Here is a 57,671-nt window from a genome sequence, read left to right as displayed (position 1 = left end):
GCCTTCGTGTTCGACTTCAATGACCGCGTCGTCGGCCAGTTCGGGCAAGGAGCTCATAGCACGCCAACCTCCAGCCATGCCTGCTCGATCGACTGCGCCACGGAGCGGTTAAACCGCTGTTCGCCATGCTGGATCGCCAGTCGGGCGAAGGTGCTGAAATCGGCATCCTGCGGCAGCGATTTATCGCAGAGCGTATCGTGCCAGGCCTGGCCCGCCAGCTCCCAGGCGTAGCCGCCCAGCGCTTTGGCCGCAAGGTAGAAGGCGCGGTTAGGAATGCCGGAGTTCAGGTACACACCGCCATTGTTCTCGCGCGTTTTAACATAGTGGTCCATATGCGCAGGCTGGGGATCCTTGCCCAGCATCGGATCGTCATAGGCGGTGCCCGGCTCGGACATGGATCGCAGGCCGCGTCCGTTAATGCCGCTCGCCAGCAGCCCTTCGCCAATAATCCAGTCGGCGCGGTCGACGGTCTGCTTCAGGTGGAACTGCTTCACCAGCGAGCCGAAGACGTCGGAAAGCGATTCATTCAGTGCGCCCGCCTGCTCAAAGTAGAGCAGGCCCACTTCATTTTCGGTGACGCCGTGCGCCAGCTCGTGCGCTACCACGTCGATGGCAATGGTAAAGCGATTAAAGATTTCGCCGTCGCCATCGCCAAACACCATCTGCTAACCGTTCCAGAAGGCGTTCTGATACTCCTTGCCGTAGTGAACGGTGCCGAGCAGCTTCAGCCCTTGGTTGTCGAGCGAGTTGCGCTGATAGGTTTGCCAGAAAAAATCGTAGGTAGCAGGTCGCCCTGCAGGTTCTGGGTGTTTTTGGCGTCGTAAATTTCATGTTCGACATGGCCGCCCACGGCGTTACGCGGCGCAACCGGCTTCTGCCAGTTCTCCGCCATCAGGTGCTGCACGTGCATCAGCGTGCGGCGCGCATAGTCCTGCTGATGGCCGGAACCGTGAGTCACGATGTTGCGCAACATGTAGGGAGGAATAACGCTGTAAGACATACCCGACTTCTTGGCACAAGTAATGTGTAATCAGGTAGCGGGTTTGCGGCGTCGTTTTTTTTCTGGTTGCAGGCTGGTGACCCGGCTTTCCACCCAGCCGTCATCGAGGCGGGTGCGCAGGAGATCGCCCGCCTGCAGCTGGGCAGTTTTCTTCACCACCTGACCGGTTTGATCGGTGGTGACGCTGAAGCCGCGCGCCAGCGTTGCCAGCGGGCTGACGCCCTCCAGCTGCGCGGCGATCGTGGCGAAATGTTGCCGTTCACGGTTCAGCTGTTTTTCTAGGCTCTGCTGCAGGCGGTAGCGCATCTGTTCCAGCTGGCGCTGCGCCTGATACAGGCGCGACTGCGGCTGATTGGCGGCGAGACGCTGCGCGAGGCGATCCTGCTGGCGCGTCGTCTGACGCAGCCGGTTTTCCATCGCCTCGTTCAGGCGCTGTTGCAGGCGGAACAGCACGGTCTGCTGCCGCACCAGGCGCAGCTGCGGATGCTGCTGCTGCAGGCGATGAGCGAGGCGCGCAAAGCGGCGTTGTTGCTGCGCCAGATAGTAATCCATCGCCATTTCCAGCAGTTGTTGCTGTGAGAGCAACTGTCGCAGCAGTTCTGTCTGATTCTTGCTCACTATTTCAGCGGCGGCGGAGGGCGTTGGCGCGCGCAGGTCGGCGACGAAATCGGCAATAGTGACGTCGGTTTCATGGCCGACGGCGCTGACGACAGGAATGCGGCTGGCGAAGATGGCGCGCGCGACGCGCTCTTCGTTAAAGCTCCACAGATCCTCCAGCGAGCCGCCGCCGCGCCCGACAATCAGCACGTCGCACTCCGCGCGCTGGTTAGCCAGCTCAATCGCGCGCACGATGGCGGCCGGTGCCTCCGCGCCTTGCACCGGCGTGGGGTAGATAATCACCGGCAGCAAGGGGTCGCGACGATGCAGCACGCGCAGTACGTCATGCAGCGCTGCGCTGGTGGCTGAGGTAATCACCCCGACCTGTTTCGCCGGCGCGGGCAGCGGCTGCTTGTGCTGCTGATCAAACAGCCCCTCGCTCGCCAGCTTCGCCTTTAACATCTCGAACTGTTGCTGCAGCGCGCCTTCGCCCGCCGGATGCATGCTTTCGATAATTAGCTGATAGTCGCCGCGCGGCTCATAGAGCGTGATGGTGGCGCGCACAAGAATCCGCTGGCCGTGCTGGGGACGGAAAGTGACGCGCCGGTTGCTGTTGCGGAACATGGCGCAGCGCACCTGGGCACCGTCATCTTTCAGGGTGAAGTACCAGTGACCCGACGCGGGCTGGGAAAAATTGGAGATCTCCGCGCTCAGCCACACCGATCCCATCTCTTGTTCGAGCAGCTGGCGCACCACGGTATTCAGGCGGCTGATAGTAAAAATATTGGCGGTCGTCGGTAGCGACATGTGATGGAGATCAAATAGTAAATCAGAGGGTTAATTGACCAATACTACATGGCCGATAGCGAGGATCAAGACTTTTTCTAAAATAATGCTGGAGGAAAACAATTTCGGCCTGTATAATCCTGCGGCAATATTTTATCTGTTCTCATTCACCCCATCACCCCATCACCCCATCACCCCAGGTTGAGATATTGCCATGCTAAGAATTGCTAAAGAAGCACTCACTTTCGACGACGTTCTGCTCGTTCCTGCTCACTCCACTGTTCTGCCTAACACGGCCGATCTCAGCACCCAGCTGACGAAAAACATTCGTCTCAATATTCCTGTGCTTTCCGCCGCGATGGATACTGTGACCGAAGCAGGCTTGGCGATTGCGCTGGCGCAGGAAGGCGGTCTGGGCTTTATCCATAAAAATATGTCGATTGAGCGCCAGGCGGAAGAAGTTCGCAAGGTGAAGAAACATGAAAGCGGCGTGGTAACCGAACCGCAAACCGTTTTGCCTACCACCACGCTGGCGGAAGTGAAAGCGCTGACCGAGCGCAATGGCTTCGCTGGCTACCCGGTGGTCAACGAAAGCAACGAGCTGGTCGGCATCATAACCGGCCGCGACGTGCGCTTCGTCACTGACCTGACGCAGCCGGTCACTGCAGTGATGACGCCGAAAGAGTGCCTGGTTACGGTGAAAGAGGGTGAAGCGCGCGACGTCGTGCTGCAGAAAATGCATGAAAAGCGCGTTGAAAAAGCGCTGGTGGTGGACGACAGCTTCCACCTGCTCGGCATGATCACCGTCAAAGACTTCCAGAAAGCGGAGCGTAAGCCGAACGCCTGTAAAGATGCGCAGGGTCGTCTGCACGTAGGCGCCGCCGTTAGCGCGGGCGCGGGCAACGAAGAGCGCGTTGACGCGCTGGTCGCTGCAGGCGTCGACGTGCTGCTGATCGACTCGTCACACGGCCATTCAGAAGGCGTGCTGCAGCGCATTCGCGAAACGCGCGATAAATATCCCGACCTGGACATTATCGGCGGCAACATCGCCACCGGTGCCGGCGCGCTGGCTCTGGCGAAAGCGGGCGTGAGCGCGGTGAAAGTGGGCATCGGCCCTGGCTCAATCTGCACCACCCGTATCGTCACCGGGGTGGGCGTGCCGCAGATAACCGCCGTCTCCGACGCGGTTGACGCGCTGGAAGGCACCGGCATTCCGGTTATCGCCGACGGCGGCATCCGCTTCTCCGGCGATATCGCCAAGGCGATCGCCGCTGGCGCCGCCGCCGTGATGGTCGGCTCAATGCTGGCTGGTACGGAAGAGTCACCGGGCGAAATCGAACTCTATCAGGGCCGCTCGTTCAAATCCTATCGCGGCATGGGCTCGCTGGGCGCGATGTCCAAAGGTTCCTCTGACCGCTATTTCCAGACCGATAACGCCGCCGGCAAGCTGGTGCCGGAAGGCATCGAAGGCCGCGTCGCCTATAAAGGCCGTCTGAAAGAGATCGTGCATCAGCAAATGGGCGGCCTGCGCTCCTGCATGGGCCTGACCGGCTGCCCGACAATCGACGATCTGCGCACCAAGGCGGAGTTTGTCCGCATCAGCGGCGCCGGCATCAACGAAAGCCACGTGCACGACGTGACCATTACCAAAGAGTCGCCGAACTACCGCATGGGCTCTTAAGCCCGTAAGATTTACCGCCCGGCTCAAGCCGGGCGCTTTTATTATCAAGTCACCGTTCAGGAAACGCCTCAATGACGACGGAAAATATTCATAAGCATCGCATTCTGATTCTCGATTTTGGTTCTCAATACACGCAACTGGTCGCGCGCCGCGTACGTGAGCTGGGCGTGTACTGCGAACTCTGGGCATGGGATGTCACCGAAGAGCAGATCCGCCAGTTCAACCCGAACGGCATCATCCTGTCCGGCGGCCCGGAAAGCACCACCGAACATAACAGCCCGCGCGCGCCGGAATATGTCTTTAACGCCGGCGTGCCGGTGCTCGGCGTTTGCTACGGTATGCAGACTATGGCGATGCAGCTGGGTGGCAAAGTAGAAGGCTCCAACGAGCGCGAGTTCGGCTATGCGCAGGTGGAACTCGTCAACCCGAGCGCGCTGATCCGCGATATTGAAGACGCCATCAGCGCCGCAGGCAAGCCACTGCTCGACGTCTGGATGAGCCACGGCGATAAAGTCACCGCCATTCCGTCCGATTTCGTTACCGTCGCCAGCACCGAAACCTGTCCGTTCGCCATTATGGCCAACGAAGAGAAGCGTTTTTACGGCGTGCAGTTCCACCCGGAAGTGACGCACACCCGTCAAGGCCTGCGCATGCTGGAGCGTTTCGTGCTCGACATCTGCGAATGCGAAGCGCTGTGGACGACGGCGAAAATCATCGAGGACGCGGTTGAGCGTCTGCGCGAACAGGTGGGCAACGACAAGGTGATCCTCGGCCTCTCCGGCGGCGTCGATTCTTCCGTCACTGCCATGCTGCTGCACCGCGCCATCGGCGAGCGTCTGACCTGCGTCTTCGTCGACAACGGTCTGCTGCGCCTGAACGAGACTGAGCAGGTGATGGACATGTTCGGCGATCACTTTGGCCTGAATATCTTGCACGTTCTGGCGGAAGCGCGCTTCCTTGATGCGCTTGCGGGCGAAAACGATCCTGAAGCCAAACGTAAAATCATCGGTCGCGTCTTCGTTGAGGTGTTCGACGACGAGGCGAGCCGGCTGACCGACGTGAAGTGGCTGGCGCAGGGCACCATCTATCCGGACGTCATCGAGTCCGCCGCCTCCGCCACCGGTAAAGCGCACGTCATCAAATCCCACCACAACGTGGGCGGCCTGCCGAAAGAGATGACGCTGGGTCTGGTTGAGCCGCTGAAAGAGCTGTTCAAAGACGAAGTGCGCAAGATCGGCCTCGAGCTGGGCCTGCCGTACGACATGCTCTATCGCCATCCGTTCCCGGGTCCGGGTCTCGGCGTGCGCGTGCTGGGCGAAGTGAAGAAAGAGTATTGCGACCTGCTGCGTCGCGCCGACGCGATCTTTATCGAAGAGCTGCGTAAAGCGGATCTCTATAACAAAGTGAGCCAGGCGTTCACCGTCTTCCTGCCGGTGCGTTCGGTGGGCGTGATGGGCGACGGCCGTAAATATGACTGGGTGGTCTCGCTGCGTGCGGTGGAAACTATCGACTTTATGACCGCGCACTGGGTGCATCTGCCGTACGATGTCCTCGGCCGCGTCTCTAACCGCATCATTAACGAAGTCAATGGCATCTCGCGCGTTGTCTACGATATCAGCAGCAAGCCGCCGGCGACCATTGAGTGGGAATAACCTTTCCGCTTACACTGAAGCGCGTTGAGTAAACTCTCGCCAGCTTATCAAACGAGATAAGCTGGCGATTTTTTTTCTGCCGTTTACGCCGGGAATCGCACCATGCTGTCACTGAAAGCCTTGGGTCTCTGTATTTTACTTGTGATGCCAGCTGTCGCTGGGTGCCAGCCTGGCGCAGGCTACGCGCCACGGCGATCTCGCCGGCGCGCAGGGCGGCTGGTGGTTGGCGCGCCGCGACTCATCGGGCCTGGTGCCCGATGCAGAACGTTACGCGAATCTGGCGATCGTGCAGGTTTACGCCGCGCCGACCTACGGCTGGAAAGGCGCGGTAGCGGTGCACCCGTGGATTATCTTCAAGCGCGTGGGCGAGACGCGCTACAACTGCTATCTGCCGGACGGCTACTGGTACGGCGCCCGGCTTCGCCTGTTGGTAGAGCATCGCGGCGCGGCAGCCGAGGCGATGATCCCGCGCATCGAGGCGGCGATTCAATCCTATCCTTAGTCGCACACCTATCATGCTTAGCTCGGGCCGAACAGCAATACCTTTCTGGCGCATATCGGCCGCGAGGTGCCGGCGCTGAAGCTCGATTTGCCCGCCAACGCGCTGGGCAAGGATTACCGGCCGCTGTGGCGTCCCGTTGGGCTGCCGCCGTCTGGCCGCGGCATACAGGTGTCGGTGCTCGGCGTGGCTGGCGTGACGCTGGGGGCGGAAGAGGGCTTTGAGCTTAACGTGCTGGGGCTGAATATGGGGCTCGATTTCACACCGCTGCGCCTGCGCCTGCCGTTTATCGGCGGGCTGGGCAACGAGAACGTACAGCAGGACAATCCGCCGGGCTGACCGCCCGGCGCAGGGGTCAGCAAACGCCGAATCTCCCTCTTCGTGGTAGAGGTTGACGCTGTCGGCGTTGACCTCAATCTCCTTTTTCTCGGCGTCATCGACGCGCGCGTACTACAGGGTTTCACCTTCTACCCGCAGCACCTGCATTTTGGGACCACCGGTTTTCGACTGCACAAAATCATCAGGTTGAAACATCTCTTTCTCCTTTGGTTTTAAGCATGTGTAGGGCGCGCCGCGCCCCCCGGCAGAAAAGCGTTGCGGGCTTTTGAACGCATTACGGCGCAGGCTGCGCCAGCCATAAAACCGCTATCTGACTCAGTGATGCAGCAGAAGCAGCGTCGCCAGCTGCGAGATGGTGTCTCCTCAAACAGGCCGATGACGCGCGAGGCGATAAAGGCGGTGCAGAGGTTAATCGCCAGCCAGGCCCAGCGTTGCCGCACCGTCTTGCGCACCGGCGCGAACACATCCTCTCTTCTTGGCTGATGCCGCCCATGCGGCGGATATTGCTCTCGTTCTCTTCGTTGAGCAGATTGACCACGTCCTCAATAGTGACGCGGCCAATCAGCTTGCCTTTGGCGTCGATGACCGCGGCGGAGATAAGGTTGTAGCGCTCAAACGCGCCCGCCGCATCTTCCGCCTTGTCGTTGAGCTGGAAGGTGGTGGGGGAGGAATTTATCACCTCTTCCACGCGCTTTTTCGGCTTGTTCAGCAAGATATTGGTGAGCGGCAACTCGCCCAGCAGCAGATTGTCTTCATCGGTGATGAAAATTTTATCCATGCCGTTTGGCATGCTTTTTTTATGGCGCAGAAAGCGCTGCACCGTCGCCAGCGTAACGTCGGCGCGCACCGTCAGAATATTGACGTCTATGATGCGGTCGATGCGATCGCGGTCGAACTCCACCACGCTGGGCACGCGGGCGCGCAGGCTGCGATCGAGCGTCGCTAGCAGGCGACCGGTTAGGTCGCGCGGCATATAGGCTTGGTCATCAATATCGAGCGGTTCGATAGCGCGCAGAATATCGCGGTCGCTCATCTCTTCCGTCAGGCTGGCCCAGACAGTTTCCGAGGCTTCCACCAGCACGTGGCCGCGTTTCTCGGGGGGCACCAGCCGCCAGAGCGCCTCTTCCGGCAGCGCTTCAAGAATTTCGGCTAGGTCCGCCGTGTGCAGTTTTGATCGATATCCGCCGTTGGCGCAGCCTGATGCGCCGCATTTTCACGTTGCTGTTCAGGGGTGCGTTCGCTGGGTTTTTCCAGCAGCGCCTCCACCATATCCGGCTCGCTAAGCAGCAGCGTCAGAATGCGATGACGTATTTCACTTAAACGTTGACTGTGCGAAGCAGACATAACGAGTCCTTTGTGTCTGAAAGTTACAGCTCGAAGTGTAGCGGCTCGCCTTGCAAATGGGCGTAAAAAAAAGCGCGGCGATTCAGGCTGCGTTTAACAGAGAGAAGCAAAGGACACGAAAGGTTAACGGCTGTCGCGATCGGTAAGGCTCAATGGGGCGAATGGTGGCGCCGCTTTCTTCTGCTGATGATGTTCAAACGCGGCAGGCAGGATAAAAATCATGCGGCTTAAAAGAATGATAAAGCTAATCAGTAGAACGATCCGGGTAAACGAACGGGGTTTTGGACGTCTTCGGGAGGGGATGGCGCTGTTCACGCAAGGTGTTTCCTGTAAGTACCCAACTGGGCGATGGCAACATTTAGTCACATCGTCACACTGAAAGCAATCGCTGATTAAAAAAGAGCGGGCCGTGGCGTGCGGCGCGGCGTTACAGGCTCGCCTTTTGTGCCAGCAGCGTGGCGAAGCGGCAGCTGATGCGGTTGCCGTGCTCGTCGCGCTTGTGCAGCTGGCCGATGTGCTCGTTATAGCGAAGGATATGCCAGTTGCGGTAGTAGTGGCTCAGCTCACCCGATTTAAAGGTGAACGGGAAGTCGAGCGGGCAGGGATAGTCGTCGGTGCTCATCGCCGCCACGATCAGGTTATGACCGTTTTTCAGCGTGCTTGCTTGCATGTCGGCAATCAGCTGCGGGATGGTTTGCGGCTGCAGGAACATCATCACCACCGTGGACAACACGAAGGTGTAGCCGCCGTTGAAGCGCGTCTGGTTGAGGTCGCGCTGTTCGGTATGAATGGTGGTAATGCCCTCTTGCGCGGCGATCTGCTCAAGGCGCGCCAGGATGGCGGGATTGTGATCCCAGGCGGTGACGTCAAAGCCTTGCTGGCTGAGGAACAGGCTGTTACGCCCGTTGCCGCAGCCGAGATCCAGCGCCTTGCCGGGCGTCACAAAGGGCAGCGCTGCCAGCACTTCAGAGTGCGTCGGCGTCAGGCCGTAGGCATCGGCAAAATAGTTATCAGGTTTCGTCATGGTTCGCTTTTAATCTGTGGGCGCGCATGCCCACCTCCTCAGGCTTCTTCTTCCAGCGTCAGTTTTCAGCCGGCCACCTCGTTCCAGTAGGTCTGCTCGCGTTCCAGGTCGAGCTGTACCAGATTGTTCTGGCTGAAATAGCCCGCCGGGAAGGTCAGCTTCCAGTGGCCGTCGTCGGCTTTCAGCTTCAGCGACTCGGGGCGCGTGGTCGCCTGGCGCTGGTTGTTCAACAGGGTGCCGAGGTGCAGCAGAAACAGCAGCGGCAGGAACTGTTTTTTCTTGAACAGCGTCACGCGCGGCAGCTCTTCGACCTTAATCGCCTTGCGGTGTAAGCGTACCAGCGCCGCCAGCGGCATTTGCTGGTCCTGGTTAAAGCCGGGCAGATTAGTGTGCTGCAGTATATAGGCGGAATGGCGCTGCATGCCGCTGTGGTTGATAGTCAGCCCCACCTCGTGTAGCAGCGCCGCCAGCTGCGGGTTCGCCAGTTTGGGGTTCTGATCACGCCACTGCAGATAGAGCTGCTCGGTGGTGTCCAGCACCCGGCGCGCCTGATCGTTGTCGATGGCGTAATGGTTCGCCAGGCTTTGCGCCGTGCGGCTACGGATATCCTGATGGCGGAAGCGGCCCTCCATTTCGTAGAGCACCCCTTCGCGCAGCGCGCCATCCGACAGGCGCAGCTCGTGGATCGCCAGCGCGTCGAACACGCCGTAGATAATCGCCAGCCCTGGCACGAACACCGCCTTCGATCTTCCGAAAGGCCCGGCAGGCTCAGCGCGCTAAAGGATTTATGCTTTAGCACCTCGTCGCACAGTTTGTCGAGACGCTCCGGAGTGATCATTTTCTCCTTCTCGCCCATCGCCAGCAGCACTTCGCACGCCGCCTTGATGGTGCCCGACGCGCCGAGCGCATACTGCCAGCCGTGCAGGCGATACTGCCACGCCAGCGTCTCCAGCTTCTGCGCCGCCGCCAGCCGCGCGCGGCGGAAATTGTCGCGGCTGATCTCCCCACCGGGGAAGTAGAGCTGGGCGAAACTGACGCAGCCCATGCGGCGGCTTTCCACCAGCTGTGGCTCGAAGTTTTCGCCGATCACCAGCTCCGTCGAGCCGCCGCCGATATCAATCACCAGCTTGCGGCTTTTTTCCGGCTGCGTATGCTCGACGCCCATAAAGATCAGGCGTGCCTCTTCGTTGCCGGGGATCACTTCGATAGGGTAGGGGATCACCTCGGCTGCGCGCTGCAGAAACTCTTCCGCATTCACCACCTGACGCAGGGTATGGGTGCCGACGATAGTGACGTTGCTGGCGTTAAAGCCCTGCAGACGTTCGGCAAACAGCGCCAGGCAGCTCAGTCCGCGCTCTATCGCCTCTTCGCTCAGGCGATTTTTACTGTCCAGGCCGTCAGCCAGATGTACACGCTGTTTCAGGCGACCAAGCACCTGCGTGGCGCCATTGACCACGCGAGCGATGACCATATGAAAGCTGTTTGATCCGAGATCGATTGCCGCAAACTCTTGCGGCCTCGGCGTACTTTTATGGGAAATGGGCATAGATTATTCAAGCTGTTCCAGTTTCTTGATGTAATTATAAATCGCCAGTTGAGAGCGGACCTTACGACGATTGCCGCGCGGAACATAGCGGTTCCCCAACTCTTTATCAACGATACGCGCCTTCACCGTATCACTAAACAGAATAGCGATAGTATCCAGAATGCGTTGTTTCACCCGCGGATCGAGGATCGACACCGCCACCTCGATGCGATGATCGATGTTGCGCGTCATCCAGTCAGCGGAGGAGAGAAAGACCTTTTTGTCGCCGCCGTTTTCAAAAATATAGACGCGATCGTGCTCGAGAAAGCGGTCAACAATACTGATCACGCGAATATTTTCGCTGATGCCGGGCAGATCGGGGATCAGCGAACACATGCCGCGCACCAGCAGGTTGACCTTCACTCCGGCACCCGACGCGGCGTAGAGGCGATCGACCAGACCATCGTCCACCAGGTTGTTAATTTTCAGCATAATGCCAGAGGGCTGTCCCTGCTGCACGTTGGCGATTTCCGCATCGATCAGCTGATAAAGCATCTGACGCGAGTTCTGCGGCGACACCATCAGGTGCTCAAAGCTCACTGGACGATAGGGGTTTTCGATAAAGTTGAATACCCGGCGAACTTCGTTGGTGATGCGTGCGTCGGCGGTCAGCAGCGAATAGTCGGTATAGATGCGCGCGGTTTTTTCGTTGAAGTTCCCGGTGCCGATATGGGCGTAGCGCACCACCTCGTCGCCTTCGCGGCGCGAAATCAAAAACAGCTTGGCGTGGATCTTCAGGCCCGGCGCGGAGAAAATCACGTGCACGCCCGCTTCGGTCAGCCGCTTGGCCCACAGGATATTGGCCTCTTCGTCGAAGCGCGCCTGTAGCTCCACCACCACGGTAACCTTTTTGCCGTTGTAGGCGGCGTGCATCATCGCATCCATAATGCGCGAGTCTTTCGCCACGCGGTAGATGTTGATTTTAATCGCCAGCACGCTGGGGTCGAACGACGCTTGGTGCAGCAGCTCCAGCACGTGCTCAAAGGTGTGGTAGGGGTAGTAGAGCAGAATGTCGCGGTCGCGAATGGCATCAAAGCCGTTGCGGAAGCCGTCAAAGCCGATATGGCGGATCGGCGGCAGCGAACGGTTGACCAGATTGCTTTTGCCGACGTCCGGGAAGCCGATAAAGTCTTTGAAGTTATGGTAGCGGCCGCCCGACACGATGGAGTCGTAGTTGGAGATAGTGAGCTTGTTGCACAGCAGCTCCACCATGGCGTCGGGCATATCGCGCTGATAAACAAAGCGCACCGGCTCGGCGGTCAGACGCTGCTTCAGGCTGGAAGACATCAGCTCCAGCAGGCTCGACTCCATTTCCGTGACTAGGTCATACTCCGCGTCGCGCGTCATCTTCATCGAGTAGGCGTTCAGCGTGTCGTAGTCGAAAAAGCCTTTGAAAATATCGTCGAGGCAGTATCGCAGGATATTGTCCAGCAGGATCATCGGTTTGCGTCGACGCAGCGACTCGGCAGGCAGATTAACGAAGCGCGGCACCTTGTCTGAGGGGATCTCCAGCAGCGCATAGCGAATATCGTCGCCGTGAATAATCTCTACCGCCAGATAGGTGTAGTCATCCTTCAGGAATTCCGTCAGGTCGGTGTCGTGATTGATCACAATCGGCGTGATGTGCTGGCGCAGTTCGTGTTTGAAATAGTGGCGCAGCCAGATTTGCTGATTGGGCGACAGCTGGCGTTCGTTGATTAAAAAGATCTGATTGCGCGCCAGCTCCAGCAGCAGCTCGTTATAGAGGCCGTCGAACTCCTGTTCCGACTTCATCACGCGCTGCTGAATTTTTATGAGCAGGGGGCGCGGCAGGTTGGGCACGCCCTGTTCTTCGCCAATCAGGATGCGACGCTTGAGGTCGGCGAAGCGAACTTTATAAAACTCATCAAGATTGTTGGAATAGATCCCCAGAAAGCGCATACGCTCAATCAGCGGGTTAGTTTTGTCTGCCGCCTCTTGCAACACGCGCTCGTTGAAGGATAACCAGCTTAATTCTTTTTCTATATACAGCTTTTCCTGACCCATTCTGACTCCATATCGCGTTTGCAGGACTTAAAGAACCAGTGTCCGTCATCATTATGGCGAGAGTATGGCAAGCTTGTCCAACGTCAATGGTCGTCTTATCAACCAGCTACGGGCAACATAGCGGGCTTACTACCAATCCCGTTCAGAGCTGCATGAGCCTAAAGCATATCCCCGTTAACTTCAGCAATCGTCGTCGTCGCGCTATCGACCGTTTTACGCGGCGGCTGGTCACGTCATGCGGCATCTCGATACTGCTGCTGATGCTGCTGCTCTTTATTTTGGTTGATTTGGGTGGTACTGCCGCTGTTCGCCGCGCCAGCGGTACAGCCGCAGGCCGCGTAGCAGCTGTGGGATCGTGGACCGGCGCTGGCGGTGGGCCATCTCGGCGAGCAGGGCTGGCGCATCGGCCGCGACGGAGCGGCGCGCTTTATTCCGCTGAACGGCCAGCCAGCCGAGCCGCCGCTGCTACTGCTGCGCCCGGCGCCGCCGCAGGTGGTGAGCAGCGCTGACCAGCAGACGATGCTGCTTAACGCGCAGGGCGCGCTGCCGCTGTCGACTCTCGCGCCGGACAAATGGCGCATCGCCGCCGTGACCGCCGGCGGCGTTAGCCTGTTGACGCTGCAACCGCAGCAGTCGCCGCGCGTTATCGCGCTGCCGCAGGCGCGCGCCGATCATCTGCTGCTGTCGCCGCAGGGCGATCTGCTCTACGCCAGCGAAGGCAGCGTGCTGCGCGTCTGGCAGATCGGCGACGAGGGCGCGACGCTGCGCGAAACGCAGCCGCAGGGCGAGCCGCCGTGCAGCCTGCACCTGCTGACGGGCGGTCAGAGCCTGCTGAATCAGGACAGCCGCGACGTGACGCAGTGGTTCGCTATCGCCGGCGAGCACGGGCCGCGCCTGCACGAAATCCGCACTTTTGCCGGCAGCAGCCCGACGGGCCTGGTGGCGACAGAGGCGCAGCGTCGGGTGTTCGCCACCCTGGCGCCCGACGGCACGCTGAAGCTGTTCGCCAGCAAGCAGTCCGGTCCCATCGTGCAGCGCCAGCTGACGCCCGGCGTCGAAAGCCTCGCCTTTTCGCTCGCTGGGAAAGCGCTGCTGCTGGAGAGAGCAGGTAGCTGGCAGGTGGTGCACATTAGCGATCCTGGCTCGATGTCAGCTGGTGCAGCTTCTGGCAAAAAATCTTGTATGAAAACTACCCCGCGCCCGACTGGGTGTGGCAGTCCAGCAACGCGGCGGACAGCTATCAGCCGAAATTCAGTCTGATGCCGATGGTTACGGGCACGCTGAAGGCGGCGGCGCTGTCGCTGCTGTTCGCCACGCCGCTGGTGCTGGTGGCGGGGCTGGCAATGGGCTTTGCGCTGGTGCCGCTAGGCGCCTCGGCGGGCATTTTCGCCGCGCTGATGATCGGCTTCGGCCGCGCGGTGGGCGAAACCATGATTGTGCTGATGGCGACCGGCAACACGCCGCAGAGCCAGGACGGCCTTTTTCCGGCCTGCGCGCGCGCTCTGCCAATATCGCTATGGAGATGCCGGAGGCGGTGGCGGGCACAGCGCCCACTACCGTATTCTGTTTCTCAGCGCGCTGCTGCTGGTTTTCACCCTGATTATCAATACGCTGGCAGAGCTGTTTCGGCAGCGGCTGCGCCAGCGCTACAGCCAGCATGAGGGGCAGCTATGAAGGCGATGCGGCAAAACGATCGCTGGCGCTGGCTGACTGCGGGGGCGGTCGCCGTCGCGCTGCTCGCCTTTACGTTGCTGATTGCGCTGCTGGCGCGGCAGGGCATGCGCGCTTTCTGGCCGCAACACGTCGATCTCTATACCCTGACGCAGCCGGACGGCCAGACCACGGCGCTGCTGGGCGAGACGCTGGAGCACAAGTCGCGCTTTCCCGCGCCCGCCGGCGATAGCGCGCTGACGCTGACGCTGCCGGTGGTGATCGTCGCCACCGAAGAGGGGCTGTCGCGCATTCCCGACTCGCTGCGTCAGGGCTCGCTGGCGCTCGGCGCAACTCAGGCGGAGACACTGTGGCGCATGGAGCTGCCGGTCGATGCAGTCTTCCCTTGGCTGCACCTCGACCGCAAATTTATGCATCTTGGCTTCCAGATTTACGATCTCGCCTTCCAAAGCCCAAACGTCGAGGCGGATCGCCCTCTGGTTTACGCCACGGCGCTGCTGGTGGTGATTATCCTGTCGCTCAACTTGCTGGCTATGGCGCTGAGCCACCGGCTGCGCGAACGCTATCGCCTGATGACACAATAAAAGATGAAGACTATGACGCCCGATACCGACACGGCACTGACTGTAAACAACCTTTTGCTCTGGTACGGCGAGCGCCAGGCGCTGCATTATCTCGTTGCGCATTCCGGCGCGCCGTAAGGGCCGTCCGGCTACGGCAAATCGACGCTGCTTTAACCGTATGAACGACGTGGTGGACAGCTGCCGCATTGAAGGGGAGATTTTGCTTGGGCACCACGCCATTATGCAGCCGTCGCAGGATCTGTCGGCGCTGCGCCGCCGCATCGGCATGGTGTTCCAGCGGCCCAACCCGTTTCCCAAATCGATTTATGAAAACGTGGTGATGGCCTACGGCTGCAGGGCGTGCGCGACAGGCGCGTGCTGAACGAGGCGTGCGAGCGGCGGCGCTGTGGAGCAAGGTGAAGGATCAGCTGGGGCAGAACGCCCTGACGCTCTCCAGCGGCCAGCAGCAGCGGCTGGTGATCGCCCGCGCCATCACCATCGGGCCGGAGGTGCTGCTGCTGGACGAGCCGACTATTGGTGCTCGACCCCATCTCAACGCTGGTAATCGAGGAGCTGATGACCACGCTGAAGCAGCACTTTAAGCTGGTGCTGGTCAACCACAATATGCACTAGGCGTCGCGTGTTTCGGACTATACGGCGTTTATGTATCAGGGCGCGGTGGTGGAGTTTGATGAAACCGACCGCATGTTCACCGCATCGCGCAACCGGCGCGCCGAGGATTATATTACCGGTCGCTACGACTGAGATTGAGATGCTTGTTCTCACAGGCAGCTAACAAAGTTAAAACGTGGTGGCATGGACAGAAGAGAAAAGCGTCCTGCGCAGGACGCTTTTCTCTTCTGTCCATGCCACCACGTAAGCGCGAATGCTTTAGATGCCTTGATCATTCCTTAGTCGTACGCATAGCCCTGCGGTGGCAGCGGCTGATTATCCAGCCAGGCCTTGCCATCGCGCATCGCTAAGCGCCCCTCGACAAACCAGCTAATTACCAGCGGATAGATGGCGTGCTCCTGATGCTGCACGCGCGCGGCAATGGTCGCTTCATCGTCGCCGGGAAACACCGGCACGCGCGCCTGCAGAACGACCGGGCCGCCGTCCAGCTCGTTAGTGACGAAGTGCACCGAGGTGCCGTGTTCGGCGTCGCCGTTCGCCAGCGCCTGACGATGGGTGTGCAGGCCGGGATATTTAGGCAGTAGAGAGGGATGGATATTCAGCAGGCGATCCTGATAGTGGGCAACGAAATCGCTACTGAGGATGCGCATATAGCCCGCCAGCACCATCAGATCCGGCGCGTAGGAGTCGATCTCTGCGATCAGCTGACGATCGAAGGCTTCGCGGTCGGGAAAATCGCCGGCCGCCAGCGCGTGCGCCGGCACCTCTGCCTCGCGCGCGCGCGTCAGGCCGAAAGCGGTGGCTTTATTACTGAAAACGGCAGCGACGCTGCCGTTAATCCGCCCGCTTGCGCAGGCGTCGAGGATGGACTGAAGATTGCTTCCGTTGCCGGAGATCAGTACAACCAGCTTTTTCATGCGTTAATGACCACGCGCTCTTCAGCGTCAGACGCCTTGATCTCGCCAATCTTCCACGCCTTTTCGCCCGCGGCGCGCATCAGCTCCACCGCCTTGTCGGCGTCGGCGGCGCTCAGCGCGATCACCACGCCCACGCCGCAGTTAAAGGTGCAGTACATCTCGTGGCCGCTGACGTTGCCCGCCTGCTGTATCCAGGTGAAGATGGCCGGCCATTCCCAGCTCTTCTCGTCGATCACCGCCTGGGTATTGTCCGGCAGCACGCGCGGAATGTTCTCCCGGAAGCCGCCGCCGGTCAGGTGCGCGATGGCGTGCACGTCGACCTGCTCGATCAGGCTGAGGATGTTTTTCACGTAGATGCGCGTCGGTTCCAGCAGGTGATCCGCCAGCGGCTTGCCCTCCAGCTGCTTGGTCAGCGGATCGGTCTGGCTCACTTCCAGAATCTTGCGCACCAGCGAATAGCCGTTGGAGTGCGGGCCGCTGGAGCCGAGCGCGATCAGCACATCGCCATCCTGCACTTTAGAACCGTTGATGATTTCCGACTTCTCCACCACGCCGACGCAGAAGCCCGCGACGTCGTAATCTTCGCCGTGGTACATGCCCGGCATTTCGGCGGTTTCGCCGCCCACCAGCGCGCAGCCCGACTGCAGACAGCCTTCGGCGATGCCGGTAATCACGGAGGAGGCGGTGTCGACGTCCAGTTTGCCGGTGGCGTAGTAGTCAAGGAAGAACAGCGGCTCCGCGCCCTGAACCACCAGGTCATTCACGCACATGGCGACCAGATCGATGCCGATAGCGTCATGACGCTTCAGGTCCATCGCCAGACGCAGCTTGGTGCCGACGCCGTCGGTGCCTGAGACCAGCACTGGCTCGCGGTAATTTTGCGGCAGCGCGCAAAGGGCGCCGAAACCGCCCAGTCCACCCATCACTTCCGGGCGGCGGGTCTTTTTCACTAAGCCTTTGATACGGTCAACCAGAGCATTACCGGCATCAATATCAACGCCGGCGTCTTTGTAGCTGAGAGAGGTCTTGTCGGTCACTGCGGAATCCCCACGCGATTGCGGTTGGTGGTTAACAAAAAGCGCGGCAATTCTAACAGCGCAGGCAAACGTTTGCGAGTCCCATCGGCGGGTGAAATTGCGCGCCGCAGGATTTTCATCAATCCTTAATCTGCAGCCTGAAACTTTCCCCCTTTGCGCAACGACATATGGCGCGCTGGCGATAAGGCGGTATAATCTCGCGTTTTTTTTAGCTCAACTCATTCCGGGAGAACACCAATGAAGATCGTGGAAGTCAAACACCCACTGGTCAAACATAAACTGGGCCTGATGCGTGAGCATGATATCAGCACGAAGCGTTTCCGCGAGCTGGCGTCGGAAGTGGGCAGCCTGCTGACCTACGAAGCCACGGCCGATATGGAAACCGAACGCGTAACCATCGAGGGCTGGAACGGCCGGGTGGAAATCGATCAAATCAAAGGTAAAAAAATCACCGTCGTACCAATTCTGCGCGCCGGTCTGGGGATGATGGAAGGCGTGCTGGAGCACGTGCCGAGCGCGCGCATCAGCGTCGTGGGTGTCTACCGCGACGAAGAGACGCTGGAGCCGGTGCCGTACTTCCAGAAGCTGGTGTCGAATATCGAAGAGCGCCTGGCGCTGGTGGTGGATCCGATGCTGGCCACGGGCGGCTCGATGATCGCCACTATCGACCTGCTGAAAAAAGCGGGCTGCAGCAGCATTAAGGTGCTGGTGCTGGTGGCTGCGCCGGAAGGGATCGCGGCACTGGAAAAGGCGCACTCGGACGTAGAGCTTTACACCGCGTCCGTCGATCAGGGACTGAACGAAAAAGGGTATATCATTCCGGGGCTCGGCGACGCCGGAGACAAGATTTTCGGAACTAAATAACCGCATCAGCCGACCAGAGGGTCGGCTTTTTTTGCAAAAAACATAATATTCAATGGGATAAATGATAACTCGTCGCGCCATTGGCGTCAGCTAACGACCGCCGCTACTGCAAACCATACCGCTCAGCCTGCAACACCTGTTCGCCATGTTCGGCGCGACGGTGCTGGTGCCGATCCTGTTCCATATCAACCCGGGAACGGTGCTGCTGTTCAACATCGCCGGCACGCTGCTTTATCTCTTTATCTGCAAGGGCAAAATCCCGGCCTACCTCGGCTCCAGCTTCGCCTTTATCTTGCCGGTGCTGCTGCTGCCGCTGGGCGGTTTTATCCTCTACGGTCTGCTGTTCTGCATCGTGGCGCTGATTTTGAAAAAGGCGGGCACCGGCTGGATCGACGTGATGTTTCCACCGGCGGCGATGGGCGCCATCGTGGCGGTGATCGGCCTAGAGCTAGCGGGCGTGGTGGCCAATATGGCGGGTCTGCTGCCCGCTGAAGGCAGCAGAGCCGACGGTACCACCGTGCTGATTTCGCTGGTGACGCTGGGCATGACGGTGTTCGGCTCGGTGCTGTTCCGCGGCTTCCTCGCCATTATCCCGATCCTGGTCGGCGTGGTGGTGGGCTACGCGCTCTCTTTCGCGATGGGCATCGTGGACTGTACGCCGGGTCTACAACGCGCCCTGGTTCGCGCTGCCAACTTTCTATACGCCGCGCTTCGAATGGGCGGCGATGCTGACCATTCTGCGCGCCGCGCTGGTGTTGATCGCCGAGCACATCGGCCATCTGGTAGTGACCGCCAGTATCGTGAAAAAAAGATCTGAACCGCGATCCCGGCCTGCACCACTCTATGTTCGCCAACGGCCTCTCTACCGTGATCTCCGGCTTCTTCGGCTCGACGCCTAACACCACATATGGCGAAAACATCGGCGTGATGGCGATTATCCGCGTCTACAGTACCTGGGTCATCGGCGGCGCGGCGATCATCGCTATCCTGCTGTCGTGCGTCGGCAAGCTGGCGGCGGCGATTCAGGCGATTCCGGTGCCGGTGATGGGTGGTGTCTCGCTGCTGCTGTACGGCGTTATCAGCGCGTCGGGCATCCGCGTGCTGATCGAATCCAAAGTCGATTACAGCAAGGCGCAAAACCTGATCCTGACTTCGGTGATCCTGATCATCGGCGTCAGCGGCGCGAAGGTGAATATCGGCGCCGCCGAGCTGAAGGGCATGGCGCTGGCGACCATCGTCGGGGGGCTGCTGGCGCTGAGCTTCCGCGCCATCACGCTGCTGTGGCCGGAAGAAGTGGTGCTGGACGCCGGCGAGAAGCGCAGCCACTAAGGCTTCTGCGGGCAGGGACGCCCGTTATCCTCTCAGGACGAAAACTGTGGTAGACTTGCCCCGTTTTTTGCCTGTTCCCTTTGAGGTGCTTCTGAACACGCCGGCACAACTTTCACTGCCACTCTACTTACCGGATGACGAAACCTTCGCCAGTTTCTGGCCGGGGGAAAACCCGTCGCTTATTGCCGCGCTGAAAGGTGCTCTCAGTCAGCAACACGGCAGCTATCTGTATTTCTGGTCGCGCGAAGGCGGCGGCCGCAGCCATCTGCTGCATGCGGCCTGCGCGGAAATGTCGGCGCGCGGCGAAGCGGTGGGCTACGTGCCGCTGGATAAGCGTACCTGGTTCGTGCCGGACGTGCTAGACGGCATGGAGCAGCTGGCGCTGGTCTGCATCGATAATATCGAATGCATCGCCGGCGAAGAGGCGTGGGAGATGGCGCTCTTCGATCTCTACAACCGCATTCTGGAAACCGACAAGACCCGGCTGCTGATCACCGGCGATCGGCCGCCGCGCCAGCTTAACCTCAATCTGCCCGATCTGGCGTCGCGGCTCGATTGGGGTCAGATCTACCGGCTGCAGCCGCTGAGCGACGAGGATAAGCTGCAGGCACTGCAGCTGCGCGCCGGCATGCGCGGCTTCGAGCTGCCGGAGGATGTCGGGCGCTTCCTGCTGAAGCGCCTCGATCGCGAAATGCGCACGCTGTTCGAGACGCTGGATCGTCTCGACCGCGCCTCAATCAGCGCGCAGCGCAAACTCACTATTCCCTTCGTGAAAGAGACGCTCGGCCTTTAAAGGATCGCCAAAACCGCTTCCGGCGGCCGCCCGAGACGCGCCCGATCGCCGTTGATCACAATCGGACGCTCCAGCAGTTTCGGATGCGCGACCAGTGTGTCAAGCAGCGCGCTTTCGCTGGCGCTCTCCAGCTGGAGGGCATGATAAAGATCCTCTTTGGTACGCATCAGCTGACGCGCGCTGCGCATGCCGAGCTTGCGCAGCAGGATTTGCAGCGTGTCGCGATCCGGCGGCGTCGCCAGATAGTGGACGACCTCTGGCGCGATGCCGTGCGCCTGCAGCAGCGCCAGGGTTTCGCGGCTCTTGCTGCAGCGCGGGTTGTGATAGAGGGTCACCATGCGCGTTTATCCTTTCTGATACTGTTTAAAGCGGTTCTGCAGCTGGCGCAGCTGGTCGATGCGGGCGTCGTAGCGCGCCTGCTTCAGGCTGCCTAACGGCACCTGCGCGCTGGCGCTGCTGAGTGCGGTAATCGCCTGATCGAGCTGGCCGTTCAGCGCCAGCGTCTCAGCGCGCGCCAACATCTCTTCATCATTCAGCCCCTGCTGCGCCGAGGTCTGCGCCAGCAGATCCCAGCCGTTGACGTCGTCGGGATGCGACCAAGTATAGCGATTGAGGATGCGACTGGCGTTGGCGGGCTGCTTCGCCTTGACGTAGGCGTTCGCTAGGTTAAGCAGCACCACCGGACTGTTTTTCGCTGCACCGGCACCGTTGAGCAGCGCGATCGCCTGCTGCGGCTGGTTCAGGCCAATGTCTATGTCGGTCATGATCTCGAGAAGCCAGACATTGTCGGGCTGCTTCGCCAGCAGCGGCTCAATCAGCTTTTTCGCGTTGGCAAAGCTTTTCGCCTGTAAAAACTGAACCGCTCTGCCGTACTGCGCCGCCTGCTGCTCGCGACTGTTGCCGCGCGCGTAGTTATCCAGCAGCTCATCGGTGAGCTGATTGCGGCCGGTGGCGTACATGCCGAGCGCGCGTACCTTCGCCATGTAGTAATCCTGCGACGACTGCACCACCACCGGGCGCATCTGGTTGGCGCGGTTGCGCGCGTCCGCCAGGCGGCTGTCCGGCAGAGGGTGCGTCAGCAGGATTTCCGGCAGTTTTGAGGAGAAGCTGTTCTGGTCAGCCAGCTTTTGCAGGAAATTGGGCATCGCCTGCGGGTCGAAGCCGGCGCGCTGCAGCACCTGAATGCCGATGCGATCCGCCTCCTGCTCGTTGTTCTGGGTAAAGCTGATAATGCTCTGCTGCGTGCCCGCCAGCGTGCTGGTCAGAGCCGCCATGCCCACCTGCGGGCTGGCCATCGCTAGCAGAATCGAGCCCAGCGCACCAACCCAGACGAGCGGCGCGTTGCGCTTCTGATACTTCATCGCGCGCTCTAGGTGGCGCTGCGTGACGTGGGAGATTTCGTGCGCCATTACCGACGCCAGCTGGCTTTCGTTTTCGGTAAAGCGGAACAGCGAGGCGTACAGCACCACGTTGCCGCCGAAAAAGGCGAAGGCGTTCAGCTCGTCGTTCTGGATCAGAAAGAAGTTTAAGGACGTCTTCACCGAATCAGCATGGGCGACCAGCCGCTGGCCAAGATGGTTAATATACTGATTCAGCAGGGGATCGTTGATCAGCGGCGCGCTGGCGCGTAGCTGACGCACATAGAAATCCCCCATCTGCATCTCCTGCCCGATAGCGAGTGTTGAGCCTGCGGTGGTGCCCATATCGGGCAGCGAATCGCTGACGTCAGCCCAGGCGGAGGCGTGCGGCAGCAGCATCAGCGTAGGGAGCAGCGCGGCGAGTAGCGTTTTCTTTAACCGGTTCAGCATGCCAGGATCCTTTAGAAAAGCCCTGAGGCGGGAAGCGTAGCGTCTAGTTTTTCAGAGTAAAAGCGGCGTCGCGTCTATCTTAACCACAGCCTGCGGAGAAAGAAACGGTCAGCGGCGGCTTAAAAGCGCGGCCGCACACAGATTTTGCCGCAAAAAATTGAACGTCTCTCTGGCGCGGACCTTCAACCGCCTTTGCCACGCCGGCAAAAGCCACGGGACGCGCCGCCCGTAACGCGGCGCCGTCAGCGTCATCGACTCCGCTTCTTTGTCGAGACACGCCGCGCATTGATTAAAGATATGTAAGTTTGCTCAAAAAAACTGAATGTGGCATAAATTTTTCCAGGCTTTCTCTTAAAAACCAGGCGTCTGAACCGGAAAGCGTCGAGCGTGAAAAGCAGTAACTTTTATGGTGAAAAGGCAGGCGGATTTTTTCGTCTGATAATCGCTGGCCCGCTATTTTTCTGTCACCTGTTATCCACTCCGGCCGGTCGCTTTTTATCCCGATCCAGTTCAATGCTGAAGCCATTGCCCACCGCTATCGATATCTTTTATTAATTAACACAGATAATAATTTTATGTGCAATGAATTGCGCACTGTGCTGCGTCGGCGCGTCGGTTTTCCGCGCCCGGGCTGTGGTATAGATAAGCCACCCAAATCAGAGGAGAAGACAGTAAACTGCTGTTGTCCAGGGAAAATAACACGTTCAGCTCTATCCTGTGTGCTTATTGCCATTATCGGCGGTGCGGTTGGCGCGGGCGTCGTCCAGAGTGGCGCGCTTTATCAAAAAGTCGTTAACCATTTTGCGGCAAAGCCTAGCGATCCTGAAGGCTTCTGGAGCACGCCCGTGCTGGAAGGCTATGGAAAAATTCACTACGAGTCGGACGACGCGTTTAAGCCGGTGGCGGGGCTGGGCAACAAAATCGTATTCCAGATCACCCGCAGCGACGGCGCGATGACCGACGTCAACCTGGGGCTGGAGCTCGTGGCGCGCATGGTCAATTTCTATGTCGCCTCCGGTATGCCCGCCAGTCAGCTGCAGTAGTTTGTGGTGTCGATCAACAGCGATGCGGTGCCGGCGGCGCTGAATAACGCGCAGTGCCATAAAGCCTACGGCGTCGATAATCCCAACCTGAAGCTGATCGACGAGCTGAAAAAGGCGGGCGTTGAGGTCTCGATCTGCGACCAGTCGGTGGCCTTCCATAACCTGCAGCGCGACTGGATCGATCAGCGCGTCACCCAAACTATCTCCAGCGGCACCACGGTCGCCACCCTGAAGAACACGGGCTACGCCTTCCTGATGCTGTAACGTCGCGCCCCGACGGCGGCGGCTGCTGTCATCTCTCCGTCATCTTGCTGAGATTGTTCTGTCACAGAGTCGCCTTATCTGCTGAAGGCGAGCACGCGCTGCAGCGCGTGCTGGCCGCGTCGGAGCAGTTTGGCTTCCGACCCAACCACATTGCGCGCCAGCTGCGCACGCAAAGCTCCACCACCCTCGGTGTGCTGCTGCCTTCGCTGCTGAACCCGGTCTTTGCCTAGCAGCTGCAGGCGATGGAGCGGCAGGCGCGCCTGGTGGGATTCGGCCTGCTGGCCGCCATCAGCGACTACTAGGCGGAGTGCGAGGCGGCGATTGTTGAGCATATGCTGCGCCAGCGCTTGGCTGGGCTGGTGCTGACGGTCGCCGACGCGGATCGCAGTGCGGTGCTGCCAACGCTGGCGGCGGCGCACATGCCCTTTGTGCTGGCGCACAACGTGCCGCAGGACGCCGCCTGGCAGGGCGTCTGCGTCGACAACCGCCGCGCGATGGCCGAAGCCACCGCCCATCTGCTCGCCCTCGGCCATCGCCATATCGGCATGGTCGCCGGCCCGGTGCTGCAGTCCGATCGCGCGCAGCAGCGCTTTCTCGGCTACTGCGACGCCATGCAGCAGGCGGGGCTGAAGCCCGCGCCGCTGATTGAGATGCCGAGCCATACGCGATCCGATTTCAATCTGCTGCCGCCGCGCCTGCGCCGTGCCAGCCCGCTGACGGCGGTGATATGCAATAACAATTTGTTGGCCATCAGCCTGATGGGTGCCGCCGCACGCGCCGGGGTTCAGGTGCCGACGCAGCTCTCGGTAATGGGCTTCGACGGCATCGAAACCGGCGAGCACCTTTCGCCGTCACTCGCCTCTGTGGTGCAGCCGGGGGATCTGCTCGGCGCCTGCGCCATCGATATGCTTTTACAACGATCCAGCGGCGGTCTCCGCATGCTGGCGCATCACCTGCGGTTGGGCGAGAGCATCGCGTTCGCCAGTGCGGCGCTGCTGGCCGCCTGCGGCATGGCGAGCCCGTTCGCCCACGAGGCGGAAACTGCCATCTGCTCGGTCGCCGACGTGGTCTATTACGGCGTGAGCTTCGGCATTCAGACGGCCGGCACCGGCGTGACCACCGCCTATAATAAGCCGGCGCACAGGGACGATATCCCGGCGGGCATGAAGGATCCCGACGGCAAATGGGTAGCGCTGCACTCCGGCACCATGGGCTTTACGGTCAATGTTGATGAGCTGGGCGGCGCGCCGGTGCCGAAAGCCTGGGACGATCTGCTGAAGCCGAAATATAAAGGCATAGTGGGCTACCTCGATCCGGCCAGCGCCTTTGTCGGCTACGTCGCCGCGGTAGCGGTAAATCAGGCGAAAGGCAGCAGCATGTAGGACTTCACCCCGGCGCTGACCTGGTTCAAAAAGCTGCAGGCCAATCAGCCGATCGTACCCAAGCAGACCGCCTACGCGCGCCTGATTTCCGGCGAGATCCCGATTCTGCTGGACTACGACTTCAACTAACGTCGCCTTTGTTATCCCGCAGGAGGGCACGGTGACGGTGCCCTATGTGATCAGCCTGGTGAAGAACGCGCCGCACGAAGCCAATGGCAAAAAGGTGATCGATTACGTGCTGTCGGACAAAGGGCTAGCGATCAGGGCGAACGCCTATTTGCGCCCGGTGCGTCTGTCGGCGATGTCCGCCGAGGCGAAAGCGAAGTTCCTGCCTGACAGCGACTACGCCCGCGCCCAGACCGTGAACTATCAGCAGATGGCTGACGCGCAGAAAGCCTTTTCCGCCCGTTACCTGAGCGAGATCTACTAATGTCGTTGTCGGACACCCGCAGCCGCTCGCCAGCCAGAGGCACGCTGGCCCTGGATGCTGCTGCCGGCGCTGCTGTTTTTCGCCGCCTTTTGGCTGCTGCCCTTTGCGCGCCTGCTGCAAATCGGCATGCTGCCGGACCGCAGCACGCAGCAAAGCGTCTACTGGGCGGTGCTCAGCTAGCCGCAGTATCTGCAAAGCCTGTCAATACCGTGCTGCTGTCGCTGGCAGTCACCCTGATGACGCTGCTGATTGCGGCGGTGATCGGCTGCTTTCTTGCGCGGCAGCGCTTCGCCGGGCGCTGCACGCTGCTGACCTTTTCCTCTCGCCTTTCCCGGCGTGGTGGCGGGGTTTCTGATGGTGATGCTGGCGCAGCTGAGCATGAGCCTGTTTCACAAGCGCTGGACGCTGGCCTACTCCCTCAGCGGCCTGTTTATCGGCTACCTCTACTTCTCGCTGCCGCGCGCCATCGTCACGCTGGTGGCGGCCAGTGAAAAGCTGGACCGCTCGCTGGGCGCCAGCCAGTGGCGCATCACCTAGGACGTTATCGTGCCGGGCCTGAAGCCGGCGCTGCTCTCCAGAGGAGCGCTCTGTTTCGCCACCAGCATGGGCGCCTTCGGCACCGCCTTTACCCTCGGTACCAACCTGAGCGTGCTACCGCTGACCATCTACGGCGAATTCACCAACTACGCAAATTTCGCCACCGCGGCGGCGCTGACGGTGGCGCTCGGCGTGCCCGCCGCATGGGGACTGCTGAAGGCGCCGCCGCGTTTAGCCAGACGCATTGAAGAGTGCCTGATGCTGCCGGGTCTCGCCACTGCGTTGGGCATTATTCTGCTCTACGGCGGCGTTCATGGCCTGCGCGACAGCTGGCTGTTTATCCTCATCGGGCACGTGCTCTTTACGCTGCTCTTTATGATCCGACCGGTGCTGGCGGGCGCCTTTATGGTGCTCACCCTGTCGGTGGAGGAGTTCAACATTACCTGGATGCTGTATACGCCGCTGACCAAAACCCTGCCGGTAGGGCTAGCGGACAGCTACGCCTCGATGCGACTGGAAGTTGGATCGGCCTACACGCTGATCTTTATCGCTATGATTTTACCGCTGTTGCTCAACGCCTGCAATCACTGGCTGGCGCGCCAGGCGACGCGAAACGCTGTTAAGGAGCTGGCATGAATCACGCCGCCGTCGCCGTCACGCTGCGCAACTGTTCGCGCCGCTTTCATCAACATACCGCTCTGCATCCGCTCAACCTGACCGTGCACGCAGGCCGCTGGTGTTGTTTGGCCCGTCGGGCTGCGGCAAAACCACCACGCTGCGCATTATCAGCGGGCTGGAGAGCAGCGATGCGGGAAGCGAAGTCTGGTTCGACGACCGCGACGTCACTGCGCTGCCGATTGAGAAGCGCAACGTCGGCATAGTGTATCAGAACTACGCGCTGTTTCCCAACCTCAACGTGGCGCAGAACGTGGCCTACGGCCTGAAGGTGCAAGCGGTAGGGCACGCCAAGCACGAAGCGCGCGTCAGCGAGATGCTGGCGCTGGTGGATCTCGGCCCGCTGGCGAACCGCAGCATCGACAAGCTTTCCGGCGGCCAGAAGCAGCGCGTGGCGCTGGCGCGCGCGCTGGCCGCACGGCCGAAAGTGCTGCTGTTCGACGAGCCGCTGGCGGCGCTGGACGCCAAACTGCGTGAGCGCCTGCGGCTGGAGATTGGCAGGCTGCTGAAAAAGCTCGCCATCACTGCGGTCTATGTCACTCACGATCAACAGGAGGCGATGGCGCTTGGCGATCGCATCGCCGTTATGGAGCAGGGGGGGCATCGCGCAGATCGATACGCCGCAGGCGATCTATCAGCGTCCGGCAACGCGCTTCGTCGCCGATTTCGTCGGCGCCATCAACTGCGTCGAGACCGACGCGCAGGGCCGGCCGCGCCAGTTCTGCCGCCCGGAAGATATCCTGCTGGCAGAGGACGAGCGCTACGCACGGCACGGCTACATCGTCGGCAGCACCTTTCTCGGCGCAGCGCAGCGGCTGCTGATCGATATCGGGCTGGCCGCGCCGATTCAGGTCGAGCGCCACGCGCGCGAAATGTGGCAGGCCGGGCAGTGTGTCATCTGGACGCTGGCGCCGCGCGCCGCGCTGGAATTTAACGGTTATTAAGGAGAGCAGTATGTCCGACCAACCTGTGCTGATTACCCAGATCAGCGATCTGCATATCAAGGCCAACGGCCGCCTGTCTTATAAAAAGGTCGATACCCAGACAGCGCTGCTGCGCGCCATCGACATCTTGAACGCGCTACGGCCGCAGCCGGATATGGTGGTGATCACCGGCGACCTGGTCGATTTCGGCACGGTGGAGGAGTTCCAGACGCTGCGTCTGGCGCTGCGCCGCCTGCAGCTGCCGTTCCGCCTGATGTCGGGCAATCGTGACGATCGCTAGGCGCTGCGCGAGGTCTTTGCCGAGCACGACTATCTGCAGCACGGCGCGACGCTTAACTGGCAGATGAGGGTCGGGCCGCTGAAGCTGCTGGCGCTCGACTCCAGCGTGCCGCAGCAGCCCTGGGGCTACGTCGACGAGCATCAGCTGCTCTGGCTGGAGGAGGCGCTGGCGCGCGAGCCGGGCGCGCCGACGCTGGTGATGCTGCACCATCTGCCATTTCCCTGCGGCATCGACCACATGGATCGCCAGCGGCTGCGCAATCCCGATGCGCTGGCGGCGATCGTGGCGCGCCATCCGCAGATCGAGCGCGGTACTGTGCGGGCACCTGCACCGCACAGCCTGCAGGTGCGCTTCGCCGGCACCTTAGCGGTATGCGCGCCGGGCGTTTCCCATCAGGTAGCGCTGGAGCTGCTGCCCGACGGCCCGGCGCATTTCGTGCTGGAGCCGCCCGGCTTCGTGCTGTATCGTTGGCACCCGGCGCAGGGCATGGTGACGCACCAATGCGCCATCGGCGACTATTCGGGGCCGTGGCCGTTTTACGATCACAACGGGCTGATCGACTAGCGCCGGGCGTAAACGGAAACTTTCTGAGAATGTCCGAAGCGGAAGAGTGCTCAAGGCGGTAGCAAGGTGTACACTTACGCCCAGCCTCACCAGGGCAAATGACTTCCAACAAAACTACATTCTCAGGCTTTCCCGTATGGATCTCCTTTTTGTGGCGGGCGCGCTATGCTGATGCGCCTGCGTCCCAGAACCGATCTGTGCACGCTTATCGCCTAACTCGCCATTGTCAGTATTGTCGTTACGCTGATCAAAGCGATCTATGCGATATGGCGCGTGCAGCGCATGGTATTGATCGACAGCATGCTGGAGGTGAACCGCGCCTACGCCACCAAGCTCGCCTCCACCACCGAAATTTTCTTTCAGCTGGCGCAGTCGCAGCTGCACTACAGCGCCCGGCTGCTGGGCGAAAATTTCGACGATCCCGCGCTGCCGCTCTGGCAGCTGGCGCGCAAGGCGCGCCAGATGGATGCGTCGGGCGTCTCGGGCGAGATCGGCGCCATTCGTACCTGGTACTTTGAAGCGGCGCAGGTGAAGCGCGAGCTGCTGAGCTGCATCGGCCTGGTGCAGGACAAAATCGGCCGCCTGCGCTCGGAGGTGCAAACCGATCCGCTGACTCAGCTGCTGAACCGACGCGGCCTGAGGGCGGTGCTCGACCTGTATCAGGCCCTGCACCAGCCTTTTGCCGTGCTGGCGCTCGATATCGATCACTTCAAACGCGTCAACGACAGCTGGGGACATGACGTCGGCGATCGGGTGATTCAGCAAGTGGCGCAGACGCTGAGCGTCAGTGCCCTGCAGAGCGACGTGGTGTGCCGCAACGGCGGCGAGGAGTTTTTGATGCTGCTGCCGCTCACCAGCGTTGAAGAGGCGTGCCGCATCGCCGAGCGCGTGCGCGTCGCCGTGGCCGACACCCCCATAAAAGAGGTCGGCAATATTACGCTGTCGGTAGGGGTCGCCGCCTGGCAGGGCGAAGCGGCGTCTCTGGAAAGCAGCCTGAAGCAGGCGGATGACGTGCTCTATCGCGCCGAGCATGCCGGGCGTAATCGCGTGGTGGTGGCGGGGGAAGCTACCGCGCTGTCGGGCGACGTGCTGGCCTAGGCGCGGCGAAAGAAACAACGGATGCGGCGCCGCGCTGCATCCGCCAGGGATCAGACGGGTTTCAGATAATCCATCACGATATCGTGGTGGTTCGAAGTCTTGAAGTCGTTGAATACCTTTTCAATAATGCCGTCTGAGCCCACCAAGAAACTGATGCGGTGGATGCCGTCATAGGATTTGCCCATAAAGGACTTCTCACCCCAGACGCCAAACGCCTTGCAGACCTGGTGATCCTCATCCGAGAGCAGCGTGAAGTTTAGCAGCTCTTTCTCCGCGAAACGCGACAGCTTTTCCGGCTTGTCCGTGCTGATGCCCAGCACTTCCACGCCGGCCTTTTTCAGCTCATCCATATTGTCGCGCAGGCCGCAGGCTTGCACGGTGCATCCCGGCGTCATCGCTTTCGGGTAGAAATAGACTAGAACTCGCTGTCCCTGAAAGTCGGCTAAATTTACCTGTTCGCCATCCTGGTCGGGCAAGCTAAATTTCGGTGCGGTATCACCGGCTTTCAGTGGATTCATCGCTACTCTCCATTTTTTTCTTTGTGCTGTGGGCTGCGCCTCCGCCTGCCAAAAGCAGCAGGAGAGGGCGGCCATCAGGGGATATCGCGCCACATAGCCAGCTATCGGTAACGTGGAGGAATAGCCCCGGTTCAGTTACAGCTTAGCGCTAAGCCTGGAGCGGCGCCGCGTCTTCCTCCTCCAGGCTATAAAAGCGCAGCGTGCCTTCGGCGTTCAGCTCCTGGCACAGGGCGTAAAACGCCTGTTCAAACTGAGAGTAGCTGACGCCCGCCGGGCTGTGCGCCGTCATTTGAATATAGAGGGTCGCCGTGCGATCCGCCTGGGCGGGTTGGGTGCGCGACACCAGCTTGGCGATGTTCATCGTATGCTTGTCGAACAGGTCGGTAAAGCGCTCGATCAGGTGCGGCGAATCCGGCACTGCCACCTGCACCCACACCGTGGCCGGCATCGGCGGGCGCGTTTTGGCGCGGGTGCGCTTCATCACAATCAGCAGCTCCAGCTCCGCGCCCTTCAGCGGCAGCGTCGATTCTATCAGCGTAATGGCGTTCCAGCTGCCGGAGAGCAGCATAAAATAAAGGTGAACCCATCCCGAGCATGGCGAGACGGCTGTCTTCAATATTACAACCACAGCTGCTAACGTGGCGGGTAATGGTATTGTATACCCGGACGGTCAACGCCCAATGCGCTGATCACCAGATGGTGGAGCTGATGAGATGGCGGCAAAGTGGGATTTCCTGTTCATTCGCTAATAACCACTAAGGTAAACATAAAAAAAACTGCTGACAAGCACAGGAGCGGCGTGGCCTGCTTGCTTTTCAGCAAGAGTAAAACGTACCATGAAGCACTTGTTTGTCGAGGGGATCACCAATGTTCACGGGAAGTATTGTTGCACTCGTTACGCCAATGGATGACAAAGGTAATGTCTGCCGTGCGAGTCTGAAAAAACTGATTGATTATCATGTCGCCAGCGGCACCGCGGCGATCGTCTCTGTCGGCACCACCGGCGAGTCCGCGACGCTGAGCCATGAAGAACATGGCAACGTGGTGATGCTGACGCTGGAGCTGGCGGACGGACGCATTCCGGTGATCGCCGGCACCGGTGCCAACGCCACCGCCGAAGGCATATCTCTCACCAAACGTTTTGAAAACAGCGGTGTGGTCGGCTGCCTGACCGTCACGCCCTACTACAATCGTCCAACGCAGGAAGGGCTGTTCCAGCACTTCAAAGCGATCGCGGAAAGCACGGCGCTGTCGCAGATGCTCTATAACGTCCCCTCGCGAACCGGCTGCGACATGCTGCCGGAAACCGTGGCGCGCCTGGCTAAAATCAAAAATATTATCGGGATCAAAGAAGCCACCGGGAACTTATCGCGCGTTAGCCAGATCCAAGCACTGGTCGATGAGGCGTTTATTATCGTGAGCGGCGACGACGCCTCCGCGCTGGAACTCATGCAGCTGGGCGGCAAGGGCGTTATCTCGGTAACAGCCAACATCGCGGCGCGGGAAATGGCCGAGCTTTGCGCGCTGGCGCAGCAGGGCAATTTCACCGAGGCGCGCCGCCTGAATCAGCGTCTGATGCACCTGCACCAGACGCTTTTCTGTGAACCCAATCCTATCCCGGTCAAATGGGCGGCAAAACAGTTAGGATTAATCGCCAGTGACACGCTGCGTCTGCCGATGACGCCGCTGACTTCAGCGGCCATACCAAAAGTTGAGCAGGCGCTGATTAAAGCGGGTTTGCGATAAGTTAGGGAATTTTAATGAACCATTCTGTAAAGCGCTCAGCGGTTGCCACCGTTGTGGCTCTCTCTACTGTGATGCTGTTAACCGCATGTTCAAGTGATCAGCGCTATAAGCGCCAGGTAAGCGGCGACGAGTCCTATTTGCAGGCTAGCGAACTGCAGGATCTGAAAGCGCCTGCGGGCATGATCCTGCCAGTGGCGCACGGCGACTACGACGTGCCGCACACTGCCGCCAGCGGCAGCGTCGGCAAACAGCTCGACATCCGTCCGCCGGTGCTGCCGCTGGCGCTGACGAACGGCACCCGCGCGCAGTTCACCGGCAACTCCGGCGTGCTGATGCTGGAGAACAACCGTGGCTCGCTCTGGCCGCAGCTGATGAAAGTGGTGGCGTCCTATAACTTCCCCGTCGCCCAGCGCAACGATGCGGCGCAGCAGCTCACCACCGACTGGGTGCAGTGGAACCGTGCCGACGAAGACAATCAGTATCGCGGCCGCTACCAGATCAGCCTGCAGTCGCAGAGCTACCAGCGGGTGCTGACGGTGCGCCTGCTTGAGCTGCAGCAGAAAGGCGAGACGGTCACCTCGCCCGTGAAGATCCAGCGCTACACCGCGCAGATGCTGAACGACATCAGCACCGGCCTCCACAAGATCGACATTGCCAATGAAAACGCCGCCGCGGGCCGCGCCAGCGGCAGCGTCGACGTCCAGAGCGGCGCGGACGATACCGGCCTGCCGCTGCTGGTGCTGCGCACGCCGTTCAACGTCGCCTGGCAGCGTCTGCCGCAGGCGATGAAGCGCGTCGGCATGAAAGTAACCGACAGCAACCGCTCGCAGGGCAGCCTGAACGTTACCTATAAATCGCCGGGCAGCGGCGCGTGGGACGACCTTGGCGCCAAAGATCCGGAGCTGCCGAACGGCGATTATAAGGTTCAGGTCGGCGACCTCGATAACCGCAGCAGCCTGCAGTTTATCGATCCCAAAGGGCATGTGCTTACCCAGTCGCAAAACGATGCGCTGGTGGCCGTGTTCCAGGCGGCACTCAACAAATAAATCGCCTCAGGGCCGGAGATTCTCCGGCCTTTTTTTCGTCTCAGGCATAATAGCACTCGGCGAAGTAAACGATTGCGTCGCGGCAATCCCGCAGCGGCCCGCCGCCGCCAAACACCCGAAATTTCTAAGTCTGGAGTTAACAAGATGCAAAAGCGAGCTGAGTTGTATCGCGGTAAAGCGAAAACTGTATACAGTACCGACAACCCGGATCTGCTGGTACTCGAATTCCGCAACGATACGTCAGCAGGCGACGGAGCCCGAATCGAGCAGTTCGATCGCAAGGGCATGGTGAACAACAAGTTTAACCACTTCATCATGACCAAACTGCAGGAAGCAGGCATTCCCACCCAGATGGAGGCGCTGTTCTCCGACAATGAAGCGCTGGTGAAAAAGCTGGAGATGGTGCCGGTGGAGTGCGTGGTGCGCAACCGCGCCGCCGGCTCGCTGGTGAAACGCCTAGACGTGGAAGAGGGGATGATCCTCAATCCGCCGCTGTTCGATCTGTTTCTCAAAGACGACGTGAAACATGACCCGATGGTCAACGAATCCTACTGCGAAACCTTCGGCTGGGTCAGCAAGGCGAACCTGGCGCGCATGCAGGAGCTGACCTTTAAGGCTAACGAGGTGCTGAGCAAACTGTTTGACGACGCCGGTCTGATCCTGGTGGACTTCAAGCTGGAGTTCGGTCTGTTCAAGGGCGAAGTGGTGCTGGGCGACGAGTTCTCACCAGACGGCGCGCGCCTGTGGGACAAAGAGACCATGGACAAAATGGACAAGGATCGCTTCCGTCAGAGCCTTGGCGGCCTGATCGAAGCCTATGAGGAAGTGGCGCAGCGTCTGGGCGTTAAGCTCGACTAGGCACTGCAGCTGAACGACAAAAGGAGAGCCGCGGCTCTCCTTTTTCATTTGGCCTGAATGCTGGTAGTTGTGGCGTGGCGTAACTAAAATCACCTGAAATTACCTCAATCAGGAGCAGAGTATGCGCTGGCAAGGACGTCGCGAGAGCGACAATATGGAAGACCGACGAGATCAAGGCCTCCTACGGCGGCGGACGATAGATGATCCATCTGCCGCGCGGCAAAGGCGGCGTAATCCTGTTAATCATCGTCGCGGTCTCCGGTTATTACGGCTACGATCTGATGGAACTGCTAACCGGCGGCGACGTCGCCCCCACCAGCCAGCAGCAGCGCGTCAGCGCCAACGATGACGAAGCGGCGAAATTTACCCGCGTTATCCTCGCCTCCACCGAAGACACCTGGGGCAAGCTGTTCCAGCAGATGGGCAAAGAGTATGTGCCGCCGACGCTGGTGATGTACCGCGGCGCCACCCAGACCCGCTGTGGCACCGGGGCCGTTCTACTGCCCGGCGGACCAGCGCGTCTATATCGACCTCTCTTTACTATGACGAAATGAAGAACAAGCTCGGCGCGGGCGGCAAGTTCGCGCAGGGCTATGTGGTGGCGCACGAAGTCGGCCATCACGTGCAGAAGCTGCTCGGCATCGAGCCGAAGGTGCGCGAGATGCAGCAGGGTGCCAGCCAGACGGAGATCAACCATCTCTCGGTGAAAATGGAGCTGCAGGCGGACTGTTTCGCCGGCGTCTGGGGCCACAACGTCAGCAAAGACAACTGGCTGGAGACCGGCGATCTGCAGCAGGCGCTGGATGCGGCGCAGGCAATCGGCGACGATCGCCTGCAGCAGCGCAGCCAGGCCCGCGTGGTGCCTGACAGCTTTACCCACGGCACCTCGGAGCAACGCTATACCTGGTTTAAACGCGGATTCGACAGCGGCGATCCCGGCCAGTGCAATACCTTCGCCGCTAACTGATGTCGCCTGAACAGCTCAGCCGCCCGATGCGGCAGGCGGGCGTCAGGCGACTCTGCGTGATTGCCGGCGACGCCGACTGGTCGCTGGCGCGCACCGCCGATTGCCGGCTTGCCCCACTACGCGCCCGCAGCGCTACGCACGCTGCTCGGCCGCGAATTCACCCATGTCATTTTTAATGCGCGACGCGGTTTCCACGCCGAGGCGTTCGCCGCGCTGGCGGGCACGCTGCACGCCGGAAGCTGGCTGCTGCTGCTGGCGCCGCCGTGGGCGAGCTGGCCGCAGCAGCCCGATGAGGACAGCCTGCGCTGGGCCGATGTGGCGGACCCCGTTGCTGCGCCGAACTTTATCCATCATTAGCAGCAGAGGCTGCTGGCCGATCCGGATGTGGCGCTGCTGCGCTAGGGCAGTGCGGATCGCGTTGCGCCGTTGTCCGCAAGGCCGGACTGGCAGTGTTGCTCGCCGCCGCAGCAGCAGGCGATCCTGCAGCAGCTGCTGACAATGGCGCTCGGCGTCGCGATGCTCACCGCGCCGCGCCGCGCCGCGCCGCGCCGCGCCGCCTCGGCAAATCGGCGCTGGCGGGCATGCTGGCGCGCCAGGTGCCGCGCGCGATCGCCGCCCCGGCGAAGGCCGCCACCGAGGTGCTGGCGCAGTTTGCCGGCGACCGTTTTCGCTTTATGGCGCCGGACGCCATTCTGGCGCAGCCCGACGCTGACTGGCTGACTGGCTGACTGGCTGACTGGCTGACTGGCTGACTGGCTGACTGGCTGACTGGCTGATTGTCGATGAGGCCGCCGCGCCGCATGGCGGAAAACGCTTGGACGCAGCATCCCTCCGAGCCGGAAGCCGCCTACCGCCTGCTGGCCAGCGCGCACTACCGCACCTCGCCCCTTGATCTGCGACGCCTGATGGACGCGCCGGGCATGACGCTGTGGCTGAGCGGCGAGGCGCCGGCTCTGCAGGGCGCGCTGTGGCTGGTGGAGGAGGGCGGCCTGTCGCCCGCGCTGGCGCAGGCGGTCTGGGCGAGGCGTCGACGGCCGCGCGGTAATCTGGTGGTGCAATCGCTGGCGGCGCACGTGGGGTTTATTGAGGCGGCGGTGCTGCGCTCGTGCCGCATCAGGCGCATCGCGGTGGCGCCAGAGCAGCGCAGGCTGGGCATCGGCTAGGTGCTGTCGCCGCCGTTGAGGCGCAGCGCGACGTCAATTTTCTCTCCGTCAGTTTTGGCTACACCAAGCTGCTGTGGACTTTCTGGCGCGACTGCGGCTTTCAGCTGGTGCACATTGGCACGCAGCGCGAAGCCAGCAGCGGCTGCTATGCGGCGATGGCTATGCGTGCGCTGCTGCAGTGCCGCCGAACGGCTGGCGCGCGCCTCTCGCCGCTGTTGCAGAGTGCGCTGGAACCGCAGGCTGATGTCGGCCAGCTGGCGCAGCGGGCAGGGCTGAGCGGCCGCCGGGCGCTGGTGGCGCAGCTGCGCGCCGACGCCGCCACAGCGCTGATGCCGCTGGATCCCATCCACGCCGAGGCGCTGCGGCGCCAGGTCGAATAATTGCAACAGGTTGTTCAAATTTTCCCGATAGCGCGCTGCGCAGGGCGGCGTATAGTGATCCGAGGAGGGCAATATGACACTGCAATATGTAATCGTTCAGCAGCCGAGCATGGCAGCGCAACAGCTGCTCCTGCTCTACCACGACGTAGGCGATAATCCGCACTCGATGGCGCAGCTGGGCAGCTGGGCAGCTGGTTCGCGCGCGAGTTTCCTCAGGCGCAGGTGGTGGCGGTCGGCGCACCCGCGCCGGGCCACTACTGGTTCAGCGAAACGGCGCAGCATGACCAGAGCAAGCAGCAGCGGGTCAATGCCGTGCTGCCGCAGTTCGTCGATTCAGTGCGCCACTGGCAGCAGCAGAGCGGCTTGCGTCCCGACGCCACTGCGCTGGTGGGCTTTTCTCAGGGCAGCACCATGGTGCTGGAGGGGGGGTAAAGGCGCAGCCGGATCTGGCGGGCCGCGTGGTGGCCTTCAGCGGCCGCTACGCCACGCTGCCGGAGAGCGCGACGACGCGCACCACGATTCACCTGAACTACGGCGAATATAATGAGCAGATCCCGATGCAGCACGCCGAGCAGGCGGCGCAGCGCCTCACCATGCTGGGCGGCGACGTAACGCTCGATATTGTAGAAGATCTGCCGCACGCGGTGGATGACCGCAACATGGCGCTGGCGTTGAAGCATCTGCACTATACGGTGCCGAAGCGCTATTTCGACGAGGCGTTGAGCGGGGCGAAGCCCGGCGGCGACGATGTGATTATGATGGTGTAAAAACGCCCTCGCGCAGGCGAGGGCGTTAAGCGCGGCCCGAGCTGTCGGCGCGCCAGGCGTCGCTTTCCAGTGTTATCTGACGTGGAAGCTGGCGCGTTGGGCCGCCGCTTTAGCTTCTTCTTCTTCGGCCAGTCGTCCTCATCGTCCCACTTATCGTTAAAGTCGCGATGGGGCGGCAGGTCAGGTTTGTTTGCCATGTATTTTTTATGATCGATGCGCTTCAGATCTTTATAAACGTTCATCAGCACGCCAACCAGCAACAGGATCACAATGATCCACCAGTAATCTTTAATAAATTCCATTTGCCTGCTCCTCTCGCGCTTCAGGCGACCAGCTGTTCCATGATGCGCTGATACATACGGCTCAGCGTCTGTAGATCGGCCGCCTTCACGCACTCGTTGATTTTGTGAATGGTGGCATTCACCGGCCCCAGTTCAACCACCTGCGCGCCCATCCGCGCGATAAAGCGCCCGTCTGAGGTGCCGCCGGTGGTCAGCAGCTGCGGCTTGATTTCATTATAGTGCGATACCGCCTTGATCACGGCCTCTACCAGCTTGCCGCGTGAGGTCAGGAAGGGCTGGCCGGAAATGTTCCACTCCAGGGTGTAGTGCAGCTGGTGGCTGTCGAGCAGCGCCGCCACGCGATCTTTGATCATCTGGTCGGTCAGCTCGGTGCTGAAGCGGAAATTGAACTGCACGAAAAATTCGCCCGGGATGACGTTGTTGCTGCCGGTGCCGGCCTGCACGTTAGCGATCTGCATGCTGGTCGGCGGGAAAAATTCGTTGCCGCGATCCCATTCGGTCGCCACCAGCGCGTTCAGCGCCGGCATGGCGCGGTGCACCGGGTTGTCCGCCAGATGTGGATAGGCGACATGGCCCTGCATGCCGTGGATGGTCAGGTTCGCGGTCATCGAGCCGCGGCGGCCGTTTTTCACCACGTCGCCCACCACTTCGGTACTGGACGGCTCGCCTACCAGGCAGTAGTCGAGGCGCTCGTTGCGCGCCATCAGGCGCTCTACCACCTTCACCGTGCCGTTTTTCGCGCTCGCCTCTTCGTCGGAGGTAATCAAAAACGCCAGACGGCCCTTGTGGTTTGGGTGCACCGCGACAAAGCGCTCCGCCGCCACCACCATCGCCGCCAACGAGCCTTTCATATCAGCCGCGCCGCGGCCGAACAGCATACCGTCGCGAATGGTAGGTTCGAAGGGCGGATTAATCCAGCGGCTGGCGTCGCCCGGCGGCACCACGTCGGTGTGGCCGGCGAACGCCAGGGTTTCGCCCTGACCGTGCGTCGCCCAGAAGTTGAGCGTGTCGTCGATGTGCATCGGCTCTACCTGAAAGCCAATCGCTTCCAGACGGGCGATCAGCAGCGCCTGGCAACCGGCGTCATCCGGGCTGAGAGAGGGGCGGCGAATCAGCTGCTGCGTCAGTTCGATAACCGGACAGAACATGTTATGACTTCTCTTGGATAAACGTCTGGTAGGCGGCTTCGCTGAAGCCGACAAGCAGCGTGCCGTCCGGCGCGCGCAGTACCGGGCGCTTGATCACGCCGGGGTGCGCCAGCATCAGCGCTTTGGCGCTCTCGCTGTTAGTAACCGCCTCGCGATCCGCTTCTGGCAGCTTGCGCCAGGTGGTGCTGCGCGTGTTAAGCAGCGTCTGATAGCCTAGCTGATCGATAAGCTGCGTCAACAGCGCATCGCTCAGCCCGCTGGCGCGGTAATCATGAAATGCAAACTCGAGGCCGGCCGCCTCTAAAAAACGGCGCGCTTTTTTTATCGTGTCGCAATTTTTTATGCCGTACATCACCCACTGCGCTGTCATCATCCTTTCCCCGTGTAAAAAAAGAGCATCAGTTTACCACAGACCGCCGGCGTGCCGAATCCGCCATTGTCCATGCGCGTGAATATGCGGCGAAAAAAAAGCATGTAAGAATACTCTTAGTAACCGCTTTTATTTAGCCGCTTATTGTCACGCGGTTAATCAAGAGAGTGTTAAGAATTATCTTAAGCGAAATTCAGACCATCTGGTCCATTTATCACGCTGTTTATCGCTGCTGAGCCGCGCTATTGCTGAAATATACGTCAGCAAGCAGATCCAGAAAACTAAAGCCATTAATCGCCTTTGCCGATAGTGAAAACCGGTGTAACCGTATTCACTTGTCGAAAATTTATGCGTAAAATCGGCAGCACTATTAAGAGCGGTTCATATGATTGATGCTGAAATAGGGAACGGGAAAGACTTCATCGCCGCGATGTTACACAACAAGTAACAGGCGTCGAAAAAGGCAGGACCTGTCCCCCTTGCTTTGATTCTGACCACACACAGTAATACAAGGCAGCCACTTCGGTGGCTGCCTCTGTTTTTGCCCGTCAGTCGTGCAGCTTCGGCTTCAGCGGGAAAAGGGTGCGGTTGGCCTCCTGCAGATCGCGGGTTTTCTCCTCGACCGCGCTGGCCATCGCTTGGTGGTGCGAATGCAGCCGCGCCGCCATCGCGCTGAAGGTTTACGCCAGCACGAGCAGCTCGTTGTTCTGTTCGCCCACCAGCGGTGGAAAGGCGAAATTGCCGCTTTCCACGTAGCGGCTGGCGGTCACCAGCGCATTGAGCGGGCGCACCACGTGCCGTCGGCTAAAGCGAATGGTGGCGAGCGCCAGCGCCACGATGGCAATCACCCCCAGCAGGCTGCTGGCCGCCACCAGCTCTATTTTGCGCTCGCTGTAGCGCTGCAGCCCCAGCACGAAGCGGTCGATCTCGCCGACATAGTTTGCTACCTGCTGCTGATAGACCGCGTCGTCGCCGCGCTGTAGCTGGATCTGCAGCGACGGCCAGGCGTGGCGCAGATGCTGGTAGCGGTTGACCACCTCGCGCGGTACCCAGGGGCGGTCGAGATCGCGCAGCGCTGGCTTACTCTTGCAGGTGGCGCCTGAGCTGCTGCGGCGCGCTGGTGCTGTCCCAGGCCAGCCGATAGCTCTGCATGCGCAGCGAGTTGGCCAGGCTGATCGCCTCGGCGTCGCGCAGGCTGCTGGAGAGTGTCATCAGCGCCAGCAGCACGATAGCGCTCAGCGCCTGAGCGATGCTGCGAGTTACGGAACGTTTTACAATCACGGCGATACCCCTGTTTTTCGTACGGGCATTATAGAGAAGAAGCCCTGCGAGCGCCACGCCGCGCCCCGGCATCGTTATGCAGCCTGTTACAGGGTGAACAAAAAACAACCGGTGCTGACATATCCCAAGAGAGCGCACGTGCAGGCGCGTAAAAAGTACACAGGTTTATATCGGACGCATTTGGCTTTCATTAGGACGTTAATACTGTAAACCTGAATTAAGATAATCACCTGTCACCTCTGGTAAGGAGCATCCTGTGAAAAAACGTATCGTGATTCTGGCTGGTGCACTGTTAGCCACCGCTTCATTTTCCTCGCTGGCGGCCACGCTAGTTGATCAAGAGCAGGCGCAGGGCCTGCAGAGCGTCGGCAGCGTCTCTATCTCGAACGCCCCCGGCTCGCTGGATGACGCAACGCGTCAGCTTTCGCAAAAAGCTGAAGAGATGGGCGCCAACCACTACCGCATTATCGGCGTCGAAAACCCGGGCGACTCCAGCCTGTGGCGCGTTACCGCTGAGATTTATCGCTACCCCTCTGCCACATTTTTAATCCCTATAGCATTTGCCGGCCTGCTAATGGCCGTTGTTTTTTGTGCAACAAACCCGATTATTACAAAACACTTTGTGCACCCCGTCGGGATCTTTTGCTTCGTTCACGCAGAACGGGTAGGATTCATCGCCGTAATTTCCCCTGCCTTTTTACTAATAACTCACAGGTAGATAACAAGGCAATTACCCCATTTCGCATGGCGCGCGCAATCGTTTGTGTTCGCCGTGATTGATGGTCAGGACAAACAGGACAAACAGGAAGGCTATGAAATATACTCATAAAACCGCAGCCGAAATGCGCGCTGCGAAAAGACGCTGGCTGAACTCACACGACACTGGCTACCACAAGGCGATGGGCAATCGTCACGTTCAGATGATTGCTATCGGCGGCGCCATCGGCACCGGTCTGTTCCTCGGCGCCGGCGGGCGTCTGCAGGCGGCGGGGCCGGCGCTGGCGCTGATCTATCTGGTGTGCGGAATCTTCTCTTTCTTTATTCTGCGTGCGCTCGGTGAGCTGGTGCTGCACCGTCCGTCAAGCGGCAGCTTCGTTTCCTATGCGCGCGAATTCCTCGGCGAAAAAGCGGCCTATGTGGCGGGCTGGATGTACTTCGTCAACTGGGCGATGACCGGCATCGTCGATATCACCGCGGTAGCGCTCTATATGCATTACTGGGGCGCCTTTGGCGACGTGCCGCAGTGGGTCTTCGCGCTGGGCGCGCTGGCCATTGTCGGCACCATGAACATGATCGGCGTGAAGTGGTTCGCCGAGATGACGTTCTGGTTCGCGCTGGTCAAGGTGCTGGCGATCGCCATCTTTCTGGTGGTGGGCGTGGTGTTTCTCGGCACCGGCAAACCGATGGACGGTAACGCCACCGGCTTCCATCTGGTGACCGACAACGGCGGGCTGTTCCCGCACGGCCTACTGCCCGCGCTGGTGCTAGTGCAGGGCGTAGTCTTCGCCTTCGCCTCCATCGAGCTGGTAGGCACCGCCGCCGGCGAGTGTAAAGATCCGGAAACTATGCTGCCGAAAGCGATCAACAGCGTGATCTGGCGTATCGGCCTGTTCTACGTCGGTTCGGTGGTGCTGCTGGTGCTGCTACTGCCGTGGAACGCCTATCAGGCGGGACAGAGCCCGTTCGTAACCTTCTTCTCGAAGCTGGGCGTGCCTTACGTCGGCAGCATCATGAATATTGTGGTGCTGAGCGCGGCGCTCTCCAGCCTGAACTCCGGCCTCTACTCCACCGGCCGCATCCTGCGCTCGATGGCGATGGGTGGCTCGGCGCCGAAGTTCATGTCGAAAATGAGCAGCCAGCAGGTGCCTTACGCCGGTATCCTGGTGACCATCGCGGTCTACGTGGTGGGCGTGGTGTTGAACTACTATGTGCCTTCTCAGGTGTTCGAGATCGTGCTGAACGTCGCGTCGCTCGGCATTATTGCCTCCTGGGGCTTTATCGTGATCTGCCAGATGCGTCTGCGTAAGGCGATCAAAGAGGGCAAGGCGGACGACGTCAGCTTCAAGCTGCCAGGTGCGCCGGTCACCTCCTGGCTGACGCTGCTGTTCCTGCTGAGCGTGCTGGTGCTGATGGCGTTCGACTACCCGAACGGCACCTACACCATCGTCACGATTCCGGTGCTGGCGGTGATTCTGGTTCTGGGCTGGTTCGGCGTGCGCAAGCGCGTGAATGCCATCGCGCAGACCGAACACGATCATCTGCACGCGCACGACGACGGCGACCAGCCGCACACGCTGGCGGACAACGTGCGCTAAATCGCGTAGCGCCTGCCCGCAAGGGCAGGCGTTTTACTGGCGACGCTTTCAGATAGTTTTCCCTCTTGCTTCCGCCTATGATGGCAGGCTCCTCTAAATCCACAGTGGAGCCACCACGTCAGCTAACATCACGCTTATCAAAGATAAGCTGCTTTCCGATAACTACTTTGTATACCTATGAGATCGCCACCAAAAGCGGCGAAGTGGTGCGTCATCGCCGTGAGGTCTATGACCGCGGCAACGGCGCGACCATCCTGCTCTACGACCGCGACAAAAACAGCGTGGTGCTGACGCGGCAGTTTCGCATGGCGACCTGGGTTAACGGCAACGCGGACGGCATGCTGATTGAGGCCTGCGCGGGACTGCTGGATAACGACACGCCGGAAGACTGCATCCGCAAAGAGGCGAGCGAGGAGACCGGCTACACGGTAGGCGCGGTAACCAAACTCTACGAAGCCTATATGTGGCCGGGCGGCGTCACCGAGCTTATTCACTTTTTCGCCGCCGAATATAATGACGCGCTGTGCGACAACGCCGGTGGCGGAGTAGAAGATGAGTATATCGACGTGCTGGAGCTGGCTTTCCCTGACGCGCTGGCGATGGTGAAGGATGGCCGTATCCGCGACGGTAAAACCATTATGCAGCAGCAGCATGCGCAGCTCGCCGGCTGGCTCACCGCCTGACCGGGCGGGCGCCCCGGCGCCTGCGCCACATTGTCCGATTAATCTGATTGAGGTCAGCCTGCGCGCTACCGATGATGAAAGCGGCAAGTCCCTCGCGCGCCGCGCCCAGTTATCGTATGCTTTTGCAGCAGTTAAGTGCGCTTTCCGGACGGAGTCACAGTTTCAGGCCACCTGACGCCCGGCCGTTGCGCTATCATCTCCACTCTGAGATTTTGGGGACCGTTTTTCTTGATGTCGACCTGGACGAAGACACTGCTGCTGTTGCCTTTCCTTTTCGCTGCCGGCGCAAAAGCCGATCCACTGCAAAAGTCATTTTCCGACTGGCAGGTGACCTGCAATAACGGCGGATTTTGCGTGGCGCGCAATATTCCGGGCGATAAAGGGCTGGTGATGACCATTGCCCTCCATGCGGGCACCAGCGATCGCCCGCTGCTGCGCATCGATTACGGCAGCGCCTACAGCGGCGAAGTGCCCGGCGCGCCACTGCAGGATAATTTGCTGCTGGATCAGCGGCGGCTGCGTCCCGATCTGAAGCATTGGACAGTAGAGCCTCACCACCTCGCCACCAGCAACGCCATCGCTATCGACGAGTTCCTAGCGCAGATTCTCGACGCGGACGCCATACAGCTGACCTATAACGCGCAGGCCGCCGTCTCGTTGCACGGCCAGAAGGCGGCGCTGCTGCTGATCGATGACGTGCAGGGCAGGGTAAACGGCATGAGCGCCTGGATAAAGCGCGGCTCGCGCACGTAGTGGGATGTTCCCCCCCGCGCCGCCGCAGCCCGCCGCGCCGACGCGCAGCGAAACGCAGCGGCCTGCTCGATTACGGCACCTGGCGCATCAACTCCGATTCCTGTTTGCTCGATCCGATGCAGCGCGAGGTCAACGTCGCGCCCTTAACTGACAGCAAGGCGCTGCTGATGGTGAGCTGTGAAGTGGGGGCGTATAACGTGATCGATCTGGCGTTTGAGGTGACGCGCAGCGCGCCCTATGTTGCGCGCGGCATCAGCTTGACGCTGCCCTTTACGCCGCCGCGCGGCGAACGCCAGCTGGAGTTGATCAACGCCGAATATGACACCAGCAGCGGACAGCTTTACACCTTCAGTAAAGGACGCGGACTGGGCGACTGCAGCACCGCCACGCGCTGGCGCTTCAACGGCAGCGATTTTACCCTTTCGGAGTCTGCAGAAGAGTCGACCTGCGACGCCTGGCACAGCAGCGACGACTGGCTGACCCTGTGGGTCTCCCGGTCGTCGCCCGAAGCGTCGCCCTAGCGGATCGCCTGTACCCTTATCGGAGAGCCGTTCTGGTTGCCGACCAGCTCCGCCAGCATATCGTTAACGCCGTCGCTCATTGCGGTAAAGCGCGTCAGCGGCGAGCGCGGGTTGACCGCCGAGTTGAGGAACTGCTGCATCCAGCGGCCCATATCTTCCGGCGTGGAGTAGACGCCGCCGCTGCCGATCGCCGCCAGCGTATTGTGGCAGGGGCTGTGACGCCTTTCTCCGGCACCATCAGGCGGCCGCACTGCTCCGGCGACGGCGTAAAGGTGGTGTCATTCATGCCCAGCGGACGGGTAATCAGCTGCTGCAGCAGCGCCGGGTTAGGGCATGCCGGCAGCGCGCGTCAGCGCGTCATCCAGCAGATCATAACCAAGGTTGGAGTTGGCGGCGTCGGTGCCCGGCGCGGCCCTCAGCTTCACGCCGGCGAGCCAGTCCCAGCGCTCGCTGCGCGTCGGCCAGATAAAGACCGGACTATGCGGCTTGCCGCCGGGCTGCTCGCGCGGCAGCCCGCTGGTGTGGATCGAGAGGTTGATCAGGCGGATCGGCTCTCCGGCATAGCTCGGCACGCGCGCGCCCGCCGGCGCATATCCGCTCAGCGGGTCGTCAAAGCGAATTTGCCCGCGCTCCGCCATTTTCACCATCACCTCGCTGGTCAGTAGCTTGCTGAGCGAGGCGATGCGGATCAGGGAATCTTTTTGCGGTCGGACATTGTTGCCCGGCCGGGTTTCGCCAAAGCTGGCGAAGACGCTCTGATTGCCGTCAATCGCCACAAGCGCCATGCCGGTGGCGCCGCTGCCGTAAAAGATATGCTCGGCGTAGCGATCGACGATTTGCGAGGCGAGCAGCGGATCGGGCGCGACCTGCGCCTTGCCTGCCAGCGGAAAGAGCGAAATCATTAATGCGGCTAAATAGGGCGTACGTTTTTTCAACGGGGAAGCATCCGGGCAGAGAAACGGGAAAGGTCTTATAGAGTAATGGGTTTACGCAAGCGGTGAAGGGGGGCGGTGCGGATTTTTTTCTGTTTCGGTCTTTGAAGAGAAGCGCGCCTTCCCGCCGGTACGGGAAGGCGCCAATGCATTATACCGGCTTGAGTAACGACTCCGCCTGGGCGACGACGTTCTCAACGGTGAAGCCGAAGGCCGGGAAGAGTTTGCTCGCCGGCGCAGATTCGCCGAAGGTGGTCATCCCGACAATCTTGCCGTCGATGCCGACATATTTGTACCAGTAGTCGGCGATGCCCGCCTCGATCGCCACGCGCGCGCGCGCCGTCGAAGGCAGCACCGACTCGCGGTAGGCGCTGTCCTGCTTGTCGAACACGTCGGTGCTCGGCAGCGACACCACGCGCACCTTGTGGCCGTCGGTGGTCAGCTTCTCCGCCGCGCCGAGGGTAATTTCCACTTCCGACCCGGTGGCGATCAGGATGATGTCCGGCGTGCCGTCGCAATTTTTCAGCACATAGCCGCCGCGCGCGATGTTCTGCACCTGATCTAGTGAGCGCTCCGGCTGCAGCAGGTTCTGACGCGACAGGATCAGCGCAGTCGGGCCGTGATGGCGCTCGACCGCCGCCTTCCACGCCACCGCCGTCTCAACCTGATCGCAGGGACGCCAGGTGCTGAAGTTCGGCGTCAGGCGCAGGCTGGCGAGCTGCTCGACCGGCTGGTGCGTCGGGCCATCTTCGCCGAGGCCGATAGAGTCATGGGTATAGACCATGATCTGGCGCGCTTTCATCAGCGCCGCCATACGCGCAGCGTTACGCGCATACTCGACGAACATCAGGAAGGTGGCTGTGTAGGGCACAAAGCCGCCGTGGTGGGCGATGCCGTTGGCGATGGCGGTCATGCCGAACTCACGCACGCCGTAGTGAATATAGTTGCCCGCCGGATCCTCTTTGATCGGCTTCGAACCTGACCAGATGGTCAGGTTGCTGGGCGCCAGATCCGCCGAGCCGCCAAGGAACTCCGGCAGCAGCGAGCCGAAATGCTCCAGCGTATTTTGCGACGCCTTGCGGCTGGCGATTTTCTGCGGGTTGGCCTGCAGCTCGGTGATAAATTTGTGGGTCTCGCTCTCCCAGGTCGACGGCATTTCGCCGTTCATGCGGCGCTGATACTCTTCCGCCAGCTCTGGATGCGCCTGCTTGTAAGCCGCCAGCTTCTCATTCCAGGCGCGCTCGCGCTCGGCGCCCGCCTCTTTGGCGTCCCACTGCTGATAAATTTCTTGCGGGATCTCGAACGGCGCCGCGGTCCAGCCCAGCTCTTTACGCGCCAGCGCCACTTCCGCGTCGCCCAGCGCCGCGCCGTGCGACTCCTCTTTACCGGCTTTGTTCGGCGAGCCGAAGCCGATAATGGTGCGGCAGATAATCAGTGACGGCTTGTCGGTGACGCTCTGCGCCTCTTTAATCGCGCGGCTCACCGCCTCGGCGTCGTGCCCGTCGATTTCGCCCACTACGTGCCAGTTATAGGATTCGAAGCGCTTGTGGGTGTCGTCGGTGAACCAGCCTTCTGTTTCGCCGTCGATAGAGATGCTGTTATGGTCGTAGAAGCCGATTAGCTTGCCGAGACCCAGCGTGCCCGCCAGCGAGCAGACCTCGTGGGAGATCCCCTCCATCAAGCAGCCGTCGCCCATAAAGACATAGGTGAAGTGATCGACGATATCGTGTCCCGGGCGGTTGAACTGCGCGCCCAGCGTGCGCTCGGCGATCGCCAGACCCACGGCGTTGGCCAGGCCCTGGCCCAGCGGACCGGTGGTGGTTTCCACGCCCGGCGTATAGCCGATTTCCGGGTGACCCGGGGTTTTCGAGTGCAGCTGACGGAAATTTTTCAGCTCTTCCATCGGCAGATCGTAGCCGGAGAGATGCAGCAGGCTATAGAGCAGCATCGAGCCGTGGCCGTTCGACAGAATAAAGCGGTCGCGGTCGGCCCAGGCTGGGTTAGTAGGATTGTGTTTCAGGTAATCGCGCCACAGCACTTCGGCGATGTCCGCCATGCCCATCGGCATGCCCGGGTGTCCGGAGTTTGCTTTTTGTACCGCATCCATACTTAACGCACGAATCGCGTTCGCCAACTCTCTGCGTGATGACATAGGGTTCTCCCTTCGTGTTAGCAGAAGTGCGGGCGGATGACCCGCCCGACGAATTAAACAGGCAGCAACTACAGGCGCGCGGCCAGCACGTCTTCCAGTTTCTGCTGATCGACCGCAAACAGGCGAATGCCGTCGGAAAGTTTCTCTACCGCCATCGGATCTTGGTTGTGCTCCCAGCGGAACTCCGCTTCAGACAGCGACGCAGGCTGGTAGAAGCCCTCGGTGGATGGCTCCAGCTTGCGCTCAACCGGCGCATCGCTGTTCTGCAGCTCTTCCAGCAGGTTAGGGGAGATAGTCAGGCGGTCGCAGCCAGCCAGCGCGACGATCTGCTCAACCTTGCGGAAGCTGGCACCCATGATGATAGTGCTGTAACGGTGCTTTTTGTAGTAGTCGTAGATGCGGCGTACTGATTTCACGCCTGGATCTTCGTCCACCACATACGGGTCAAGCGGCTTGCGGCTGTTGTACCAGTCGTAGATGCGGCCGACAAACGGGGAGATCAGGAACACGCCCGCTTCGGCGCAGGCGCGCGCCTGCGCAAAGGAGAAGAGCAGCGTCAGGTTGCAGTGGATGCCGTTTTTCTCCAGCTCTTCCGCCGCCTTGATGCCTTCCCAGGTGGAGGCTAGCTTGATCAGAATGCGCGAACGGTCAATGCCGTGCTCCTCATACAGGCGAACCAGTTTTTCCGCCTTGGTGACGCACATGCCACGATCGAAAGAGAGGCGCGCATCCACTTCGGTCGAAATATGGCCCGGTACGCTTTTCAGGATTTCCATACCGAGGTTAATCGCCACTTTATCGCTGGCGTTGATAATCTGCGTCTCTTTGCTGCCGCCCTGCTTTTTCGCATAGTCGATGGCGTCGTCGATCAGGTGCTTATAGCCCTCGATGCCAGCGGCTTTCAGGATCAGAGAGGGATTGGTGGTGGCGTCTTCAGGATGGTAGTTGCGGATGGATTCGATATCGCCGCTGTCCGCCACAACGGTCGTGAACTGTTTTAAAGCCTCTAGCTGGTTCATCTTTTAACTCCTTGATGATCAATTCTTTTAATGCAAATGATTTCACCCTGCAATACAGTGCATCAGGTGTTCGACGTTGAATATACTCTTTTTCTGATTATTACTATGGGCTGAACTCATCTGGGCCCCACGCGGCGAAAACAGCGTGACGCCAAACAGGGAGAGCACGCTGCAACATCCTGTCAGCCAGCCGGGGGGGCGAAAATCGCTCATCACAAAGATTAGCAAAACTGACGGTTTCTGCCGGATGAACCGCATTTTCCGCCCGATGATCTTATCATACGGCAATCCGCGTTATCGCGGTCCCTCCAACGTTTTCCATTCTGTCTAACTTTTATACTGCTTGCGCACTGAAGCTGAAAAAAGGAAACGACACTGGACGAGCAACTCAGGCAGAGCGCGCTGGATTTTCATCAGTATCCCACCCCGGGAAAGATCCAGATTTCGCCCACTAAACCTCTCGCCACCCAGCGCGATATAGCGCTGGCCTACTTTGCCGACACCTACGTCAATGAGGATCCGACGCCGGAACAGCTGGCGGATTTGACGCTGCTAGCGGCGGAAACGGTGCGCCGTTTCGGCATTGAGCCGCGCGTCGCGCTCTTGTCGCACTCCAGCTTCAGCACCTCGAACGCGCCGGGCGCTGGCGATTATTCAGCGCCGCGCGCCGCATCTGGAAGTGGACGGCGAGATGCACGGCGACGCGGCGCTGGTAGAGAGCATTTGCCGCGAGCTGATGCCGGACAGTCCGCTGAAGGGCGCGGTGAACCTGCTGGTGATGCCCAACGTCGAAGCGGCGCGCATTAGTTACAACCTACTAAGGGTTTCCAGCTCCGAAGGCGTCACCGTCTGCCCGGTGTTGATGGGCATCAGCAAACCGGTACATGTGCTGACGCGCATCGCCTCGGTCAGGCGCATCGTCAATATGGTGGCGCTGGCGGTCGTCGAAGCGCAAACGCAGCCGCTATAGCGGGGAGGCGTCATCCTTCAGCCAGTCGCGCACCGGGAGAAAGTCGCGCGTCAGCGCAGCTTCCGGCGAGTCCGGCGCCGGCTGGTAGTCATACTCCCAGCGCACCAGCGGCGGCATCGACATCAGAATCGACTCGGTGCGGCCGCCGGTCTGCAGGCCGAACAGCGTGCCACGATCCCACACCAGGTTGAACTCGACGTAGCGCCCGCGGCGATAGAGCTGAAACTGGCGCTCGCGCTCGCCCCACGGCAGCGCTTTGCGGCGTTCAACAATCGGCAGATAGCCGTCGGGGAAGCCTTCGCCTACCGCCTGTATAAAGCGAAAGCTGGTGTCGAAGTCGGGCGTGTTGAGATCGTCGAAAAACAGCCCGCCGATGCCGCGCTGCTCGTCGCGGTGTTTCAGGTAGAAGTAGTCGTCGCACCACTTTTTGTAGCGCGGATAGACGTTGTCGCCAAAGGGCTGGCAGAGATCGAACGCGGTTTGGTGCCAGTGCACCGCATCTTCGGTAAAGCCGTAGTAGGGCGTCAGATCGAAGCCGCCGCCGAACCACCACACTGGCTCGGCGCCGGGCTTTTCCGCAATAAAAAAGCGCACGTTGGCGTGGCTGGTGGGCACATAGGGACTGTGCGGATGGATCACCAGCGAAACGCCCATCGCCTCGAAGCTGCGGCCCGCCAGTTCCGGGCGGTGCGCCGTGGCCGACGCGGGCATGCGATCGCCATGCACGTGCGAAAAGTTTACACCCGCCTGCTCAAACAGCGCGCCGTCGCGCAGCACGCGGCTGCGGCCGCCGCCGCCGCCCGGGCGCTGCCAGCTGTCTTCAGCGAACTGCGCGCCGCCGTCGGCCGCCGCCAGTTGATTACAGATCGTATCCTGCAGAGTGAGCAGAAAGGCTTTTACGCGGGAAATATCGGGCATGAGATCCGACTTTTGGCAAAAATGTGGCGCAATTATACCTGACCATTGCAGCGATCGTACTCATCAAAGTAGCGGGTAATACCGCTAGCGATCGCCGCGGCGATTTTTTGCCGGAACGCGGTGGTGCCGAGCAGCTGCTCTTCGCGCGGGTTGGTAAAAAGAGGTCTCTACCAGCACCGAGAGGATCGAGGGCGATTTCAGCACGGCGAACGCCGTCTGCTCGGTGTGCTCGCTGTGCAGATGGTGCACCGGGCGGATCTGATCCAGCACATGCTTGCCCAGCGTCAGGCTGTTGCGGATGGTATCGGTCTGCACCAGATCGAACAGGATCTGATACAGATAGTTATCCTGCTGCTCGACCTGTGCGCCGCCTATCTTGTCCGCCGCATTCTCTTTATCCGACAGATAGCACGCCATGGCGCTGCTGGCGCCGCAGTTCGACAGGGCGAATACCGAGGCGCCGTTGGCAGGGGCTGGTAAAGCCGTCGGCGTGGATCGACATAAAGTGGATCGACATAAACAGGCTGGCGCCGTGCTGATGCGCGATTTCGACGCGCTGGTAGAGAGGGGAATAACGTGGTCGCTGTCGCGCGTCAGGCGCACCTCAATACGGGGATGCGCCAGAACCACATGCTTCTCCTCCGAGCCTTCGCCGCCCACCGCGCCGGAGTCGATGCCGCCGTGGCCGGGATCGATCATCACGATGCGCTTGCCGCTGTTCTGCGGCGGGTCGGGAAGGGCTTGGCGTGGGTCCACGTGCAGCGTCGTCGTCTCCTCTTTCGCCTAAATGGCGCGCGGCGAGAGAATCGCCAGTGCGAGGCTGGAGAGCAGCAGCTGGCGACAGTTGGTGAGGCACTTGAGCAGGACGAGTTTTTGCATGTGCAGGTCCATTAGCGAAAATCGTGCAAGGTACTATATCGTAACGTTTTGTTCGCCGTGACCCCGCAACCCTTTCAGGGCTTTACTTTGTATGTCAGGTTGCTAACAGGAAATTTGCCGCTTTTTCCGGCGCGCTGCGTTAAGCAGGTTGCGCGCGGCTCCGAATGCGTGATAATCAGCAAATTGTGCTTATTTGCAAGGTAAAAACGATGGAAATTCGCGCCTTCCGCCAGGAAGATTTTGAAGAGGTAATCACGCTCTGGGAGCGTTGCGATTTGTTACGCCCCTGGAACGATCCGGAGCTGGATATCGAACGCAAGATGAACCATGACGCGGATCTTTTCCTGGTTGTTGAAGTGGGCGGCGAGGTGGTCGGCACGCTGATGGGCGGCTACGACGGCCATCGCGGCAGCGCCTACTATCTGGCCGTTTATCCCGACTACCAAGGGCGCGGCTTCGCCAACGCGCTGATGAACCGGCTGGAGAAGAAGCTGATCGCACGCGGCTGCCCCAAAATCAACCTGATGGTGCGCGAAGAGAACGATCAGGTGGTCGCCTTTTACGAAAAGCTCGATTACGAGCAGGTCGATTCGCTGCTGCTCGGCAAGCGTCTGATTGAAGATCGCGAGTATTGAAGCGGTGAACTATCCGCCGGAGGAATATGATGCGAAAGGGCAGCTGCGGCTGCCGTTTCTTTTCTGTTCGATCCTGCTGCTGCTAGCGCGCACCTATTGCTGCTGATGGCGGGCGCGTCGCGCCAGCAGGGCAACGATCTGCTGGGCTGTTCTATCTCGATAGCCAGGCGTTCTAGCTCGGGCTGGCGCTGGGTGCTGGCGCTTTCGCTGGCGGTGAATCTCGGCTGGCAGGCGCGCGGCATGGCGGCGAGCGATCTGCTTAGCTCGCCCTGGCTGCTGATGCTGATGCTGTTCGACCGATTGGCACTGCTGTGGCTGATGGTCAACGCTAGGCTGCGCCACTGCTTTCTGCCGCAACATTAACTGACGGAATAAACTTTTTGCCGACGGGCGACTCCAAGGAGTTCTGCTTTTCGGCACAGTGTTAACAGGAGTTTTCATGAAAGCGTTACCCACTTTGCTGCTGGTGGCCGCCGCGCTGCTCAGCGGCTGCGTCAGCTCCGGCGGCGGTTCCTCATCCGATTCCACGGTGAGCTGGTATAACCCCTTGAGCTATCAATGGTCGGCGTCGCTGCCGTGGAACTGGTTTGGCGCCTCGCTGACCGCGACTGAGCAGGGCGTCGGCAGCGCGACGGCGATGCGCAGAAGAGGCGATCAGCGACGGACTGAAGGGCAACTACAAACTGCGTCAGGGCATGTGCAGCGATAACGGGGACGTGATCGCCTTCTGGCAGGCGCTGGATGACGGCTAGGTCAAACTGCAGATCAGCGGCGGCGGCAGCGTCGAGCGTATCGAGGTGATGGACAGCGATATCCCCGCATAGGACGGCGCGCGTATCGGTGACGCCTTTAGCGATAGGTTCAGCAAAGCCTTCAACAACTGCAGGCTGGCGGCCGGCGGCAGCGGCCACGACGTCGAATGCCGCGCGCCCGGCAGCCAGCACCTCTCCTACGCTTACAGCGGCGAGCGGCACGGACCGGATGGCCTGATGCCATCCGACGAGGTGCTGAAAAGCTGGAAGCCAAGCTCGGGCGATTGCGCCATGCGGCTTTCTGGTATGATGCGGGCGAAAAGTCTTTGATAACGGAGAGCATAGCAATGTCTGATTACCAGAGCGGTATTCTGCTGGAACACCGCCGTTTCGCCATCTGGCTGGAGGCCAACGTTCAGGGCGACATCGCGGCGGTGTGCGCCGGCGCTGAAGGATTTTCAGCCGCTGGGCAAGGGCGTCGCGCCCGCCACCCAGCGCGATCTGCTGATCCATATCCAGTCGCTGCGTCATGACGTCAACTTTTCGCTGGCGCAGGCGGTGCCATCGCGGTACAGGAAGAGGTGCAGGACTTTCGCTGGATCGAAGATCGCGACCTCTCAGGCTTCGTTGACGGCACGGAAAATCCGCAGGGCGCGGAGCGCGTCGCGGTGGCGCTGATCGCCGAGGGCTCGACGCGGGCGGCAGCTATCTCTTCACCCAGCGCTGGGAGCACAATCTCAACCTGTGGAACCGCCTGGCGGTGGAGATGCAGGAGGCGATCATCGGCCGCACCAAAGTCGACAATCAAGAGCTGGAGGGCGAGGCTCGCCTGGCGACCTCGCATCTAGCGCACGTCGACCTTAAAGAGGAGGGAAAGCGGCTGAAAATCCTGCGCCATAGCCTGCCTTACGGCGGCGCCAGCGGCAAACACGGCCTCTACTTTCTCGCCTGCGCGGCGCAGCTCTACAATATCGAGCAGCAGCTGCTGAGCATGTTCGGCGAGCGCGACGGCAAATTCGACGCCATGCTGCGCTTTACCCGGCCGGTCAGCGGCAGCTACTTCTACTTCTACGCGCCGTCGCTGACGCAGCTGCAGGCGCTGTAACCCTCTGCGGGTCGCCGCCAGCGGCCCGCTGCTTTCCTGTCGCGCGTATATGGCGTCTTATGCCATTTTCGACTTTGAAATCATCAAACGATATATAAAACCGCTACTGCTTTCCGTGGGGTTATAAATACACTGAGCAAACCGCTGGCCCAGGCCAGAATTCTTGTTTTCTCAGGGTGCCTCATGACCAAAAGAACGATGAAAAATATCGTTGGCGGTATCGCCTTGTCGCTCAGCCTTGCGGGCGCGGCCAGCTCCACCGAACTGCTCAACAGCTCGTACGACGTCGCGCGCGAGCTGTTTGTCGCCCTGAATGCGCCGTTCGTAAAATCTTGGGATGCCAGCCATCCTGACGACAAGCTCACCATCAAAATGTCGCACGCTGGCTCGTCCAAACAGGCGCTGGCGATCCTGCAGGGGCTGCGTGCCGATGTAGTGACCTATAACCAGGTGACCGACGTGCAGGTGCTGCATGACAAAGGCAACCTGATTGCGGCCGACTGGCAAAGCCGTCTGCCTAACAACAGCTCGCCGTTCTACTCCACTATGGCTTTCCTGGTGCGCAAAGGGAATTCAAAGCAGATCTACGACTGGGCCGATCTGGGCCGCGCCGGCGTAAAGCTGGTGTTTCCTAATCCGAAAACCTCAGGCAACGGCCGCTACACCTGGCTGGCAGCTTGGGGCGCCACCAATCAGGCGAACGGCGGAGACGAGGCGAAAACCCGCGCCTTTATGGCGCAGTTTCTGAAGAACGTAGAGGTATTCGATACCGGCGGACGCGGCGCGACCACTACCTTCGCCGAGCGTGGTCTCGGGGACGTGCTGATCAGCTTCGAGTCCGAGGTGAACAACATTCGTAAACACTACGGCAAAGATGAGTTAGAGGTCGTGGTGCCGAAAACCGATATTCTTGCTGAGTTTTCGGTGGCCAGGGTGGATAAAAACGTCGGGCACAACCATAGTGCTGATGCGGCAAAAGCCTATCTCAACTACCTCTATACGCCGCAGGCGCAGCAAATCGTCACCGACTTCTACTATCGCGTCAACAACCCGAAGCTGATGAGCGAGCATAAAGATCGCTTCCCGTCGACGCGGCTGTTCCGCGTAGAGGATCAGTTCGGCGGCTGGGATAACGCCATGAAAACGCACTTCGCCAGCGGCGGCGAACTGGATCAACTGCTGTCAGTGGGGCGCGGATAATGTTAGCGTTAACTCAGAAGCGCGTACTGCCTGGATTCGGGCTGAGCCTCGGCACCAGCCTGCTGTTTACCTGCCTGATTTTGCTGCTGCCGCTCAGCGCGCTGCTGATGCAGCTGTCGCAGATGACGCTGGCGCAGTACTGGGAGGTGATCAGCAACCTGCAACTGGTGGCGGCCTATAAGGTCACGCTGCTGTCAGCGGGGGTGGCGTCGCTGTTCAACGCGGTGTTTGGCATGATTATGGCGTGGATTCTGACGCGCTATCGCTTTCCCGGCCGCACGCTGCTGGACGGGCTGGTGGATTTGCCGTTCGCCCTGCCGACGGCGGTCGCCGGCCTGACGCTGGCGGGCCTCTTTTCCGTCAACGGCTGGTATGGCGAATGGCTTTACAACGCCTTCGGCATCAAGGTTTCTTACACCTGGCTCGGCATCGCCGTTGCCATGGCCTTCACCAGCATCCCCTTTGTAGTGCGCACCGTACAGCCGGTGCTGGAGGAGCTGGGGCCAGAATATGAAGAGGCGGCGCAGACGCTCGGCGCGACGCCGTGGCAGAGCTTCCGCCGCGTAGTGCTGCCGGAAGTGGCGCCCGTGCTGCTGGCCGGCACAGCGCTCTCCTTTACCCGCAGCATCGGCGAGTTCGGCGCGGTGATCTTTATCGCCGGCAATATCGCCTGGAAAACCGAGGTGACCTCGCTGATGATTTTCGTGCGCCTGCAGGAGTTCGACTACCCGGCCGCCAGCGCCATCGCCTCGGTGATCCTCGCGGCGTCGCTGGTGCTGCTGTTCGCCATTAACACCTTGCAGAGCCGCTTCGGCCGCCGTCTGGGAGGTCACTAATGGCGGATATCTTCCACATCAAAGCCGCCGATTGTCAGCCGGTCAACTGGGGCAAATGGCTGCTGATCGGCATCGGCGTGCTGATCTCACTGCTGCTGCTGGTAGTGCCGATGGTCTCTATCTTCTACGAAGCTTTCAGGATGGGGCTTGGCGTCACCTTTCAAAATCTGGCCGACAGCGACATGCTGCACGCCATCTGGCTGACGGTGCTGGTGGCGCTGATTACCGTACCGGTTAACCTGGTGTTTGGCACGCTGCTCGCCTGGCTGATGACGCGCTTTAACTTTCCCGGCCGCCAGCTGTTGCTGACGCTGTTCGACATTCCTTTCGCCGTCTCGCCGGTGGTGGCGGGCTTGATGTATCTGCTGTTCTGGGGCATCAACGGGCCTGCGGGCGGCTGGCTCGACGCGCATAACATCCAGGTGATGTTCGCTTGGCCCGGTATGGTGCTGGCCACCGTCTTCGTGACCTGTCCTTTTGTGGTGCGCGAGCTGGTGCCGGTGATGCTCAGCCAGGGCAGCTATGAAGATGAGGCGGCTGTGCTGCTCGGCGCATCGGGTTGGCAGATGTTCCGCCGCGTGACGCTGCCCAATATTCTCTGGGCGATGCTCTACGGCGTGGTGCTGACCAACGCGCGCACCCTTGGCGAGTTTGGCGCGGTCTCGGTGGTCTCGGGATCGATTCGCGGCGAGACCTACACCTTACCGCTTCAGGTTGAATTACTGCATCAGGATTACAACGTGGTCGGCGCCTTTACCGCCGCCGCGCTGCTGACCCTGATGGCAATCGTGACACTGTTTCTGAAAAGCGTGTTGCAGTGGCGTTTAGAGCAACAGCAGCATCGCCTGCAACAGGAGGAAAATCATGAGCATTGAGATTAACCAGATCAACAAAGCTTTCGGCCGCACCCCGGTGTTGAACGATATATCTCTGGATATTCCTTCTGGCCAGATGGTAGCGCTGCTAGGGCCGTCTGGCTCCGGGAAAACCACGCTGCTACGTATTATCGCCGGGCTGGAGCATCAGAACAGCGGGCAGATCCGCTTTCACAACAAAGACGTCAGCGCGCTGCATGCGCGCGACCGCCAGGTCGGCTTCGTGTTTCAGCACTACGCGCTGTTCCGCCATATGACGGTATTCGACAACATTGCCTTCGGCCTGACAGTGCTGCCGCGCCGCGAGCGTCCTTCTTCCGCCGAGATCAAACAGCGCGTGACGCGTCTGCTGGAGATGGTGCAGCTGGCGCATCTGGCGAACCGCTTCCCGGCGCAGCTGTCGGGCGGCCAGAAGCAGCGCGTGGCGCTGGCGCGCGCGCTGGCGGTCGAACCGCAGATCCTGCTACTCGACGAGCCGTTCGGCGCGCTGGACGCCCAGGTGCGCAAAGAGCTGCGCCGCTGGCTGCGTCAGCTGCATGAAGATCTGAAGTTTACCAGCGTCTTCGTGACGCACGATCAGGAAGAGGCGATGGAGGTGGCCGATCGCGTGGTGGTGATGAGCCAGGGCAATATCGAGCAGGTCGGCACGCCGGACGAGGTGTGGCGCGAGCCTGCCACCCGCTTTGTGCTGGAATTCCTCGGCGAGGTAAACCGCTTCGACGGCGAGATCCACGGTTCGCAGTTCCATGTCGGCGCGCACCGCTGGCCGCTCGGTTATACGCCGGCGCACCAGGGCGCGGTCGAGCTTTTCCTGCGCCCGTGGGAGATCGACGTGGCGCGCCAGAGCAGTCTGGAGGCGCCGCTGCCGGTGCAGGTGCTGGAGGTCAGCCTGCGCGGCCACTTCTGGCAACTGGTGGTGCAGCCGACCGGCTGGCAGAGTGAACCCTTCTCGCTGGTATTCGAGGGCGACCAGACGGCGCCGGTGCGCGGCGAGCGTCTATTTGTCGGCTTACAGCAGGCGCGGCTCTATCAGGGCGCGACGCCGCTGCGCACAGTTGCCTTTGCCGAAAGCGCATGATATTGGGCGGGTTCTTATCCCGCCCCTTTTTTTGCACGCTTTTGTTCGCCGGGAAACGCACCTTGACCACACTGCAAAACACCATCGGCAATACGCCGCTGATCAGACTACAGTGCCTGACGCCTGCCAACGGCAGCG

39 protein-coding genes and 28 pseudogenes (2 of these 67 only partly in view) are annotated in these 57,671 nt (G+C 60.6%); 43 read left to right on the top strand and 24 right to left on the bottom strand.

Annotation, left to right across the window (positions count from 1 at the left end):
* The 3 genes and pseudogenes from EIO60_RS13085 to xseA all read right to left on the bottom strand — a co-directional run.
* Nucleotides 1-57: pseudogene (locus EIO60_RS13085) on the bottom strand (protealysin inhibitor emfourin); it reaches 296 nt to the left of the window's first position.
* Nucleotides 54-1,000: pseudogene (locus EIO60_RS13080) on the bottom strand (M4 family metallopeptidase). The pseudogenes EIO60_RS13085 and EIO60_RS13080 overlap by 4 nt, the downstream one beginning before the upstream one ends.
* A gap of 30 nt (nt 1,001-1,030) precedes the next feature.
* Nucleotides 1,031-2,404 (bottom strand): exodeoxyribonuclease VII large subunit, encoded by a 1,374-nt coding sequence (gene xseA, locus EIO60_RS13075; RefSeq protein WP_258577042.1) that lies wholly within the window; start codon nt 2,402-2,404, stop codon nt 1,031-1,033.
* A gap of 193 nt (nt 2,405-2,597) precedes the next feature.
* Here xseA and guaB point away from each other — a divergent pair, with 193 nt between their 5' ends.
* From guaB to EIO60_RS13060, 3 genes and pseudogenes are all read left to right on the top strand, one after another.
* Complete coding sequence (gene guaB / locus EIO60_RS13070; RefSeq protein WP_258577041.1) at nt 2,598-4,064, top strand: IMP dehydrogenase; 1,467 nt, start codon at nt 2,598-2,600, stop codon at nt 4,062-4,064.
* A gap of 71 nt (nt 4,065-4,135) precedes the next feature.
* Nucleotides 4,136-5,716, top strand: coding sequence for a glutamine-hydrolyzing GMP synthase (guaA, locus tag EIO60_RS13065; protein WP_258577040.1), 1,581 nt, complete (start codon nt 4,136-4,138; stop codon nt 5,714-5,716).
* Between the two features lie 102 nt (nt 5,717-5,818).
* Nucleotides 5,819-6,554 (top strand): annotated as a pseudogene (locus tag EIO60_RS13060) (DUF3750 domain-containing protein).
* A gap of 30 nt (nt 6,555-6,584) precedes the next feature.
* Here EIO60_RS13060 and EIO60_RS13055 read toward each other — a convergent pair.
* The 6 genes and pseudogenes from EIO60_RS13055 to ppk1 all read right to left on the bottom strand — a co-directional run.
* Nucleotides 6,585-6,749 (bottom strand): annotated as a pseudogene (locus EIO60_RS13055) (GDFGVC terminal motif YodC-like protein); the annotation flags it as partial.
* A gap of 152 nt (nt 6,750-6,901) precedes the next feature.
* Nucleotides 6,902-7,898, bottom strand: a pseudogene (locus EIO60_RS13050) (magnesium transporter); the annotation flags it as partial.
* Between the two features lie 123 nt (nt 7,899-8,021).
* Nucleotides 8,022-8,213: a YfgG family protein gene (locus EIO60_RS13045; protein ID WP_258577039.1), complete on the bottom strand. Its 192-nt coding sequence runs from the start codon at nt 8,211-8,213 to the stop codon at nt 8,022-8,024.
* 112 nt (nt 8,214-8,325) lie between these two features.
* Nucleotides 8,326-8,922, bottom strand: a complete 597-nt coding sequence (tehB, locus tag EIO60_RS13040) for a tellurite resistance methyltransferase TehB (protein ID WP_258577038.1) — start codon at nt 8,920-8,922, stop codon at nt 8,326-8,328.
* A gap of 65 nt (nt 8,923-8,987) precedes the next feature.
* Nucleotides 8,988-10,468 (bottom strand): annotated as a pseudogene (ppx, locus tag EIO60_RS13035) (exopolyphosphatase).
* Between the two features lie 3 nt (nt 10,469-10,471).
* Nucleotides 10,472-12,532, bottom strand: coding sequence for a polyphosphate kinase 1 (gene ppk1 / locus EIO60_RS13030; RefSeq protein ID WP_258577037.1), 2,061 nt, complete (start codon nt 12,530-12,532; stop codon nt 10,472-10,474).
* 152 nt (nt 12,533-12,684) lie between these two features.
* Between ppk1 and EIO60_RS13025 the strand changes: the two are divergent.
* The 3 pseudogenes from EIO60_RS13025 (at nt 12,685) to EIO60_RS13015 (ending at nt 15,531) form a co-directional block, all read left to right on the top strand.
* Nucleotides 12,685-14,206: pseudogene (locus EIO60_RS13025) on the top strand (ABC transporter permease family protein).
* Between the two features lie 239 nt (nt 14,207-14,445).
* Nucleotides 14,446-14,787, top strand: a pseudogene (locus EIO60_RS16895) (ABC transporter permease family protein); the annotation flags it as partial.
* 12 nt (nt 14,788-14,799) lie between these two features.
* Nucleotides 14,800-15,531, top strand: a pseudogene (locus EIO60_RS13015) (phosphate ABC transporter ATP-binding protein).
* A 146-nt stretch (nt 15,532-15,677) separates the two neighbouring features.
* Here the strand turns inward: EIO60_RS13015 and purN are convergent.
* A complete protein-coding gene (purN, locus tag EIO60_RS13010) occupies nt 15,678-16,316 on the bottom strand; it encodes a phosphoribosylglycinamide formyltransferase (protein WP_258577035.1) in 639 nt (212 codons plus the stop codon).
* Nucleotides 16,313-17,353, bottom strand: a complete 1,041-nt coding sequence (purM, locus tag EIO60_RS13005) for a phosphoribosylformylglycinamidine cyclo-ligase (protein ID WP_258577034.1) — start codon at nt 17,351-17,353, stop codon at nt 16,313-16,315. Before purM ends, purN begins: the two co-directional genes overlap by 4 nt.
* 237 nt (nt 17,354-17,590) lie before the next feature.
* Here purM and upp point away from each other — a divergent pair, with 237 nt between their 5' ends.
* The 3 genes and pseudogenes from upp to hda all read left to right on the top strand — a co-directional run bounded on the left by upp (nt 17,591) and on the right by hda (nt 20,339).
* On the top strand, nt 17,591-18,217 hold the full coding sequence (upp, locus tag EIO60_RS13000; RefSeq protein WP_258577033.1) for a uracil phosphoribosyltransferase: 627 nt from the start codon (nt 17,591-17,593) through the stop codon (nt 18,215-18,217).
* Nucleotides 18,218-18,323: 106 nt separating this feature from the next.
* Nucleotides 18,324-19,546, top strand: a pseudogene (gene uraA, locus EIO60_RS12995) (uracil permease).
* Between the two features lie 91 nt (nt 19,547-19,637).
* A complete protein-coding gene (gene hda / locus EIO60_RS12990; RefSeq protein ID WP_258577096.1) occupies nt 19,638-20,339 on the top strand; it encodes a DnaA inactivator Hda in 702 nt (233 codons plus the stop codon).
* On the opposite strand, the gene arsC is transcribed toward hda, so the two are convergent.
* The gene (gene arsC / locus EIO60_RS12985; protein ID WP_258577032.1) at nt 20,336-20,677 is read right to left on the bottom strand and encodes an arsenate reductase (glutaredoxin); all 342 of its coding nucleotides are present in this window, start codon (nt 20,675-20,677) and stop codon (nt 20,336-20,338) included. The genes hda and arsC overlap by 4 nt on opposite strands.
* Before the next feature lie 6 nt (nt 20,678-20,683).
* Nucleotides 20,684-22,147 carry a beta-barrel assembly-enhancing protease gene (gene bepA / locus EIO60_RS12980; protein WP_258577031.1) on the bottom strand — a complete coding sequence of 488 codons (1,464 nt, stop codon included), beginning with the start codon at nt 22,145-22,147 and terminating at the stop codon, nt 20,684-20,686.
* A 695-nt stretch (nt 22,148-22,842) separates the two neighbouring features.
* Here bepA and EIO60_RS12975 point away from each other — a divergent pair.
* The 9 genes and pseudogenes from EIO60_RS12975 to EIO60_RS12930 all read left to right on the top strand — a co-directional run bounded on the left by EIO60_RS12975 (nt 22,843) and on the right by EIO60_RS12930 (nt 29,364).
* A pseudogene (locus tag EIO60_RS12975) lies at nt 22,843-23,454 on the top strand (DsrE family protein).
* A 72-nt stretch (nt 23,455-23,526) separates the two neighbouring features.
* Nucleotides 23,527-24,431: pseudogene (locus tag EIO60_RS12970) on the top strand (substrate-binding domain-containing protein); the annotation flags it as partial.
* Nucleotides 24,432-24,464: 33 nt separating this feature from the next.
* Nucleotides 24,465-25,266: pseudogene (locus tag EIO60_RS12965) on the top strand (extracellular solute-binding protein).
* Nucleotides 25,267-25,320: 54 nt separating this feature from the next.
* Nucleotides 25,321-25,446, top strand: a complete 126-nt coding sequence (locus EIO60_RS12960) for a hypothetical protein (RefSeq protein ID WP_258577030.1) — start codon at nt 25,321-25,323, stop codon at nt 25,444-25,446.
* Between the two features lie 156 nt (nt 25,447-25,602).
* Entirely contained in the window at nt 25,603-25,803 is a 201-nt protein-coding gene (locus tag EIO60_RS12955; RefSeq protein WP_258577029.1) for a hypothetical protein, read from the top strand.
* Nucleotides 25,804-25,812: 9 nt separating this feature from the next.
* Complete coding sequence (locus tag EIO60_RS12950) at nt 25,813-26,439, top strand: ABC transporter permease (RefSeq protein WP_258577028.1); 627 nt, start codon at nt 25,813-25,815, stop codon at nt 26,437-26,439.
* A pseudogene (locus tag EIO60_RS12945) lies at nt 26,436-27,422 on the top strand (ABC transporter ATP-binding protein). The gene EIO60_RS12950 and the pseudogene EIO60_RS12945 overlap by 4 nt, the downstream one beginning before the upstream one ends.
* A gap of 10 nt (nt 27,423-27,432) precedes the next feature.
* Nucleotides 27,433-28,266, top strand: a pseudogene (locus EIO60_RS16240) (phosphodiesterase).
* A gap of 222 nt (nt 28,267-28,488) precedes the next feature.
* A complete protein-coding gene (locus tag EIO60_RS12930; RefSeq protein WP_258577095.1) occupies nt 28,489-29,364 on the top strand; it encodes a GGDEF domain-containing protein in 876 nt (291 codons plus the stop codon).
* A gap of 50 nt (nt 29,365-29,414) precedes the next feature.
* Here the strand turns inward: EIO60_RS12930 and bcp are convergent, their stop codons facing one another.
* Both bcp and EIO60_RS12920 read right to left on the bottom strand, forming a co-directional pair.
* Nucleotides 29,415-29,882 carry a thioredoxin-dependent thiol peroxidase gene (gene bcp, locus EIO60_RS12925; protein ID WP_258577025.1) on the bottom strand — a complete coding sequence of 156 codons (468 nt, stop codon included), beginning with the start codon at nt 29,880-29,882 and terminating at the stop codon, nt 29,415-29,417.
* A gap of 148 nt (nt 29,883-30,030) precedes the next feature.
* A pseudogene (locus EIO60_RS12920) lies at nt 30,031-30,605 on the bottom strand (glycine cleavage system transcriptional repressor).
* A gap of 144 nt (nt 30,606-30,749) precedes the next feature.
* On the opposite strand from EIO60_RS12920, the gene dapA reads away from it, so the two are divergent.
* The 9 genes and pseudogenes from dapA to ypfH all read left to right on the top strand — a co-directional run bounded on the left by dapA (nt 30,750) and on the right by ypfH (nt 36,809).
* Nucleotides 30,750-31,628 (top strand): 4-hydroxy-tetrahydrodipicolinate synthase, encoded by an 879-nt coding sequence (gene dapA / locus EIO60_RS12915; RefSeq protein ID WP_258577024.1) that lies wholly within the window; start codon nt 30,750-30,752, stop codon nt 31,626-31,628.
* Between the two features lie 14 nt (nt 31,629-31,642).
* Complete coding sequence (gene bamC / locus EIO60_RS12910) at nt 31,643-32,674, top strand: outer membrane protein assembly factor BamC (RefSeq protein ID WP_258577023.1); 1,032 nt, start codon at nt 31,643-31,645, stop codon at nt 32,672-32,674.
* A gap of 144 nt (nt 32,675-32,818) precedes the next feature.
* Entirely contained in the window at nt 32,819-33,532 is a 714-nt protein-coding gene (gene purC / locus EIO60_RS12905) for a phosphoribosylaminoimidazolesuccinocarboxamide synthase (RefSeq protein ID WP_258577022.1), read from the top strand.
* Nucleotides 33,533-33,653: 121 nt separating this feature from the next.
* Nucleotides 33,654-34,499, top strand: a pseudogene (ypfJ, locus tag EIO60_RS12900) (KPN_02809 family neutral zinc metallopeptidase).
* A gap of 60 nt (nt 34,500-34,559) precedes the next feature.
* Nucleotides 34,560-34,856 (top strand): tRNA(Met) cytidine acetyltransferase TmcA domain-containing protein, encoded by a 297-nt coding sequence (locus EIO60_RS16235; RefSeq protein ID WP_309484717.1) that lies wholly within the window; start codon nt 34,560-34,562, stop codon nt 34,854-34,856.
* Between the two features lie 92 nt (nt 34,857-34,948).
* Nucleotides 34,949-35,227 carry a hypothetical protein gene (locus EIO60_RS16230; RefSeq protein ID WP_309484716.1) on the top strand — a complete coding sequence of 93 codons (279 nt, stop codon included), beginning with the start codon at nt 34,949-34,951 and terminating at the stop codon, nt 35,225-35,227.
* A 72-nt stretch (nt 35,228-35,299) separates the two neighbouring features.
* Complete coding sequence (locus EIO60_RS16225) at nt 35,300-35,662, top strand: GNAT family N-acetyltransferase (protein ID WP_309484715.1); 363 nt, start codon at nt 35,300-35,302, stop codon at nt 35,660-35,662.
* Nucleotides 35,605-36,042: a tRNA-binding protein gene (locus EIO60_RS16220; protein ID WP_309484714.1), complete on the top strand. Its 438-nt coding sequence runs from the start codon at nt 35,605-35,607 to the stop codon at nt 36,040-36,042. The genes EIO60_RS16225 and EIO60_RS16220 overlap by 58 nt, the downstream gene beginning before the upstream one ends.
* A 73-nt stretch (nt 36,043-36,115) precedes the next feature.
* Nucleotides 36,116-36,809, top strand: a pseudogene (gene ypfH / locus EIO60_RS12890) (esterase).
* 104 nt (nt 36,810-36,913) lie between these two features.
* Here ypfH and EIO60_RS12885 read toward each other — a convergent pair.
* The 3 genes and pseudogenes from EIO60_RS12885 to EIO60_RS12875 form a co-directional block, all read right to left on the bottom strand.
* A pseudogene (locus EIO60_RS12885) lies at nt 36,914-37,111 on the bottom strand (YpfN family protein); the annotation flags it as partial.
* Nucleotides 37,112-37,131: 20 nt separating this feature from the next.
* The gene (dapE, locus tag EIO60_RS12880) at nt 37,132-38,259 is read right to left on the bottom strand and encodes a succinyl-diaminopimelate desuccinylase (RefSeq protein ID WP_258577021.1); all 1,128 of its coding nucleotides are present in this window, start codon (nt 38,257-38,259) and stop codon (nt 37,132-37,134) included.
* 1 nt (nt 38,260) lies between these two features.
* On the bottom strand, nt 38,261-38,629 hold the full coding sequence (locus tag EIO60_RS12875) for an ArsC family reductase (RefSeq protein WP_258577094.1): 369 nt from the start codon (nt 38,627-38,629) through the stop codon (nt 38,261-38,263).
* 385 nt (nt 38,630-39,014) lie between these two features.
* Here EIO60_RS12875 and EIO60_RS17315 point away from each other — a divergent pair, with 385 nt between their 5' ends.
* Nucleotides 39,015-39,077, top strand: coding sequence for a hypothetical protein (locus EIO60_RS17315; protein WP_508278753.1), 63 nt, complete (start codon nt 39,015-39,017; stop codon nt 39,075-39,077).
* A gap of 130 nt (nt 39,078-39,207) precedes the next feature.
* Here the strand turns inward: EIO60_RS17315 and EIO60_RS16215 are convergent.
* Nucleotides 39,208-39,910: pseudogene (locus tag EIO60_RS16215) on the bottom strand (type IV pili methyl-accepting chemotaxis transducer N-terminal domain-containing protein); the annotation flags it as partial.
* A 256-nt stretch (nt 39,911-40,166) separates the two neighbouring features.
* Here EIO60_RS16215 and EIO60_RS12860 point away from each other — a divergent pair.
* The 5 genes and pseudogenes from EIO60_RS12860 to EIO60_RS16885 form a co-directional block, all read left to right on the top strand.
* A pseudogene (locus tag EIO60_RS12860) lies at nt 40,167-40,436 on the top strand (YdgH/BhsA/McbA-like domain containing protein); the annotation flags it as partial.
* A gap of 286 nt (nt 40,437-40,722) precedes the next feature.
* Nucleotides 40,723-42,225: an L-asparagine permease gene (gene ansP, locus EIO60_RS12855; protein WP_258577018.1), complete on the top strand. Its 1,503-nt coding sequence runs from the start codon at nt 40,723-40,725 to the stop codon at nt 42,223-42,225.
* Nucleotides 42,226-42,322: 97 nt separating this feature from the next.
* Nucleotides 42,323-42,908, top strand: a pseudogene (nudK, locus tag EIO60_RS12850) (GDP-mannose pyrophosphatase NudK).
* A 231-nt stretch (nt 42,909-43,139) separates the two neighbouring features.
* Nucleotides 43,140-43,661, top strand: coding sequence for a DUF1176 domain-containing protein (locus EIO60_RS16890; protein WP_258577093.1), 522 nt, complete (start codon nt 43,140-43,142; stop codon nt 43,659-43,661).
* Complete coding sequence (locus EIO60_RS16885) at nt 43,661-44,182, top strand: DUF1176 domain-containing protein (protein WP_258577017.1); 522 nt, start codon at nt 43,661-43,663, stop codon at nt 44,180-44,182. The genes EIO60_RS16890 and EIO60_RS16885 overlap by 1 nt, the downstream gene beginning before the upstream one ends.
* Here the strand turns inward: EIO60_RS16885 and ampH are convergent.
* The 3 genes and pseudogenes from ampH to tal form a co-directional block, all read right to left on the bottom strand.
* Nucleotides 44,179-45,084 (bottom strand): annotated as a pseudogene (ampH, locus tag EIO60_RS12835) (D-alanyl-D-alanine-carboxypeptidase/endopeptidase AmpH). The gene EIO60_RS16885 and the pseudogene ampH sit on opposite strands and share 4 nt — an antisense overlap.
* A 181-nt stretch (nt 45,085-45,265) precedes the next feature.
* Complete coding sequence (gene tkt, locus EIO60_RS12830; RefSeq protein WP_258577016.1) at nt 45,266-47,266, bottom strand: transketolase; 2,001 nt, start codon at nt 47,264-47,266, stop codon at nt 45,266-45,268.
* Nucleotides 47,267-47,334: 68 nt separating this feature from the next.
* Complete coding sequence (tal, locus tag EIO60_RS12825) at nt 47,335-48,285, bottom strand: transaldolase (RefSeq protein WP_258577015.1); 951 nt, start codon at nt 48,283-48,285, stop codon at nt 47,335-47,337.
* Nucleotides 48,286-48,774: 489 nt separating this feature from the next.
* Here tal and EIO60_RS12820 point away from each other — a divergent pair.
* Nucleotides 48,775-49,255 (top strand): annotated as a pseudogene (locus EIO60_RS12820) (phosphate acyltransferase); the annotation flags it as partial.
* Here the strand turns inward: EIO60_RS12820 and hemF are convergent.
* Both hemF and EIO60_RS12810 read right to left on the bottom strand, forming a co-directional pair.
* Entirely contained in the window at nt 49,250-50,173 is a 924-nt protein-coding gene (gene hemF / locus EIO60_RS12815; protein WP_258577014.1) for an oxygen-dependent coproporphyrinogen oxidase, read from the bottom strand. The pseudogene EIO60_RS12820 and the gene hemF overlap by 6 nt on opposite strands.
* Nucleotides 50,174-50,257: 84 nt before the next feature.
* Nucleotides 50,258-50,929: an N-acetylmuramoyl-L-alanine amidase gene (locus EIO60_RS12810; protein ID WP_258577013.1), complete on the bottom strand. Its 672-nt coding sequence runs from the start codon at nt 50,927-50,929 to the stop codon at nt 50,258-50,260.
* Between the two features lie 332 nt (nt 50,930-51,261).
* Between EIO60_RS12810 and EIO60_RS12805 the strand changes: the two genes are divergently transcribed.
* The 9 genes and pseudogenes from EIO60_RS12805 to EIO60_RS12765 all read left to right on the top strand — a co-directional run.
* The gene (locus EIO60_RS12805; protein ID WP_258577012.1) at nt 51,262-51,687 is read left to right on the top strand and encodes a GNAT family acetyltransferase; all 426 of its coding nucleotides are present in this window, start codon (nt 51,262-51,264) and stop codon (nt 51,685-51,687) included.
* Nucleotides 51,683-52,050, top strand: a pseudogene (locus tag EIO60_RS12800) (DUF2919 family protein). The gene EIO60_RS12805 and the pseudogene EIO60_RS12800 overlap by 5 nt, the downstream one beginning before the upstream one ends.
* A 76-nt stretch (nt 52,051-52,126) precedes the next feature.
* Nucleotides 52,127-52,769, top strand: a pseudogene (locus EIO60_RS12795) (RpoE-regulated lipoprotein).
* A 17-nt stretch (nt 52,770-52,786) separates the two neighbouring features.
* Nucleotides 52,787-53,544, top strand: a pseudogene (locus tag EIO60_RS12790) (Dyp-type peroxidase).
* A 183-nt stretch (nt 53,545-53,727) separates the two neighbouring features.
* Complete coding sequence (cysP, locus tag EIO60_RS12785; RefSeq protein ID WP_258577011.1) at nt 53,728-54,744, top strand: thiosulfate ABC transporter substrate-binding protein CysP; 1,017 nt, start codon at nt 53,728-53,730, stop codon at nt 54,742-54,744.
* Entirely contained in the window at nt 54,744-55,580 is an 837-nt protein-coding gene (gene cysT, locus EIO60_RS12780) for a sulfate/thiosulfate ABC transporter permease CysT (protein WP_258577010.1), read from the top strand. Before cysP ends, cysT begins: the two co-directional genes overlap by 1 nt.
* Nucleotides 55,580-56,455 carry a sulfate/thiosulfate ABC transporter permease CysW gene (cysW, locus tag EIO60_RS12775; protein ID WP_258577009.1) on the top strand — a complete coding sequence of 292 codons (876 nt, stop codon included), beginning with the start codon at nt 55,580-55,582 and terminating at the stop codon, nt 56,453-56,455. The genes cysT and cysW overlap by 1 nt, the downstream gene beginning before the upstream one ends.
* Entirely contained in the window at nt 56,445-57,533 is a 1,089-nt protein-coding gene (gene cysA, locus EIO60_RS12770) for a sulfate/thiosulfate ABC transporter ATP-binding protein CysA (RefSeq protein ID WP_258577008.1), read from the top strand. Before cysW ends, cysA begins: the two co-directional genes overlap by 11 nt.
* Before the next feature lie 62 nt (nt 57,534-57,595).
* Nucleotides 57,596-57,671, top strand: a pseudogene (locus EIO60_RS12765) (pyridoxal-phosphate dependent enzyme); its annotated part runs 137 nt beyond the window's last position; the annotation flags it as partial.

This window comes from Candidatus Pantoea persica, assembly GCF_013753875.1.
GTDB classification, from domain to species: domain Bacteria; phylum Pseudomonadota; class Gammaproteobacteria; order Enterobacterales; family Enterobacteriaceae; genus Pantoea; species Pantoea persica.
The sequence above is the reverse complement of the archived record's forward strand: the minus strand, read 5'-3'. Positions and strand labels throughout refer to the sequence as shown.

Excerpts from the sequence above, each read along its gene's own strand:
- xseA (WP_258577042.1), bottom strand. The coding sequence starts at position 2,404 with ATGTCGCTACCGACGACCGCCAATATTTTTACTATCAGCCGCCTGAAT.
- guaB (WP_258577041.1), top strand. The coding sequence starts at position 2,598 with ATGCTAAGAATTGCTAAAGAAGCACTCACTTTCGACGACGTTCTGCTC.
- guaA (WP_258577040.1), top strand. The coding sequence starts at position 4,136 with ATGACGACGGAAAATATTCATAAGCATCGCATTCTGATTCTCGATTTT.
- tehB (WP_258577038.1), bottom strand. The coding sequence starts at position 8,922 with ATGACGAAACCTGATAACTATTTTGCCGATGCCTACGGCCTGACGCCG.
- ppk1 (WP_258577037.1), bottom strand. The coding sequence starts at position 12,532 with ATGGGTCAGGAAAAGCTGTATATAGAAAAAGAATTAAGCTGGTTATCC.
- purN (WP_258577035.1), bottom strand. The coding sequence starts at position 16,316 with ATGAAAAAGCTGGTTGTACTGATCTCCGGCAACGGAAGCAATCTTCAG.
- upp (WP_258577033.1), top strand. The coding sequence starts at position 17,591 with ATGAAGATCGTGGAAGTCAAACACCCACTGGTCAAACATAAACTGGGC.
- arsC (WP_258577032.1), bottom strand. The coding sequence starts at position 20,677 with ATGGTGACCCTCTATCACAACCCGCGCTGCAGCAAGAGCCGCGAAACC.
- bepA (WP_258577031.1), bottom strand. The coding sequence starts at position 22,147 with ATGCTGAACCGGTTAAAGAAAACGCTACTCGCCGCGCTGCTCCCTACG.
- EIO60_RS12960 (WP_258577030.1), top strand. The coding sequence starts at position 25,321 with ATGCTGCTGCCGGCGCTGCTGTTTTTCGCCGCCTTTTGGCTGCTGCCC.
- bcp (WP_258577025.1), bottom strand. The coding sequence starts at position 29,882 with ATGAATCCACTGAAAGCCGGTGATACCGCACCGAAATTTAGCTTGCCC.
- dapA (WP_258577024.1), top strand. The coding sequence starts at position 30,750 with ATGTTCACGGGAAGTATTGTTGCACTCGTTACGCCAATGGATGACAAA.
- bamC (WP_258577023.1), top strand. The coding sequence starts at position 31,643 with ATGAACCATTCTGTAAAGCGCTCAGCGGTTGCCACCGTTGTGGCTCTC.
- purC (WP_258577022.1), top strand. The coding sequence starts at position 32,819 with ATGCAAAAGCGAGCTGAGTTGTATCGCGGTAAAGCGAAAACTGTATAC.
- EIO60_RS16225 (WP_309484715.1), top strand. The coding sequence starts at position 35,300 with ATGGCGGAAAACGCTTGGACGCAGCATCCCTCCGAGCCGGAAGCCGCC.
- dapE (WP_258577021.1), bottom strand. The coding sequence starts at position 38,259 with ATGTTCTGTCCGGTTATCGAACTGACGCAGCAGCTGATTCGCCGCCCC.
- EIO60_RS12875 (WP_258577094.1), bottom strand. The coding sequence starts at position 38,629 with ATGACAGCGCAGTGGGTGATGTACGGCATAAAAAATTGCGACACGATA.
- ansP (WP_258577018.1), top strand. The coding sequence starts at position 40,723 with ATGAAATATACTCATAAAACCGCAGCCGAAATGCGCGCTGCGAAAAGA.
- EIO60_RS16890 (WP_258577093.1), top strand. The coding sequence starts at position 43,140 with ATGTCGACCTGGACGAAGACACTGCTGCTGTTGCCTTTCCTTTTCGCT.
- tkt (WP_258577016.1), bottom strand. The coding sequence starts at position 47,266 with ATGTCATCACGCAGAGAGTTGGCGAACGCGATTCGTGCGTTAAGTATG.
- tal (WP_258577015.1), bottom strand. The coding sequence starts at position 48,285 with ATGAACCAGCTAGAGGCTTTAAAACAGTTCACGACCGTTGTGGCGGAC.
- hemF (WP_258577014.1), bottom strand. The coding sequence starts at position 50,173 with ATGCCCGATATTTCCCGCGTAAAAGCCTTTCTGCTCACTCTGCAGGAT.
- EIO60_RS12805 (WP_258577012.1), top strand. The coding sequence starts at position 51,262 with ATGGAAATTCGCGCCTTCCGCCAGGAAGATTTTGAAGAGGTAATCACG.
- cysP (WP_258577011.1), top strand. The coding sequence starts at position 53,728 with ATGACCAAAAGAACGATGAAAAATATCGTTGGCGGTATCGCCTTGTCG.
- cysT (WP_258577010.1), top strand. The coding sequence starts at position 54,744 with ATGTTAGCGTTAACTCAGAAGCGCGTACTGCCTGGATTCGGGCTGAGC.
- cysW (WP_258577009.1), top strand. The coding sequence starts at position 55,580 with ATGGCGGATATCTTCCACATCAAAGCCGCCGATTGTCAGCCGGTCAAC.
- cysA (WP_258577008.1), top strand. The coding sequence starts at position 56,445 with ATGAGCATTGAGATTAACCAGATCAACAAAGCTTTCGGCCGCACCCCG.